Here is a 57671-nt window from a genome sequence, read left to right on the forward strand (position 1 = left end):
TATGCGTCGATATCGAAATCAGGAGCCGAGAACGCCGCGACCGAGCTCGCATAGACCTCGGTCATCCGGTCGGTCGCGTGCCACGGTAGCGAGAAGCCATTGACGTCGATCTGGGGCGGTGCACCGTCGGGGGTGGCCAGCGTGAACTCGTAGTCACCCTCGAATTCGGCCAGCACCTGCGCCAGCTCCACGTGGAAGAACCCGATCGGGATCTGCGGCGTCGACGGCGGTGAGCTGAGCGGCAGCGCACGCGCGGACGACAATATGATCAGGGCACGGCGCTTGGCCGTCGTGTCAGTCATTGAGGACAGGATTCCTAGTTGATGGTGGAGATGATGCCGCCGTTGACAAAGATGGTCTGCGCGGTTGTCCACCCCGATTCGGGAAGAACCAGCAGCCGGGCGACGGGCAGGATGTCGTCACCGCGCCCGATCTTGCCGTTGATGCTCATCGACTGCAGCCAGGCGATGTTGTCGTCGGACTCGGCCGGGTAGAAGAAGCTCGTCTGCAGCGGGCCGGGTGCGATGCAGTTGACGGTGATCCCGCGCCCGCCAACCTCTTTGGCCAGTGCCTTGGTGAAATGCTCAACGGGCGCCTTGGATCCGGCGTAAGCACTGTAGGTGGGCGCCAGCGCACCGACCATCGTGGTGACGAAGCTCAGGATCCGGCCGTCGTCGGCCATGCGGCGCGCCGCCTCGCGCATCATGAAGAACACCGTCTTGGCGTTGGTGTTGAAGACCCCGTCGTATTCCTCTTCGGTGATATCCGCCAAGGGTTTTCGCACAATCATTCCCGCGGTGTTGATCAGGATGTCCCACCGGCCGAATGCCTCGAAGGCAGCGTCGGCGAGCTTCGTACAGTTCTCCGGGACCGTAAGATCGGCCTGGAAGCTGACCGCCTCGCCGCCGTCCTTCTGAATCTGCCGGACCACCTCGGCCGCCGGTTCCTTCTTGTTATCGCTGCGGTAGTGCACAACGATGCGGGCCCCATCGTGAGCCAACGTCCGGGCCAGCGCCGCGCCCATGTTCGCCGATGCGCCGGTGATGACGGCCACCTTCCCCGCCAACGGCCGCTCGTGCGGTCGATACGGTTGGACTGGATCAATTGTCCCTGGAATCTCGACCATGTCCACTCCTCATAGAAGTCAGCCAGCTACCTCCGGCACGCCCGAGCGTAATGAGATTTCATGGCTCACGGCCAACAAAAGATTGTTGACAGCTAACAAGTACACCTTGTGAGACGGGCCGCGACCGGGAATGACCGAACGATCGGCGGGGTTGCCGATCGTGGACTACGAGAGGAAGAGCATGCCGCAGAAGATCGTCATCGCCGGTGGTCACGGACAGATCGCCGCACATCTGATCCGTCTGCTCGCGGCGCGCGGCGATACTGCCGTCGCATTGATCCGCAATCCCGACCATGCCGCCGATGTGGAGTCATGGGGTGGACAGCCGTTGGTTCTCGACCTGGAGTCGGCCGCGGTGGGATCGGTCGCGGTGGCCCTCGCAGGAGCGGACGCCGCCGTCTTCGCCGCGGGCGCCGGACCAGGCAGCGGCCCGGCGCGCAAGGACACCGTGGACAGGGCCGCCGCCGTCCTGCTCGCCGAAGCCGCCGAGTACGCACAGATACGGCGTTTCGTTCAGATCAGCGCGTTCGGCGCCGGTGAGCCCGCACCCACCGAAGGAGACGAATCGTGGATCGCCTACGTGATCGCGAAGACGGCCGCCGAAGAGGACCTTCGGGCACGCGATGGCCTGGACTGGACCATCCTGCGCCCGGGCCTACTCACCGATGAGGAGCCAACCGGCTCAGTCACCCTGTCCGCCAGCAAGATTGGACGCGGATCTGTCACCCGTGCCGATGTCGCGGCAGTAGTCGCCGAACTGCTTCCCGCGCCGAACACAACGCACGACATCCTCTTCCTCACCGAGGGCAACACCCCCATCGCCACTGCGGTGCATGCGCTCTAGAGCAGAGCGAACAGGCGATCGAGCGCCCGCAGCTGCTCGTCGAATGGCGTGTCGAGCTTGACCAGCAGAGTCGAGATGCCCGCGGCACGATAGCGTTCCAGCCGCTCACTGATCATCTGGTCGGTGCCCACGAGATTGGTGAGACGACCCAGATCGTCGGGCACGGCATCGCGAGCGGCGTCGCGATCGCCCGCACGCCACAATGATTCGACCGTGCGGACACCCTCTCCGTATCCGAGCCGGGTGAATGCCTCGTTGTAGAAGTTCCGCCCGGATCCACCCATGGCACCGATGGTGAACGCGTATCCGGCGGCGTGACGCCTGACGGCAGCGGCAGCATCGGTTGCGGTACGAGCGAATTCGAGAGCGACCGGCGCCACCAGATCGATATCGCCCAGCTGCCGCCCGGCCGACACCGCCGCGTCACGGATGGGACCGAGAAACACCTCGGCGAGTTCCGGGATGAAGGAGTTACCGAGCCAGCCGTCGGCAAGTTCACCGGTGAGCGCCAGGTTGGCCGGACCCATGGCCGCGACATACACGGGCATATTTTGCGGCGCTACCAAGGGCCGCAAGGGTTTTCCGGCGCTGCCGGGCAGCGGCAGCGTGTACACCTGTCCCTCGTACTGGAGCCGCTCCCCGCGCGCCACCATCCGGACGATGTCGATGGTCTCCCGGGTGGTCTGGACCGGCTTGGTGAAGCGCACGCCATGCCATCCCTCCATCACCTGTGGCCCGGACGCCCCAACCCCCAGCATGAAGCGCCCGCCGGAGAGCTGCTGGATGCTCAGTGCCGACGTCGCCAGCATTGCCGGTGATCGCGACCCCAGCTGAACGACGAAGGTTCCGAGCCCGATGGTGTCGGTGCAGGCCGCCAGGTAGGCAAGGCCCGTCAGGGCGTCATACCCCCACACCTCGGGCACCCAGAGCGAGGCGACGCCCAGCTGCGCTGCGCGCCGCGCAAAGTCGGCGGCGCCCGGCAGTCGCGGCTCGATCGTCACACCAATACGCATCCGGTCCTCCCTCACATAAGTAAGATCAGCCTATGCGATACCGGGACTGCCCCACTATCGAAGTGTCACAACGGATGTCGGGGACGGTGGCGGAGGCTTGGGCCCTGGTCACCGATATCGCCTTCCCCACCTACTGCACGGGCGAGCTCATCAACGTCCAGTGGCTCGACGATGCCGACGGGGTTGCGGTCGGTGCACGGTTCAAGGGCACCAACGGCGGAGACGGCAGCCAATGGGAAACCATTTCGGTGATCACCGAAGTCGAGCCCGAGTCCCGCTGGGTGTGGAACGTGCTCTCCGAGGGTGGCACGTATGCGGCGAGTTGGGGTTTCGAGGTCGAGCCGGCAAGCGACGGAATCATCGTCCGGCAGTGGGGACGCCTCGGCCCAGGCCCTTCGGGACTGACGCCCGCCATCGAGGCGATGCCCGACAAGGAAGCACGCATCGTGTCACGCCGCCTGCAGGACTGGCGGGTGGGAATGGAGGCCAACCTCCAGGAGATCGCCGAACGCTTGTCGCGTTAGCCCGTCATATCGTCGGGCTCTGCCCAGCCGATCAGCTCATCACGGGCACGGGCCACACGGGAGCGGATGGTGCCGATCGCACAGCCGCACACGTCGGCGGTTTCGGCATAGGACAGACCGACCACCTGAGTCAGCACCAATGCTTCGCGTCGGTCATCGTCGAGCGCGGCCAGAAGCGCCTTGAGCTCCACCAACTCCTCGAACCGGTGCGTCGGGCGGCGCAGCGAGGCCTCTTCCAGATCGGCTCCATGCGCAATTCGCGGCCGTGACTTCAGGTGGCGAATATGGTCGGCGACCACCCGGCGTGCGATCGACAGCAGCCAGGTACGCACTGTCGAGCGTCCGGCGAAGCGCGGAAGGGCGCCGAGTGCCCTCAGGTAGGTCTCCTGAGTGAGATCGTCCGCGACACCGGTATCGGCCAGGTAAGCGACGAATCGCCATACATCGGCCTGGGTCGCTTTGACCAGAGATTCGAGCGCGGATTGGTCGCCACGACCGGCGGACAGCGCAAGTTCAAGCAGCTGATCGTCGTCGGTGCCGGTGGCCACGAGTCCTACTCTATGTCGTAGACGTTCCGAGGTGAACAGCGGGAACTCTTTAACCGGTTCATCCGACCAATATCCCGTGACATATACCGAGGATCGGCCCGAGGCCCGCGAGTCCCAGCCCGACACCGCGTGGGGACGATTCGCACCGATCGTACTGCGTCTGCACTTCTATGCGGGGCTCCTCGTCGGGCCATTCCTTCTGGTCGCAGCGCTCACTGGGCTCGCCTATGCGCTGGTGGGGCAGGTCGACGCCGCCGTGTACCGCCATGAACTCACAGTCGATTCGGTGGGATCCCAGCAGCTGCCACTCTCACAACAGGTGGCGGCGGCCACCGCGACACAACCGGCAGGGACGGTGACGTCCATCCGCCCGCCCGCACGCCCCGATGACTCCACGCGGATCGTCTTCGCCACCGAGGACGTGCCTGCCGACTACTCACGCACCGTGTTCGTCGACCCGTACAACGGCGAGATCCGGGGAACGTTGACCACCTACGGCGAGTGGCTGCCGGTGCGTGCCTGGTTCGACGAACTTCACCGGAATCTGCATCTGGGCGCGTTCGGACGCAACTACAGCGAGCTCGCCGCCAGCTGGTTGTGGGTGGTGGCTCTTGGCGGCCTGTTCCTGTGGATCGGCTACCGCCGCCGCACCGCACGGCTGAGCAGGATCGCACTCCCCGACCGCGATGCCACCCCACGCCGACGCAGATTGACCTGGCACGGCGCCGTGGGAGTCTGGATAATCGTTGGGCTGCTGGCACTTTCGGTAACAGGGCTCACCTGGTCGCGGTATGCCGGCACCAATATCGGCAACATCACCCAGGCCATCCGGCCGGCGCTGTCCACCGAACTCGATCCGGCGGCCGCCAAGCCCATGACCGGGCATGAACGTCATGGCGCCGCCCCGATGCCGACAGGAGAGCCGCTGGCGGGCATCGACAAGGTGCTGCAGACGGTGCACGAGGCCGGGCTGCGCGGCCCGCTGTGGATGACACCACCGCCGGAGCCCAATACGGCCTGGCTGGTGGCCGAGCGCAAGCGAGATCTCCCCACGCAGCTGGACACCATCACGGTGAACCCATCGAATGGACAGATCACCGGGCGCAGTAACTTCGCCGACTGGTCACTGCTGCAGAAATCGACCGAATGGGCAATCGACGGCCATATGGGCATCCTGTTCGGCATCCCGAATCAGATCCTCGTGGCGCTCATCGTCATTGGGCTGATCACCGTCATAACCCGCGGCTACCTGATGTGGTGGCGCCGACGTCCGACCAGGAGCGGGCGCCTGCCGGTGCCGCCGAAGCGGGGAGGCCTGCTCGCGCTCAAACCCCTGGAGCTGGTGGCCCTTGCCCTGCTGGTCATCGCGATCGGTTGGTTCACACCGCTGCTGGGAATCTCGCTGGCGGCATTCCTCGCCATCGACCTCGTGTGGGGATTTGTGGCCGGCCGTCGCGCCGGAGCCTCAGGCGGCTGAGTTGTCGGCGGAGCGCAGATGCCGCTCCCCGGCCGCCACTTCATCCAGGAACACCGCACGATGCTGGTTGGGCGGTGTACGCCCCGCGCGGTAGTCGCGCAGGACCAGCAGCGCGAAGATCAATCCGAGTAGCACCGGCGAGTGACTAATGATGCGGGCCAGGGTGACCTGGTCGTTGACGGCGTCATTGATGACGTATCCGGTAAGTACGAGCGCGAATGCTCCCAGCACCGTTGCCATTCCGGCCGCGGCGGCCGGACGGACACCGGCGATCACCATGGCCACACCGAGCGCCACCACCCAGGCGGTGGATTCGTTCATGAGGTGTGCTCCGGTCATCGCACCGTGGTGATGCGAGGACACCATCCCGAAGTCGATTCCGGCGACCTGCATACCGGCCACTCCCAGTTGGAGCAGCCCGATGAGCACCAAAGCGCACCGGTTGATGTTGTGACGGGCCCAGTGCGCGTAACGGGCCGTTCGGGTCAGGGGTTCGACAGCAGCGGCAGCCAGGATCTGCCCGGTTAGGTCGTGGGTCGGAGCCGAACGCGCGTAGGCGAACTGACGTTCCAGCCCGCGCGCCAGCCCTAGCCATTCCCGGCAGGACGCGCAGGAGAGCACATGCTCATCCAGACGCTTGCGCGCAACGCTTGCCTGCTCACCGTCGACCCACGCCGACAGCTGCTCGCGCACTTCCTGACAGTTCACCCCTCCATCGTCGCCTATCGCGTGACGTTGGGTGTAAAGACCCCCTGATCTGCCGGTGCCTAAAACGCCGCGAGCAGCTGATTCGAATCGGCAACCGCGCCGAACACTCCGCCCTGCATGGTCACCATCTTGAGCGCGGCCACGTGATTTCCGGAATCGGTCGCGCCCGTGCAGTCCGACAGAATGAGGCATTCGAAACCGCGATCATTGGCTTCACGCATGGTGGTGTGCACGCAGACGTCTGTCGTGATGCCCGTCAGCACGATGTATCGAATGCCGCGGGTGCGTAACACCAAATCGAGGTCGGTCGCATAGAACGCCCCCTTGCCGGGTTTGTCGATGACGGGCTCGCCCGGTAGCGGGGCGACCTCCGGCACGATCTGCCACCCCGGCTCCCCCTGCACCAGGATTCGTCCGCAGGGTCCCGCCACACCGATCTCCGCGCCGATCCTGGCCGAGCGCCACCGCTTGTTGGCCGGAAGGTCGGACAGGTCCGGCCGATGGCCCTCACGGGTATGGATAACGGTCATGCCGGCCGCGCGCGCCGCCGCGAGTACACGGGCCGTCGGCGCCAGCCCCGCCCGCGTCAGCGACAGGTCATACCCCATGGTGTCGACATATCCGCCGGGGCCGCAGAAGTCGACCTGCCAGTCGATGCACAGCACCGCGGTGTGTTCAGGGTCCACGGGACCGTCGAACGGCCACGAATACGGTTGCGCATCGACCTGTCGCGTCATACCACCACTCCCTGCTGAACGGTGCGTCGCGCCGCGATGTAAACCAGCGCAGCGGTGCCGATTCCCACGAGAGCATCCGAAAGCTGCGGCGCCCACAGGTGCGCGGCCAACGCCGACACCGCACCCGCCGCCCATGCCCCGAAGGATTCCCACCGAACGGCCGATTCGCGCACACCCATTCCGTATCTCGGCAGCACCAACTGATCGAGGATCAGCACCGTCCCGATGGGCGGGACCACAACACCCAACAGGGTCAGCCACTGCTCGAAATGCGACCACACCCCAAGCACCGCCAACAACACCCCCACTGCGCCCAGCAGCACCGCAAGCAATCGCATCTTGTGGCCGGTGAGCTGGCTCCACCCGACCGCGCCGTTGTACAGGCAATGCGTGCACACCGATCCCAGGTTGACGAAGACGAATGCGATGGATACCGGCACCAGCCAGCCACCCGCATCGATCAGCGCACCGAGGAAGTTCCCACCGTCTGTCGCGGGGGCACGGGCAGCACCCAGGGCCACGATCATGCCGCCGGTCACCATCGCGATGCTGTTACCCAGCGGGAAGGCCGCGAACGACGCCCAAAAGCCTTGTCGCCCATTGCGTGACCATCGCGTGAAGTCCGCGGTCATGGTCCCCGAATCGATGAAGCAGGCGACCACCAACGTCACCGCGGCTCCCATGCTCATCGCGGCCGAGCCCGCCGCCCCGCCGTACCCAAAGGCATCTGACAGCACCGAATTCCGCAGGGCCAGAACAATTGCCACCCCGCCAAGCAGCAGATACAACGGAGCGGCGACGAGACCGATCAGCGATAGCGCCCGGATGCCGACCAGCGTCACCGCCACATAGCCGATACCCGCGGCGAGAGCAGTCCACCGCGCGTCCCATCCGGCGCTGCCTGCCAACACCGAGCCGGTGAGACCCGTCTGAAACGCGAACCAGCCGATCACCACGGTCGCCAGGAACGCGCAGACCACGCGGTATCCGCGTCGCCCGAACGTCCCGATCGCGGTGAGCGCGAAGTTCTTTCCGGTCTTACCGGCCAGGTAGCTCAAGGCGCCCACATAGCCGGTCAGCACCGCATTCCCCAATGCGATCGCCAACATGCCGCGCCAGAATCCCACCGAGTAGACGATGAGACCGCCGAACACCGCGCAGGTCAGGATCATCGGGAATCCGAGCCACACCGCGCCGACAGAGGTCAGACTTCGGCGCGAATGGGGCGGAACCGGCTCGTTCTCATATTCGGCGGTCCCGGATTCGGGCGCATCTGCGGGGATTGCGCCGGCATCTGTTGAGGCAGCGACTTCTGTGGACATCGACGCACAGGATCGTGGCGTGATGTTGCGTCCGCAGTCCGTGCCGGTTACGTGTGCGTGACGACACCCTGCCGTTCCCTGAGACCGGGCCTAGATGTGCGCACCCCAGCCAAAGACCCGTGATGTCAACAGCACGAGGCCCAGCGACACCGCTGCTACCACAATCAAACCGATCACCGCGACCACCAGGGGACGCCAGCCGCTGCGGGCGATCTCCCGGAAGTTGGTGTTCAGTCCAACTCCGGCGAAGGTCAGCAGAAATGCCCACTTGGACACATTGACGAGATTGTTGACCTGCCCCTTGGTCAGCCATCCGAGGGTCACGACGGTGGACACCGCCAGGAACCCGAGAACGAACTTGGGGAACTTGTCCCATACGAAGGCCGCCTTGGCCTTGATCCCAGGCGCGAGGGTCTCGGCCTCACCGCGGGCCGCCCAGTACAACGCGAACCCGAGCACCACGAAGCCGATGAGCGCGTTGCGCGTGGACTTGACGACCGTCGCGATGTCACCGGCGTGCTCGGAGTACAGGCGCCCGGTGGCCACCGTCTCTGCGGTGTTGTCGACGGCCAGGCCCGCCCATAGGCCGAACTCATAGTCAGTCAGTCCGAGCCCGTGGCCGATCGCCGGAAGGGTGAACAGCGCCACCGCACCCAGCGCCAGGATGGACGCGATGGCATAGCTGACATCCGAATTGCGCGCACGGATGGCGCCCTTGGCCGCGATGATGGCCGACACCCCGCAGATCGAAGTACCGATCGCCAGTAGCGAACCCAGCTTTCCGCTCAGGCCAAACCACTTGGCCGCCAACAGAATGATGGCGCCCGCCACCGTCATGTCGATCAGGATCTGCACCAGGCTGGTGCCGCCCAGTTTGAGGACGTCACCCAGCACGAAGCGCGCACCCAGCGCGACGATGCCGATCTTGAGCCAGAACTCGTATGTCTGCACACCCGGCCGGAAGATGCGGTGCAACCCGATGGTGTTGGTGATCAACAGACCGATCACGATGGCCCACAACACATATTCGATGTCAGGGACGGTCCAGTGCTGCGCCTTGGCGAGTTCCTTCCACCAAATCTGCGCGTACTTGCCCAGCAAGCCCACACCGATGAGCAGCAAGATGCCTGGAATGTAGTCCAGTGGCCGTGTGGAGGTGAAGCTTGCTTCGGAATTTTCGTACGCCTCGTCGGCGTTCTGCGTCTCGGTCTTTGAAGTCATCGAGTCACCACGGAATCTTGGGCAGCACATTGGCCACCGCGAGTAGGGCGATCACACCGGCGATGATGGTTGCCCACCAGTCGACGCCGATGCGCGCGATGAAGGAGGTTGTGGGCTGGCCCTCGGTAGATGCCGGGGCGCCGGACTGTTCGTCGGTCACGGACCAGAATCTTCGTGGCGTGCCACCAGGCTCACAAGACATCCGCTCGTATTGAATCGAGGCGGGCCCGAGATCGAACTTGACACCCGTCAAGTACAGTCGACGGCGCCCGCAGACAATGCCGTCGGAAGGTCTTCGCCCGTGTACCCAGGTACCCACGCCGCCCAGTTCCCCGACAAGCCCGCCGTCGTCATGGCAGGCTCCGGAGCCACCCTCACCTACGGACAATTGGACGAGCAATCCCGGCGGCTGGCCCGGTACTGGTATGACACCGGACTGCGCAAGGGCGATCATGTGGCATTGCTCAGCGACAACGTCCCCGAGGTGTTCGTTGTGTACTGGGCCGCATTACGTTCGGGCCTCTACATCACGTCGGTCAACCACCATCTGGCCCCCGCAGAGGTCAGCTACATCGTCAACGACTCAGGTTCAACAGCACTCGTGGTCGCCGCCGGTGTGCGCGAACAGGCCGTGGCAATTCTCGACGATATTCCGGCGGTCACGCAGCGTCTCGCGTTCGGCGGCGAGGTACCCGGGTACGGCTCATACGAGGACGCCCTGGCCGGCGCCGCCGACGAACCACTGCCCTCGCAGCCCGCGGGATCGGACATGCTGTATTCCTCGGGAACCACCGGACGGCCCAAAGGCATCAAGGTTCCCCTCATGGATCGGCAGGTCGACGAACCAAATCCGTTCGCGATGCTCTTCGCTCGTCTCTACGGATTCAACGCCGACACCGTGTACCTGTCGCCGGCACCGATCTATCACGCCGCGCCCTTGCGATTCTGCGGCTTTGTGCAGTCGATGGGCGGCACCGCCGTGGTGATGGAACGCTTCGACGCCGATAACGCCTTGGCGGCTATCGAGAAGTACCGGATCACCCACAGCCAATGGGTGCCCACAATGTTCGTGCGAATGCTCAAGCTGCCCAAGGAAACCCGGCTGCGGCACGACACTTCGTCTTTGAAGGTCGCGATCCATGCCGCCGCGCCATGCCCGGTCGAGGTGAAGCATTCGATGATCGACTGGTGGGGGCCGATCCTCTATGAGTACTACTCCTCGACCGAAGGCAACGGCGTCACATTCATCGACTGCGAGAACTGGCTCAAGCGACCGGGCTCTGTCGGCAGCCCGGCACTGGGCGTACTGCACATCTGCGATGAGGAAGGTACAGAGCTGCCGACCGGCGAGGCCGGACTGGTGTACTTCGAACGCGAGGAACGACCCTTCACTTATCACAATGACGACGAAAAAACCCGCAGCGCTTGCCATCCCGAGCATGACACCTGGACGACGACGGGCGATATCGGATACGTCGACGGCGACGGATTCCTCTTTCTGACCGACCGCAAGGCATTCATGATCATCTCCGGCGGCGTCAACATCTACCCGCAGGAGATCGAGAACTCCCTAGCACTACACCCCCGGGTGCTGGACGTCGCGGTGATCGGAGTGCCCGATGCCGAGATGGGCGAGGCGGTCAAGGCCGTGGTGCAGCCGGCCGACCCGTCGGCCGACCAGGACACGCTGGCCGCCGAGCTGACGGAATTCCTGCGCGAGCGCATCGCCCGATACAAAGTTCCCCGCAGCTTTGACTTCACCGACACCCTTCCACGTACCCCCACCGGTAAGCTGGCCAAAGGACTTTTGCGCCAGAAGTATTGGGAAGGGGCTCGATGAGAACGGTGGCCGCGATCTGCATTGCCGGGGGGCTGCTCGCAGGGTGCTCGACACCCGCCACCCAAGAAGGGCCGTCAAGCCCATCGAGTGCAACCGTTCCGGTGATTCAACCGGGCGTCATGCCCCAGCTGGTCGGCTTGCAGTGGACCGACGTGAAGCCGGTGCTGCGCAAGCTGGGCCAAGTGAGCGTCGCAACCAAAGAGGTTCCCGTGGATGAACCCAATCAGAAATCCCGGATCGTCGCGCAAGATCCCGCCGCCGGGGCACATCTTGAACCGGGCGCGAAGATCACCTTAACTTTCGGAATCTAAAGCCTAGCAACACTATTCAAACACTCCCGGGGGGTCGGCCCCGTCGGAGTGAATCTGCGGTCCAACACGCGCGCCAACAGGGTGCCGTGCTGACCTCGCCCCACATCGTGAGGCCAAGTTCGCGCCGCCCTCTTCTGGCATCGGCGTCCTTGACACCACCGCGCACTCATTGCAATGCTCATAGCATTCACATACTGTCAGCATTTGAATGCATCGAGTTCACTCATTGAGGAGGATCATGGCCACCTATCCAGATCGCCCCATCGCCGGTTCCCGGATCGTCATCACCGGTGCCACCAATGGGATCGGCAAGGAAATTGCCCGTGCGCTGGTGCGGCGCGGGGCGCTGCTCACGCTGGTGGCACGCGACCCCGTCAAGGCAGCCGACACGATCCGGGAGCTGGCGGCCGAGAACGGGGCGATCACCGCGCCGGAGTACATCCAGGCCGACCTCGCCGACCTGGACTCGGTGCGGGCAGCGGCCCGCGAGATCGCCGCGACGCACCCCCGGATCAACACCCTGGTGAACAACGCCGGCATCCATTCCCTGTCGAGCAAGCCCAGCGTGGACGGCTTTGACCTAATGACGGCGACCAACCACCTCGGACCGTTTCTGCTGACCAACCTGTTGCTGGAGCCGATCATCGCCGCGGATCACGCGCGCATCGTCATCACCGCATCCGAGGCGCACCGATCATGGCCACGCATCAACTTGGACCGTTTCGCAGAACCACGCTCCTACAACGCCATTGGCTCCGAGGTCCGGTACGGACAGTCCAAGTTGATGAATATCTTGTTCACTCAGGAACTCGCGCGGCGGCTCGAGGACACCGGGGTGACGGTCAACTGCTTCTGCCCGGGCATGGTCTCGACCGGGCTGGTTCGGGACAGCCGCATCCTCACCGCCGCGGCGGGCCTTGCCTCACGCACACCATTCGTGCGGCGCCCCGATCAGGGAGCCCGGATGGGCATTCGGCTGGTGCTCGATGATGACCTCGCGACAATCAGCGGGCGATTCTTCACGTCGACCCCGGGTCTGGGCGCACTGCCCGCCGTCCGGATCCGCTCCAACCAGCAGGCACAAGCGGAACTCTGGCAGCGGTCGCGCGAGTTGGTGAACCTGTAGAACCGTGTCTGCGCGGCCACCATCGCTGCCGTCAGGTACAGAGAAGGCATGCGACTGTGGTCTCTACATCCGTGCAACCTCGATGCCAAGGGGCTGGTCGCGTGCTGGCGGGAAACTCTCCTGGCGCAGAAGGTGCTGCAAGGAAGCACCCGCGGATACCGCAACCACCCGCAGCTGGACCGGTTCACATCGCTGGCACAGCCAGTTGCCGCCATCGGCGCCTACCTGGTCGGCCTCGCCGATGAGGCCGACCAGCGCGGCTATCGGTTCAACCGTGAGCTCATCGGTCTTCCCGCGGCCGCGTTCGAACCGTTGATCGACGTGCATCGCGGGCAACTCGCCTACGAACGCTGGCTACTGGACACCAAACTGGCGCAACGCAATCCGGAGCTTCTCGCGACCAAAAGTTCCACGCGGCTGCGCCCGCATCCCATCTTTCGCCCGGTACACGGCGACATCGAAAACTGGGAGAAGGTGCTGCCCGCCTACTCCGTGTGATTTCACGGACAGAAGACACCACCCGGTTCTGCCGCCACACAACCCGGGGCAACATCGGCGTAGGGCACATCACCAAAATTGGCTGTGACGGTGAGCTTCCTGTCTCCGAAAACTGTCCGCTGCACGAGTCGATCCGAAGTGAGCCATTCGAATGTGGACAGAGGTTCAGTACCCGCAGTGTCGCTCAGCTTGGAATAGAACGTCTGCAGGGCCGCTAAATCAGCCCCTTCACGGTCAAGGGTGTCCTTATTCAAGGCGTACATCATTGGGGCCACATTGAGCAGCGCTGAGAGCGCCCGATTCCGCTTCTCGGCAGGGAACTTGTTGAACGGCAGCTCCCACCTATCGGTGCTGACCACCGAGTCATGAAATATGCTCTCATATAAGGGAATTCGATACTTAGGATTGAACATCGTGTCGTGCAGCACCGGCGGAAGCTGAACTTGCTTGAAGAAGAACTGAGGTCCGTCTTCCCCCCAGTACTCTCCCCAGATTCCTTTGTCCCGCTCGAGGGGCCACAGCGCAGAAATGATGGGTGTGCTGGATCCATGACTGAACGCCACCGCACTCGTGGCCCAAGATCCCACCGTTTCCGAACCCAGCACATATCGCTTGCCGATCTCGTCGAGTCGCTTCACGCGGTTGCGCCGGTCTTGAGCTTGCGTCATCGGGTGGCCCGGTGTGTAGTCATCGAAAGTCATACCGGTCGCGTCGACGTCCACAAAGACACTATTGGCACCGTTTGCCGTGCGCGAGCGAACCCGCGCTCGCACGAGATCAGGCATCTGCGCTAGGGCTTGCGAGCTCAGGTAGCAGCCGCGGTCTTGAAATCCGTTGACTGTCTTTCCTTCTGCGGTGTGGACACAGGCATTGGGATAGATGCCCGCCGGCCATCGCGACCCGGGATTATCGATCTCCCCCGCTGGGTCTTGGGCATTGTCAAAGGACACATACGGCCCAACCAGATACCCAGCTTCTTTCGCTGCCTCAACGGCTGCGGAGTTCATCGGCGGGTCCCCATCGTCGTCATACCCAAGCCACATTCGCCGTATCCCCAACGCACGCAGTCTCAGCACTGTTTCAGGTTCACGCCCACCGGCCCACGTGTACGCGTGAAATGCCCCGATCAGCTTTTGTACGTCCGGATTGGCCTTAATTTTGTCGGCCAGGGTGACGAACTTGTTCTGCCCTTGGAGCAGCGTGCGGTAATTCCGTGCCGCGGCGGTGGGCGATCCATCGGTAATCGCCATAGACACGGCATAGTTCTGGGTGCCGCGGCTCTTGCTGAATGTGTGCGACACCGTGCCCACCAGATTGGAGTCCAACGTCAGCGTCGAGCCCAGATCTGTGGGCACGACACAGCTGACCCCGGTGTCCACGTAGGAGTAGCCCAAGATTGGCATGGTCAATTCCTGTATGGGATGGTCGCCCACGATGCCCACCTCGGGTTTGGTCCAGGTGGGATCGTGAATCGGGATGCTCACGCCGCCCCCGAGCGGCAATTGCAAGTCAGTGGCATCGGCGCCCGCAATGGGCCAGGCCAGGTTCTGATCTCGATCACTCGTCACATCGGCAACGAGACGGCCATCGCGAGCAGTCGCGGTAAACGTAAATCCGCTGTCTGGATAGCTCCACGTCACCGCTCCGCGATCGTCTATCCGTACCGCACTCGGCGCACCGATACGTGTCGCGGTCGCCCGTGAAAGCTCCGCCGCTCCGTTCACACGGAGGTCGCGCAGATCCAACCGCAGAACGTCTCCGCCGACAGGGAAAGTGACCACCGTGCCATCACCGGAAATGGTCGGCTTTCTGGAACGCGGACCTGAAGAGACGCACGCTACGGCCGCGATGAGCACGACAACTGCGACAACAAATGCGCCTCCCCGTGCGGCACCACCACCTGTGGGTGAATCACAGATCATCCTTCTCCCCGCTCGCCACCCAGCACATCGCACACTTCAGGTGGCGCGATTCTTGCCAGATCTACCCGCGACCGAATCTCCAGCTTGCGGTAAATCTGGCGCAGATGGAACCCGACTGTGTGGGCAGAGATAAAGAGCTCCCGCGCGACCTGGCGATTGGTGAGACCTCCAGCGGCCAGCCGCGCCACCTTCTCCTCGGCAATGGTCAGACTTGCCCAACCCGTGGATGCACGCGTGGTGTGACTCCAATGCCGCCGTCGGACACCGAGGTCACGCAGCCGATGCCGAACCCGGGCAGCGTCCCAGTCCGCGCCCAACTCCACGTAAACCGCCATCGCGGCACTGAGTTCAGCTACCGCGGCCGCACGGTCCACTGCTGCCAGCAACACCCCGGCGTCCTCTGTCGCCGAAGCGTGAACCCACGGGTCCGTATATTGGCCCGCAAGGGATTTGACGATAACGGCATCACGGTCCATCAGTGCCCGGCAGTGATCCGCCACTACCGCCAAGAATGGCTGATCCGGGTTCAGCTCGCTGATCATCCGGGAAGTCCGTACTACATCCCGCGCAAAGGATTCGTGGCCGACACTCCGCGCCAGCCGCACACACCAGGCTGCAGACGCAGGGTCCGCGATTATCAGTTCCAGGCTGTCGCCAGCGTCGAGCAGAGCTCGGAAGGCCGTCCCAGGCTCACCGCCGGCCGCACTTACCTGGGCGCGGATCAGGCACCGCAGCCCCCACAACGGATGTTGCTGATTGTGCGGGAGACACTCGTCAAGGCGTTGCACGCAGTCGGATGCCAATCCCAGCTCGCCACGGCGTAGCGCAGTACATGCCAGAAACGCGTGCAGCCACGGAACGGGCAGTTGCATCCGGTAGCGATAACACAAGCTCAACGCATCGGAGCCGTCCACTTCTGCTCCGGCCACATCGCCGCGGGCGAGTCGGCACCATCCACGCAACGACAAATAGACCGGAACCAGCACTTCCGTCCTGCTGGACTCAATAACCCGGCCGAGGGCCTCGATTGCGCTGTCGGCGGCGTCCAATTCCTGCATCCGCAGCAGCATCCACGCCTTCTGCCACAACGGGTAGGAATCAAAGGAGTCCCCAGATTGTCTTTGCCACAGGTCAACCGATTCCTCGATTGCGCACAACGCATCGGAAGCCTTGCCTCGGCGCCAGGACACCGTCGCACGTATCGACATCGCCGCCATCGTCATGGAGGCTGGGCATGATGTCGAATCGGACAGGATCCCCTCGGCCGTAGTCTCGACAGACTCGATCTGCGAAAAGAACGAAAGCGCCAGCCGCACCAGCTGGGTACGACGTACAGCACGACCGTCTGCAGGACCTTGTGAATTCGATGCCAGCACAAAAGCTCCGTCCGTCTCTCCGCGCAGTGCCATCGCGGTAATCAGGCCCGCCCGAACCCGGTCAACCATTACGCCGGCTCCCTCCCAAGGGTCGCGCATGACCTGCTCAGCGATTTCGGCCGCTCGAGCTAGACTGCCGGACCGAAGCAACCCAACGACCGCAATGCCGGCCATCCTCAGGTGCACACGACTACCCTTGGGCGCCTTCTCCATTCCGCGCAATGCCAAGGTGGCAGCTGACTCAGGCGCAACCGACATCAATCGTTCAGCGATCCGGGCGATGATCCCAGCCGCCTCCGCATCATTCGCGTGTCCATGTAACAAATGCACAGCGGACCTCTCCGTGTGCCCACCGTTTCGTTCGACCAGCATTGCTGCGGCTTGACGATGCAGTAGCGGGACCAAGGGAGCCGGGACGCTCCCCAGCACCGCACGGCGGATCAGATCATGCGGAAAGGCGAAGTCAACCGCTTGAGCAACAATCAAACCAGCGGCCACGGCCTCCGACAGGGGAGCCACCAACTCCGCCGGAGAACATCCGAGCATCTCCGATAAATCTTCCGGACAGAAGACCCGTCCCAAAACGGCCGCCACTTGCAGCGCCTCTCGACTTACTCCCCGCAGCGCAGAAAGTCGATCTGACACCAGAGATGCCAAACATGCTGGTGCCATTATGGTTTCACCGGCATAAGGATCAGGTTTCTCAGGCTTCAGCTTCGCCACACCGTGATTTGCCTCGATCGCGCCATCCTCTACCAGCCCCTGAATCAGCTGCACCGTGACCTGCGGAGTGGCGTCAAAACACTCGCACAATCTCACCAGATCCTGACTGGGTTCCGCGTCGAGCAGATCACCGACAACTTCGGCAATCGCCGACTCAGATAACGCTCCCAGTGGCTGGAGCCACTCGGCTCGCCCATCTCGGCTCATCGCCTTGAAGAAATACCCGCCGAGATCATCCAAACCTCCTGGCCTGAGCGCAAATTCCCACACCAACGGGACGCCTGCAAACCTATCAACCAAGCCCAACAACGCTTCCACGCTCGGGGTGTCGACCCATTGGAGATCATCGACGGCCACCAAAACCGGCCCCCGCCTGAGCAGATCCTTGATTTGAGACTCGAGCTGACAGGCTCGTGTCATCGAGGACTTCATGACGCGCGGCTTTTCCGGGAGACCATCGATCACCGCGTAGCCGCGGCGGTCGGCCAACAACATTGACTCGAGCAGTAGCCGGCTCTTGCCGCTGCCGACCGGAGACTCCAGCAGAAGTATCTTGCAGCGCCGCGTCTTTACCGCAACATCCAGTATCTCGACGATGCGCCTTACGTGATCATTGCGACCGCGCAACGGCCGCAATGATTGTGAACTCCATCTAACCTTCTCCACCGCAACCTCTTGTCATGGTCAACTCGAATCAACAAGAACAAGGCTGCAATCCGCCCCACCCTACAGAAAGAGGCCATGATCAACCGTAATCGCAAAACCAGGAGCCTGGCTTAAAGCAAGTTAAGAAGACACTGCGCCATGCAATCAACTCAGCTGTGCACCTTGCCAACTCATCGAACAAGGGCTCGTGCCCTTCGTTACCTACTACTCACTGTTACGGCCAAACTGGACAACGCGTCAGCCCACAATTCGGCCAGCTCCTGCACCTCCCTCATCTCAAACAACAACGTGGGAAATCCGAAATCCCCAATCATCCGGCCGTCGATCACAACCACGGTGATGTCCAGGGCCGCGGCGGCGGGCAGCCCGGGGTCTGGCATGGATTCATACAGTCCCTCGACGATTGGCTTCCATGCACCGGCATCCTTTGTGTCGGTCTGTATTTGACCGAGATAGTTAAAGCAGATCCGGCCTGGCATTTCAGCAGGCAACTCCTGTGCGGTGTCTCGGTTCAGATACCGAAGTAGCCCATACCCAACACCGCCATCCGGGATACTTTGCACGCGGTGCGCGACGGCCAATACCGCTGCGGCGATATCGCGATTACCTACTGGATCTTCGTCCAAATGAATGCCGGATAAGTCAATCCGTAGTGGATATATCGAGTTAAACCACCCCACCGTCCGCGATAGGTCCGCCCCCGCAAGCTCCTGACGACCATGGCCTATCAGCCGCAAAAGTACCGACGGCAGCACCACGCCTCTTCGGCCCTGCCACCGTGCCACGGCGACTGCCAACGCAGCCATCAAAATATCGCCAAGCTGAGGCTCCTCCCCTGCCAGCCCGGGGCCAAGAATTGCCGAAGTCGTTTCAGTGTCAATAAATGTTTGCACTCGCTGGATTTTCGAGGTGGTGTCCACCGCCGGATCAAGCGCCCGAATCCCCGGCAGCGGATCTGGCCCCTCAAGCATCGATTTCCACATCGCAAGCTCCGCCACCCGAGGCGCGGAACTCGCCTCAGCACGCAAGGCATGCAACCAGGTTCGCATCGAGGTACCGCCCGCCGATGGGGCGAGCGGTCGTCCCGCCTCGATATCCGCCCACGCTGCCGCCAGGTCCTCCAGCACGATCCGTGAAGACACGCCATCGAAAATCAGATGGTGCGCCACCAGCAACAAGCTGCCCTCACTGTCAGGTCCGCAATCAAGCCATACCGCTCGGACCACGTTGCCCAAGAATGGGTTCAACTCGCTTACCGCCGCCTCCCAGACGCCTTCCGGAATACCTTGACCACTCTCGACTTGGACGCGGCTCAGCAGCGCATCGACGTCTATCGAGCTCGCCGAACCCGCAACTATTCGCCATTCCTGTTGGGATCCCACTTCTTTGCGGTACAACCGAGCGCGCATCATGGCGTGTTGTCCGATCACCGCAGTGAGCACTGAAACAAGCGCGCGCCGATCGATACCTCTAGGCAATCTGACCAGCGTGGAGAGATGGAAGCGGCCGCAACCGTTGCCTCCCAACTCCATCAACCATTGGGCCGCAGGCGACAATTCCATCTCACCCACGCCTCCGCCGGAGACTTCCTGCAGGGCAGGGGTTGTTTCTCCACTCGTGATGAACTGGACCAACCGTCTTACCGTGCGCTTCTCGAGCACATCGCGTGACGTAAACACCACGGGGATCCTGCGCGCCCGCGCTACGATCTGCGTCGAGAGAATGCTGTCCCCTCCCAGCGCGAAGAAGTCATCGTCGATGCCGACCCGATCCGCTCCCAGCACTTCAGCAAATACGCCGCTTAAGAGCCGCTCTGCTTCGGAGGTGGGAGCACGGTACCTGTTCTGCACCATCGACGGAGCTGGCAGTCCAGCACGATCCAGCTTTCCCGACGCGGTCAACGGCCACTCACTGAGCACCACGATCACCGACGGCGCCATATAGTCGGGCAGCCGTGCCGCGGCGAACTCACGCACGGCCTCGGCCAGGACACCAGCCATCGGCTTGTTCGACGTTGGTCTAGCAGACCGGCTCGAAGTACCGGGGACGTAGGCATCGACGATGCAGCTGCCGTTCAGCGCAGACGTCTGCACGAAGACGGCCTCCATGTAGCCGCGTCGCGCCGACCATGTGACCGCACACGAGTAGCCGCACTCGGCCGCCGCCGTGTGGAGATCTTCTGGCAACAGCCCTTCAGGCAGTCCATCAGCGGCGCTGCCCTCACGATCCCGTGGTGTCGCTAGGTCTTTCAAATTTTTCGCAAGCTCGTCGACCGCCCGGATTTCAGTCAACAAGCCCCGATGCGGAATAGCCAGCACTCGAACACATTCCATACCTTGCCCCAAGAGTAGCGACCGGATGGCATCTATATCGACGTACTCGACGCGCGCCGCCTTCTTCACGGAGACAGTCGGTTTAGGCATCTTATGTAGGACTACGTCATATCTGTAACGAGTCAGTTCGTTGATCGAGCTGCCCCGCTTGAGCTGGATGTCGTGCACAACGCCGGGGAACTCGTGAGCGATCTCGGAGAAGAAGTGCGGATCCACCAACAGTTCACGCTGATTCGACAATCGCCTCAGCACGCGCCGACGTACATCGCCCGAATCGCCGTCACTTCCCCGTGCCAATTCCACCCCGGTCTCGAGTTCCCGCAGATATCTCAAACTTCGTACATCACCGATGAACAGCGCACCGCCTGGCGCGAGTACCCGCAGGGCCCGATCAACAACACGCCGCAGGTAGTGCGCACTGGGGAAGTACTGCACAACTGAGTTAAGTACGACGGTGTCAAAGTGTCCGGTGGCGTAGTCACTCAATTCGTCTGCCCCACCGGCGATAAGATGGACGCGCCCAGCCCAAGCCTCCTTCACATCACCCAGCCACCGCTCCAGGCGGGCCACAGTCACGGGCGAGAGGTCCGAACCGCAGTAGACCTCACACAGGGGTGCGATCTTCGACAGAATCAGCCCCGAGCCAACACCGATCTCCAATACTCGTCGCGGTCCGAGTTCACGAATGCGGTTCACTGTCATGTCACGCCATTCACGCATCTGATCCAACGGAATCGGAGCTCCCGTGTAGCTGCTATTCCAGCCTGTGAAGTCGTCTTCGGCCCCCAAGCCACGTCGGGAAGGCTGATCTTGTGCCCCGTCGCCATACAGTTCGTCGTAGACGTCACGCCAGCGATGTACTGTGTCGCGCTCGTGCGCCACGCCGAAGTCGCCTGCCGCCACGACGTATCCCACCAGCCTGTGATCTTTTACTCGCCCCTCCGAATGCGCTATCACCACGGCACGGTCGATGGCAGGATGATCCGTCAAGACGGCTTCTATCTCACCCGGTTCAATGCGCACTCCATGTAACTTCAGCTGAAAATCCTTGCGTCCCAAATATTCTAGGTGCCCTGATGCATCCCACCGCACCACATCGCCGGTGCGGTACATGCGCTCCCCCGCAGCGGTGGGGCAGGCCACGAAGCGCTGCGCAGTCAATCCCGGGCAGTTGACGTAGCCGCGCGCCAACTGCATTCCGGCGACATACAATTCACCCGGCACTCCTGGCGGCACCGGCCTCAGCCATCCATCCAGCACGAAGAGCCGGGTACCCGCGACGGGTGCGCCTATCGGTACCGTATCGGTATCTGACTCCGAAACTTGGTGCGAAGTAACATCAATGGTTGTTTCCGTGGGTCCATATAGGTTATGTATCTCGATGCCGGCCGCGCGTAGGCGGCTGGCCAGATCAGCCGGCAGCACTTCACCCGACGAGATGATCATCCGCACGCTCTGACAGGCCGATAGCTCAGCCTCGGCCGCGAACACCTCCAACACGGAAGGCACGAAGTGGGCAATCGTTACCTGCTCGGTGCATATGAGAGCCTCCAAGTAGTCATGATCGGTATGCCCATCTGGAGCGGCAATCACTACTCGCGCTCCAAATAAAATTGGCCACAACATCTCCCACACCGAAACATCAAAAGTGGGAGGGGTTTTGTGCAATACCACATCACTGGAACTCATGTGGTATCGCGCTTGCATCCATCTCAGATGGGCAACGATGGCCGCATGATCGACCATTACTCCCTTGGGCCTTCCGGTCGAACCAGAGGTGAAGATTATGTAGGCAATGTGACCCGGCCGAAGTGAGCACCTTCGATCGGCATCGACGACGGGGCGATCGGAGAACTCCGACAGGTCAATCCTGTCGACCGCGATGACGGGGACAGATGCCGGCAACCCTCGGGTATGAGGGTCACTACTCCTGGTGAGAACAAGATGCGGTGCGGCCGCCTCTGCGATATGTGCATTGCGGTGTTCCGGCGACGCCGGATCGATGGGAAGGTAAGCGCCGCCTGCGACAATCACCGCGTACACACTCACCAACATGTCCACCGACCGCACCATCGCAACCGCCACGACGGTCTCGGGCCCAACACCCCGTTCGATCAACTGTCGAGCCAGCCTATTGACGCGGCGTGCGAACTCTCGGTACCTCCACGAAGTACCGTCGCTGCGGATCACCACCTCATCTACGTGAGTGGCTACTCGTCTTTGGAAGATCTCCCCGAGCGAGGAATCTTCGGGCAGAACGGCATCCTGCGCGAGCTCCTCGCCGTTGCCCCAGGTAAGTACCCGGCGCCGTTCCGCATCATCGAGTGTGTTGATCTTGCCGAGTGGGGTGTCGCCAGGGGCACTCAAGAACTCGCGCAGGTATCTCAAACACCGATCTAACCGTTCCCCGATATCTGTCGCGGTGAAGAAGGCATCGTTCCCAATAAGGTTGATATGTAGGAGATTCTCGGGCCCAGATCGGTAGATATCGAAATGCAGGTACTCGGTGTTCCCCGAGGTGAGAATCTCGTACTTGCCCATAGCCACGCCCAACCGCACGATGTTGTCGGCCAAAAGTATGTTCACCGTGGGCCCGAATGCATTCCTCCCATATCCCACGGCACCGGCGTCGCGTCTTATGTCCTCGAACCGATACCGCGCATGCCGCAGACCGCTGGACACCGCAGAGGCGGCGGCTTTGATCAAACCGTCTCTGGTGACCGGGTACCCACAGTGGAGCGCGATCGGTATCGCGTTAGAGATCATCCCGCCGGAGAGTTTCAGCGCCGTGGTCCGCCGGCCGGCAACCGCAAGCGCCACTATGCCCGTGTCCTGGCCTGACAGCACTGATTCGAATCCGCAGAGCGCAGCCGTCAGGACCCTGGCAATGCTTGTGCCCGCCATCTCGGCAACAGCATCCAGCCTCACGCCTAGTTCTGCGCTAAGCCCGGCCTCTGCACGGTGCTCCAGCGTGCTGCGCGTCTCTGCCTCGTGATGATGTACTGCGATTTCTAGCTCGGCCGTGCGCTCGGCCCAGTAGGCACGGTCCTGTCCGAAATCTTCAGAATTCGTGTATTCCTGTTCCAGCGTAATGAGTTCTGACACCGAAAGGCCGCGATAGGGAGCTGGCTCTTCACCCTGAATCCTCACCGAGTAGTGGTCGGCGATCCGGGCTGTGATCGCGAGGCCACCGTAGCCGTCTATCACGGCATGATGGGACCGCACGTACCAAAAATAGTGATCCGGCCCCACCTTGATCAGCGCCCAGAGCGTGAGCGGATTACCCGTCATAGGGCGTGGTTCGGTGTAATCACGGCGCATCCACGAATACGCCGCAGCGACCGGGTCCGCCTCTTCGGTAAGGTCCACCCAAAGCGGATCTCTGCTGAGTCCTCGAGATAACCATTGATATGGGCGGCCCTCGTGTTCAGAGAATCTGATCACGTCGGCACCGGATGCCATAAGCTCGAAATTGCATGCCTGCGCGAGTAATAGAAAATCGACAGGGCCGGTGAGTTCTACGCAGTGAGCCACGTTGCCTGCGGATCCGTCAGCGGGATCCACTGCCATCCACTGCTCGGATTGTGCGCGGGTGAGTTCCAGTCCCTGGAGACGTTGCGCATCCATCAGTGTTGGTCCCTTGCAAAGACGCGGAACTGTTCCCCGAGGAAGGTCAGAACGTCCGGCACGGCGACAGTCAATCCAGGACAGTCACGAGCCAGCGTGGCGATTTCATCTGCTTCACGGGCCATGCATGCCATCGCGATTTCGGGGCGCGGAATGTACCGCGGATCACTTTCCAGCTCGAACGATGGCCCTGCAGTCTTTCCCGCCAGCCCGGATGGCAGGGTGACAATCAGCTCGCCCAATGGGCGCAGCACGGTGACCATTATGTCTAACGCCCAATTCATCACGGGAGATCGTCGCAAGTTGCCCGCGGGACAGTAGCCAAAGTGCTGCACCATGAGTTGCGCGGCCAACTGATAGGAACGGTTGAACGCTGTCATCGCTACCCGCGCGGGCGCATTGGTGACATGGCACCTTGCGGCGTCCGCAGTGTGCAGTGTCGGATTGCGCAGCACCGGATATGCCGGATTCCATGGAACACGTGCTGCTAGTGGCGTATTCATACGTTCTTGCGCCAGCGACGCAGAGATCCCGAGGAATGTCTCGAAGTGCGACTCTTCACCAGCGTTGGGCAATGCGATCCTTCCACCCTCTCCGTGTTCGGTAACGAAGTCGATCGCGAATATCGCACTGGCAACATCGTCGACTTCCAACTGGTAATCCGGGTGGATTGCATTGACCGACTCACGCATGAAGAGGTGATGTCCTCCCCCTCCTTGATATTTCTTGGCCACCAAGACATCTGGTATTCGCTGGATCGCGACCCGAATAGCAGCGTAAAGCTCACTCAATGAGCCGTATCGATAAGGTCTTTGCGGTGTGGGTCGATCACCCACCAAGCCAGGTACCAGCTCGTGCGGTCGTTCCAGTTCCACGAACCGCTCTACTGCAGTAAGCCCAAATGGTTCGAGAGACAATTCCAGTGGAGTCCAGAGCGTGCCATTCAGACGCCCGAAATCCAGCCGTGGTACCTGGAACGGCAAGCCCACTGCCATCCGGATGTTGTTGATGGCGAGGAAGTGAATCATCTCCTCCCTGGCCACATTCATCAAGAGCCCCCGGTATCCGTTGTCCAGCGTCCCCGGCCCGCGGCCGCACGCCAAAGCGGACTGCCCTTCCGTCCAAATTCCCTTTTCTACATAGCGTTTCGCAGCGTCGTGAGTAGGAATCGAGTAAGCCGCATAGAGGTACTGGATCATTACGGCCAGTTCAATCGACAACGCCTGATCCAGGGCGGCGTGCAGTTCGTTACGTGTAGTGATCGGCTCGATGGGAACACGACGCCCAGTAGGGATCGGCGGAGTCTGGCGCTTGGCCTCGCACGCGAGGAAATACCTTTGCAACAAACGAATTTGAGGTGTACTTATATCGCGAGTCGACGGCATGAAGTAGGTTCGGTCGCGATGTGCCGGATCGCTGACATGCCAGATGAGCCTGGCGTAGGGCTCAACCTTGAACTCATCGGCAAGGCTCAATACGTCTGTCCGCATGAACGAGTACAGCAGCTCGTAGTACGCGAGCACCTCTCGGTACAAGAGGTCAAAACTAATGGCGCTGTCATGCAAATCGTCCAGGTACCAACGATCTGGGAGCACCCGTATTGAAATACTGCCCACGGTAGGCCAATAGCCCAGTTGGTCGTCATTGTCGTATGCGCCGCAAGCACTCTCCAACCCAGGCAGTGGCGCCCCTTCAGGCTGCAGCAGTACCCGCGTAGTGCCGGCACGGATGCCTTTCACCGTGACAACTCCAAAACCGTGGGCATCTGTGCCCACGGTGACGTTCGTCGTGTACCCGGCAGTGTCTGACCCACGTAGCGCGACGATCATTACATCTTCCGGACGTGCTCCAGGCGCTTGCGCCGCCGGATCCATCGGCAGCGCCCGTGGGTTGAAGAATTGCCGGACGCCTATCGCCTGGGCGGCAGCGGGCTCTCCTCTGAAATACGAACGCACGGAAACATCAACGGCGAACTCCTCGCCAGTTCGTGAGTTCGGATGTTCGAGGAACAAGCTCGCGTCGTCTGACTGCACCACCGTTTCGGCTTCTTCCAGCAATACCCGGCCGGCGCCGACGAATCGCAGAGCAGCATCCGGATTCTCCTGGCTTTTATCAAGCCTCGGAACAGTGAGAATCCCGGAGGTAAGGTGATAGTTGCTGTCGAGATAGGCCTTTCGCGGTACGACGGCGATGACTTCCCCCGCGGTTGTTTGTAGTTCGAGATCCCCCATATCGATCAATTCGTCAACACGGGTGACTGGCGGGTGGCCCTCTCGCGCACGTCGTCGCACGGCAGGAATCGCGGTAACCAGGTTCATTGTTACCTCTGAGCCCTCCACACGAACGCTCGCCATATGAAGCAAAACATCCTCGCCGACGGCGCCCTGTGATCGCGGAGCAAGTAGTCGGCCCGCTGGGTAGGTCCGCAGCTCCGTGGCACGCCAGGGACCAATTGTTCCGCGCAGCCCCCACCGATCAGGTGCGTCGGGAGCGACCGGAGCTTCCATTCCGGTCAACGCAAACTGGACCACAATGCCATCTGCCGCACCGGAATCGATCAATTCACGCAACGCAGCAAGTGCCGGTGAGGCCCCAGCGCCCTCCAGCCATTGCAGACCCTCGTCGCGGCCTATCGCGAACTGGAACAACGCGGAGCGCCGCAACCACTGCACAAGTGGATGACCACCGACCTGGTCGAAGTGACGGGAGTTCTGCCAACGCGGAGGGCAGTATCCATTGACATCACCGGTCAGCAGATATCCGACATCATGGGAGCGACCAAGGCGACCAAGGGCCAACTGGCCAATCATCAGCGTTGTGGTCCAGTTTGACGAAGGATCTACGTCGAAGACCCTTGCCCGATTGGCCGTGCTCGCCGTGTACTCGCAATAGTGCCCCCAGAAGTCCACGTCTCGTCCAACGAGAACGTCATCGGTGTCCACCACACCTGACACGCGCTCGCAGGAAACCACTTTTGCGTCGATCCAAAAATGCCCGTTCCCACCGAAATTCCATCCCTTCAGGGTGTGAAATGGGCCGTCGGCCTTCAACGCGCCCGAGTGATCGAATCGGCTGCCGCCGGCTTCCAATAACTCGTCGTATTCCTGCGCCGGGCGCTCGAGTGGAAACGGACCGTCAAGAGTGAGCGGTTGGTTGGTAGCGAGATCCAACAGCCCGCTGCGCGGCCCGGTCGGGAGGCGCGTCGCTGCGACACCTGCGAAATGCACTCTCGGCACGTTGAGCACGCTCATTGTCAATGCACTCCGTTCCGGATCTCAGTCAGCGTCCCAGGCAGCTGCGACCAGAGTGGGTATCAGGTCATGAGTGATGCGTACACCCGGTAGTACGGCGGTGTAGTCGCGGAGAAACTCCGAAACGGTTTGCGGCGTAATCACTGATCTCATTTCCAGCCACCGCGGTTGCAGCATCATGCGCAGGGCAGAAGCTGCCAGCTCTGCACTTCCGGACGCCTCATAGACGATGCGGGCATTGTCGAAGGCATAGGAGTACGCGGCACCGGTGTCAGCGTCGCTATCCGGACGTGTGACATCGACAATCAACAGTCGTCCACCGGGCGCTACGAGTTCGCGCAGTCGGGGTAGCACCGTCGCCGCCGACCCCATGTGGAACACCGTGTTCACCGACATCACTAGATCGAATCGGCCATCAACATCTGGGGACAGCTCGAGCGCGCTGCGGCATTCGTAGCGGATAGGCACTCGGCTCTCTTTGACGGCCGCCAAATCGAGCATGCGCTGGGCGACGTCCACGCCCACCACATCGTCGTAATGTTCGGCCAGCATGACGCAGTTGTTGCCTGTGCCACAGCCAACGTCGAGTGCGCGCTTACCCGCGGGGAGATGTTCGACAAGCCACGTACGAATCGGACTGGTACGTGCGTCCCTTACTGCCGTGAAGCTCTCGTACATCTCGGCGAGATCATCGAAGTACGGGGTCTCATCCGGAATCAAATCCTTGGGGTTACCAGCGGTCATACCGCGAAGGTACTTCCGGCTTCATCAGGCGGCACTGAGCTGAGTGCCATCGCGATAGAAACTATGCGTATGCGTGGTGTGTATCGCTTCACACGCAGGATGAGCCCCCGGCCAAGCATTGGAATACTTAAAAGTGCCGCAGGAATCCCCTTACTAGACAACAGGTTCAGTTATGGAAACAGATTTCGATTGTGACGTTCTCGTCGTGGGGGCGGGACCGAGCGGGCTATGCACCGCCCTGCTGCTCGCGCAGCACGGAGTGCGGGTACAGATTGTCGATCGAAAGCCCGGGCCCGTACAACAATCTCGCGCAACTATCGTGCACGCCCGGACACTGGAGCACTTCGACCGTCTCGGAGTCGCCGACCATGCCGTTGCCAGCGGGGTGCCGATAACTCATGTGGCCATTCACGAGAACGGCAGGCACGTGGGCGAGTTGCCCTTAGCAGGCACCGGAACGGCAGCTCGAACCAGGTTTCCCTACGCACTTTCCTTAGAACAGTTCGTAACCGAACGTATTCTGGTCGCCGCACTTGCCAGGCATGGCATACATGTCTCATGGCGCAGTGCGGTGGAGGATATCGCTGAAATGGCCGACGGGGTGCGTGTGAACATTGTGGGCTCCATGGGAGCTAGCACTGTCTCTACTCGTTGGCTCGTCGGCGCGGACGGAGCGAGCAGCGCAGTCCGGCGTCTTACTGGTCAGGATTTTGGCGGCGAAACATACACGCAGAAGGGACTTCTCGCTGACGTCGACTTGGCGGTTAACCTTGGTATGCAAAAGATGCGACTGAATCTCACACGTGGCGGATTCGTGGGCGTGCTTCCGCTGGCGAGCGGGCGCTATCGGCTCTTCGGCGTAGTGCCCCCAGGCTTTCATCGCGGGCCGGAAGCAGACAACCTGTCACACGACGCCTACGCAAGGCTCGACGATAGCGACCTGCGGCACTGGTTTGAGTCCTACTTCTCGGTCGATGCGGAGTTGCAGAAGATCGTGTGGGCAGCCATGTTTCGATTTCACAGCCGCATCAGCAGGAGTTTCCAAATCGGCCACTCCTTTCTCGTTGGCGACGCCGCCCATATTCACAACCCCGCGGGAGGACAAGGGCTCAATCTTGCAGTTGGCGACGCGATGAACCTCGGGTGGAAGCTTGCACAGGTTGTCAGCGGCGAGGCGCCGGCTTCGCTCCTGGAAACGTATGAAACCGAACGTCGCCCGGTCGCCGCCGCCGTGCTTGCCCGCACTGACATCGGATTCAAGCTAGAGACATCAACCAGCCCCGTGGCGTTGTGGATGCGGACGCACGTCGCAACGCGTGCTATCGGGCTAGCCTGCCGACTGCCACCCGTGCGCAGATTGTTCTTTGACATGTTCTCCCAGCTATGGATTGCTTACCGAACCAGTACCGCCATAGATCACTCGGACGCCAGCGGCCGGGGCCCTCACGCCGGCGATCGGGCACCCTACGCGACCCTCACCAGCCCCCGAGGCTCAGCCCGCGATGTCATGGCACTTACGCACTCACCGAACTATCACATTCTCTTGATCGGGCCTATCGATCCATTTCAAGCCGCCCAGTTGCGGAACCTCTTGGCAGCTCGATATGCCGCCGACGTCAAGACGCATCTACTTACCGGAAACGAAATCGAAGTCTGCCGCGCATACCGGGCGACTAGGAGCACAAAACTCGTCCTGGTGCGTCCAGACGGACATATCGCCGCCATAGCCAATCCATTTAGCTGGGAAACGATCACCCGCGTGCTAGAGCATCTCGACAAAGTTCTGTTTCGCGCAGATCAACATCGCGACGAACACTAGCTGCGGCGGAGCACAAGCGACGAGGGGCCATGAAAGACCATGTCGCATGGGTACTCCACCCTTGTGACAGTGAACTCACCGAGTACGCCAAGCAACAGATCGAGGCCAATCTCAATTTCGGCGCGTGCGAGCGCTGCACCCAGGCAGTAGTGAATTCCTTGCCCGAACCCAACACCGCAGCCCGCACCGCGATCCAGGCGCAGGACATCCGGTTCAGGAAAACGTGCGGGATCACGATTGGCCGCACCCAGCACTGCGACCACCCGAGTACCGCGGGCAATGTCGCTCCCCGCCAAGCACACGTCCTGGTACGCCCAGCGGGTCACCGACTGAACCGGGCTATCAAATCGAACCAGCTCCTCGACGGCGGAGATCGGCACACCCCGTGATGCCCGTAGCAGGCTCAGCACCCACCGATCTGCGCCAAGAGCCAGTACCGCCTTGCCCAGGATATTCGTCGTCGTTTCGTGTCCTGCTGACATGAGATGTACACAACTGGAGGCGATTTCACTAGAGGAAAGAGCGTTATCGGACGCCATCAACGACACCAAGTCGTCTCTGGGCGCTCTCCGCCGCAGCCTCGCCTGCGATACAAAGTACTCACTGAGTTCTGCCGCCGCGGCGTCCGCGAGCCGAAACACCTCAACGCCACTCGTCAACCTTCGGCTGCTGCTTATCGCCTGAATGGCCATCACCCTGTCTCGTAACCACTTCCAGTCTGATGCTGGCACGCCCAGTAGCTCCGAAATCACCAGGATCGGGAATGGGGCCGAAAACGCCTGCACCAAATCGAATTCCGGATCCAGGGCGCAGCGTGAAAGCAATGAGGCGGCGATGTCGGCTATACGCTGCCGTAAGCCAGCGACTACCGCAGGAGAGAAACGCCCAGCGAGCACGGACCTTAGCTCGGTGTGACGGGGCGGGTCGAGAAACACCAGCCAGCTCTCCACCATACTCCGCAGGGCCGCGCACTCAGCCGGAACCAAGCCGCCAGTCCCCGAATGACCCGCAGTCGCTGCGCGGCGTCCAAAACTTTTGCTAGAGAGCGCCTTCGCCACCTCATCGTAGCCGAGCAGATAATGTGTCCCGTCGGTGCCGCGATGGACCGTCGATACCTCACGGTACCGGAGGTACGCCGGGTACGGGTTCGCGATATCGGCGGAAGTCCATCCGGTCAATGAAAATGGTGGCAGCGCGCCATAATTCGTAGTTTCAGTCATCTCGAGTACGAGCCCCGCACCCGTTCGACAAGCTCCTCCGGGTTTACCGGGGGCCGTTCACCACGCCAGGCGACGTGCCCGTCTGGTCTGACAAGTACGAATCGCCGCGCATACAGTTCGGCGATATCACGCTGCCTCTCAGCGATAACCTTCAACGGCACGCCCTTGTCTGCGAACGCTCTTTCCACCCGTCGGATCCGGCCGGAGGCCGCAAAGCACAGCAGTACAAATCCATTGCCAAACAGATCCAGTGTCGATTCTCCTCTCGCCAACCAGGCGTGCGGTGCGCGTGATCCGGGGCGCGTGCTGGGCCGCACGTCCTCTGTGCCCGACGGAACGTGCACCGCGGGGCACACCTCGGAGTCGGGAATCACCAATGGAGAGTTCTCATATCTGAAACCAAGATGGATATCGGGCGCATCAAACTCACGCGCCAACCCGCTGTCGGCAAGCGCATCCCGAACCCGGGCGCGCAACCACTCACCGTGTGCCGAATCATCCCCGAGTCCATCCGGAACCTCGCGTTTCATCGCTCGGACGAGATTCCGATTGGCCTCCTCCACCCCCCTGAGGGCTACCGGTCTACGCTCAACCGTATAGCTATCAAGCAGGTGGGGCCCGGCCCATCCACCCAATGTGGCGGCTAGTTTCCAACCGAGGTCGGCGGCGCCACAGATTCCGGTGTTCATGCCGAAACCGCCTGATGGAGACAATGTGTGCGCAGCATCGCCGACCAAGAAGATTCTGCCGTGATGGAATGTCTCCGCGACGCGATGGACCAGCCGCCACTCGTTGTCTGACAACACCTCAACCGGAGTGCTGAACGCAATTGCTCTCCGTACCAATTCTTCTGCATCATCCATCGCCTCCCGGTCGCCCTGCAGCCCGACGGTCAATCGATAGAGTTCTTGACCATCAAGCGCCCGAACGGGAAATCTCAACGCGGAGGAGATCATCAGATAGTAGAAACCGGCCGCCGCATCCCCCAGCTGCGTGCGTAGCTTGGGCGCACGGAACAGTATGTTGCGGAACGTCTCTGTCCGGTGCAACGCCGGTGCCGCGATACCGCATGCATGCCTGACCTCTGAAGAAGTACCGTCACACGCGACCATATATCGCGCATGGATTTCCGATTGCGCACCCGTCACGAGGTCTGTGACCCGGCCGCAAACACTTTCGTCGTCCTGGTCGAAGCTATCGAGTCGGGTACGTGTCAAGATGGGACCCGCGGGGGCGATGCCGAGCTCGGCATAAAGCAAAGGCGCCAGCCAATGCTGCGGACAGATCGCATCCGGTTCTGGTGTGTGGTCGTAGTCCGGTCGCGTATCCATGGTGAATCCACGAACTCGATGCAACTCATGGCCACCGATCTTTGTGACCCATGCGCAATCCAGTGAATGATCACCGGGCCAACCAGACTGGCGGATCTTCTCCGCAACCCCCCAGCGGCGGAACAGCTCCATCGACCGCGGGCCAATGCCACTCACTTTCGGATGCGTGACCGTACCGTCGCCAGACTCAACGATCACGAAATCGACACCGCGCGATCGTAGTTCCATTCCCATGGCGAGTCCTGTGGGCCCACCGCCGACGATCAGCACATCGACAGAACGTTCTGAAGCCGTAGTCACGCCGCACCGCCCTCACAGCCTGCGTCACAAACCATGGCGCCCACGCCGGTCGACTGCATGTAGGCGTCTATCTGACTGACGGCATTCATCCCCGACTCCACAGCCCCCTCGATCCAAGCCGGGACGGACGAGCAGTGTTCTCCGGCGAAGAACAGACCGCCCTGAGGTGCTGCCGCTAGCAGCCGTTCTTCCTCCGCTGTATCTGAATCCTTGCCCCATCTGACCGAAGCCGCACCCATGCTCAGAGGATCGTCACCCCACGCTCTCATTACCTTGCCGCACACCATGCTTGGTTGACTGAGCTCCGGGTGAATCTTGCAGAGTTCCGCGCGGACCATGGCAAGGCGTTGCTCCATCGGAATCTGCGCCAGCAAGTCTGCATCAGGGCCAATTGTGTAGCTGGCTAGCAATGTCGCACCCAGTCGAGGATCGCTCTCGACCGGTGGGTAGTAGGTCTGGCGTACCAATCCGCCGGTGAAGGAACCTCCCCCGCTTATCCCATCGCGCTCCCAGAACGCCTCGCGACAATGCAGAGCTATCTTGGTCGCTGCCCAGTAACGCATATCGCGGATGATCGCCATCTTGTCTGCGGTCATTCCGGACAACCGGATTCCACGCAGAACAGAGAAGGGCACCGTACACAACACGCAATCGCGCCGGATCAACTCGGTGTTCGGTCCGCGATGCGTCTCTATAAATACCCCGTCGCGCACAACATGCAGGCCGGTAACCCGGCTCCCCCGGTGGATTGGACCGCGCAACCGCGCCGACAGACGGACAGCGATCTGATCGATTCCGCCCTCCAAGCGAAACAGTGCCGATGATGTCTCGGTAACGACATCGGCGAAGAAGAGCCTGAGTCTGGTTCCACACGCGAAGTTTGGATGGTTGGCGAAGAACCGGTTGAGATCGACACGCTCGATACCACTTCGCGTGACGATAAACGGCGCTAGATCGATGCGCCGCAGTAGATCGAGCAGCTCGACATTGAGATCCGCGCCAAGACCATGGCGGAACCTATCGGGTGCAATAGCGTTGACACTCGCGGCCAGCCATGATGCGCATAGCACCGCATCATCTGGATAACGCTCTCTTAGAGCACTATCCGCAAGGAACTTGGCTACCAGCGCCGGCGACGCATCCCGTACTCGTGCGTGACCATCGGGTGTTGCGAGGTAGTTGGAATCGTCAGAGAACAGGGTGCGGAATTGCCGTACTCGATCAGAGAGCCCGAGCTGATCGATCAACTTCATCGTTCGACAGTGCCGGGCCGGGATCCGCATCGCACCAAGTTCTGCGATGGGTCCCTTCCGCCCCAACGAGAAACTATGCGTATGCAAACGCCCGCCCACGGTCTGGCGCGCTTCAAGAAGCTCAACACGGTGTCCGAGCTGTTCCAGCTCATGCGCCGCCACGAGTCCCGCGACACCGGCGCCGATAACGGTCACGCACCTTGAGCGCAGAGGTCCCTTTGTGTCATGTGTTTCATTCGGGGCCAGTGTCATCCGCGAAGACTCCTCGGGTTTCGTTTCTTGTCCACTTCTCATCCTCCGTCCGGAGCCGCAGCCTCCACACCACTCGTCTGCCCAGACATCACGGTGGTGCTGGACCGCAAAGCCAGCGGTGTCCGAACCATGAACCCACACGTATGTAGTGAATCGATCTCTCTGGGCGAGTACGAGTGTCGGTTCTGGCGGTTCAGTACATCTGAGCGAGATACTCGCGGTGGGTCGGCAATGAGTGCCGCAGACGTGACGCTTGTTGCGCAAGCAGGTCAAACTCACGCTGCGCACGCGTCGCATCTAGGTACCGCACGACCGTCGATGGCCGTGCCGGGATTCCGCCAAGCCCGACAAACATGCAGACGTATGAGTAGGGCTCGAATCCGTGATAGTGGGGGTAGACAGATCCAGCGTCGGGTAACTTGCTGCGCCAGTGCTCGATCCGCTCCGCCAGAGCAGCAGGGAGCTGGACGGATTTTGTGTCACGCCAGTACTGAGTATCCACACGCGCGGCCAGATAGTAATGAAGCACGAGGAACTCACGAACGCCATCCATACATCGGTTGATCACGCGGTTGTAGGAGTCTCGCAGGCTTTCCTCCCAGTTCTCGTCAGGAAAGTGCTTTACCAGCTGCTCTATGCCATGTTGAATAAAGAAGATCCCGGTTGATTCGAGCGGTTCAACGAACCCGCTGGCCAGTCCGATCGCCACACAGTTCCCCACCCAGCTTCTTCGGCTTCGCCCGATACGCATTCGAATATGATTGGCCTCCAACCCTTCCGCTGCGGGGCCGACGAAGTTACGCAGAGCACGCTCCGCATCCTCGGGGCTGCAGTAATCCTCGGCGTAGACATAGCCCGTACCGATTCGGTCAAACAGGGGGATGCTCCAGATCCACCCAGCGTCTTGGGCTGTCGCGGTCGTGTAAGGGGGCAGATGCCCGCCGTTCTGGTCGGTCGGGACGCGCAAGGCCACCGCCCGGTCGTTGAGGAGACTCCCCTGATACGACTCAAAGGGCTCCGCCATTGCACGCCCGAGAAGCAGGCCGGAAAACCCTGTGCAATCGATGAAGAGGTCGCCCTCGATGCTGCCATGCGCGCGAGTGCGCACCTCGCTAATCCAGCCGCGATCGTCCTGCAGAACATCCACTACGTCATCGACTACATGGCGGACACCACGGCGTACCGCAAATTCTCGCAGGAAGTCCGCCAGCAGTGACGCATCAAAGTGATACGCGTACGGAAACTGCGTGTCCTGTTCGGACAGCGTCGTCCGATATGCGGTGTCCTCTCCGTCGGTACCCATGAATAACGATCCATCGAGGCGGCGTGGCGACTTATCGTTGTCGCACAAGGTACCTATCAAAAAGCAATCGCGATCGAAGCTGTCGGACCTCGGATTGTCCAGCCACCAGTCGGTTAGACCGAATCCGTCTACTACCCGCTGGCGTTCGAAGGGGTGATAGAAATGATGGCCCGGCCTGCGCCAGTCCTGAAAACGGATACCCAGTTTATATGTGGCGCAACATGATGGCATCCACTCGTGTTCCTCCAATCCGAGGTAATCGAAGAAATGCCGAATCGTGCTAAACGTGGCCTCGCCGACTCCGATTGCCCCGATCCGCGCTGACTCCACCACTGTCACGGTGATCCTGTCACCGAACGCGACCTTCAGGTACGACGCAGTCATCCAGCCCGCGGTACCGCCGCCAACGATCACAACTTCTTCCAGCACAACCATCTCCTCATCTAGCGCAGGCGTGCTGCGGAGAGCGAACGTGCTCGGGCCCGAACCCGACACCAATCACGTGGCTCATGGACTTTTGCAGCACTTCGAATCGATCGAGAACCTCCGGGAACCGCGGCTGCCGCCTTCCGCTCAAGGCGCCATCGATACCGAACCGCTGAACCATTCGTTGCAGTCCTTGCGACAGCACTGTCGGCGCCCAGCGTCTGCGCTGAACCTTCGCCAAGGCGGCACAGTCAATTTCGATACCAGTCGCCTGCGTAAGCCGTATGGGCTGCCACAGAATGTTTGCCGCTGCTACCGCGTCCTGGATGGCAAGGTTGACGCCAAGTCCGGCCACCGGCGACATGGCATGCGCCGCGTCACCGATGAAAAGCAGCCCAGGTACATGCCAGCGACGAAGCCGGTCGATACGGCATTGCAACACGCTGACATCGTGGATCCCGCGTATATCGTCAACTCGGTCTGCCATGAACGGCACCAACCGTGCCAAGTCCGCACGCAAGGCCTCGATCCCTTGACGCCGAAGCACTTCGAAACCACCGCGACTTGTCTCATACGACATCTGCCAGTACTCGCCCCGATCGGTAGCTCCGAAGATCTTTCCCCGTCCTAGACGCACGCAAATTCCCTCTTCGGGATCTGTTTCTCGTCGGGGCAGCCTGAAGAAGACAACATCGAGGGCACACCCAAGATCTTTCGGTGTAAACGCGATATCCTTGCGCAGTGCCGAATGACGGCCGTCCGCAGCCACTGTAAGTGCCGCCTCGATACGAAATTCTCCCGAACGGTCACGCACCCTGACTCCCGTGATGCGACCGCGATCGCGTGTCACGCCTAACGCCTGAGCTGACATGAGAAGCCGAAAATTATCGTATTGCTTCGCCTCTCGTGCCAGAAGTGACAGGAAGTCCCACTGTGGCACCAATGCGATATAGGGGAAGCGAACAGCAAGCTTACCGAAATCGGCTATGTTGAAACGCTTCCCATCCTGCACCACACCGACAGTCGAGACCTTCTGGTGTGATAGCCGTTCAAATTCATCGTAAAGGCCAAGCTCGGCGATTATTTCCAAAGTAGATGGGTGCACCGTATCGCCGCGAAAGTCTCGAATGAAATCTGAATGTTGCTCTAGTACAACTACTTCTATATCGGCACGGGCCAATAGCAAGCCCAGCAGCATGCCTGCTGGGCCCGCTCCCACAATGCACACCGTTGTCCGAAAATCGGTCATCGTTCACCACCTCGCCCAGACGACTTGTCAGGTTCCTTGGTATCGATGTTGCGCGCCGGGTTGCGCGCTCCACATCACGAATATGGTCAGTGGCGTTGTGCTTTTCGAGTCTGCCGACCGTCCAGTTCAGTCTTTGATCCCACGCAACGCAGTAGGAGCACCGCAGAGCGATCGAGCCTGTACCAGGTCAGCCGCTGTGGGCTGATACCACAGTTGGTCGTGGCATCGTCCAGGAAGACCACGCCATCATGTCGCGGTAAGCGCGGCCGCATAGAGCGCTAGTTCATCACCCACGTTGGCGATAGGGGCGGCGCCGGCAGTTTCCATCGCCGCGTCGAATCTCTCGCGCACCTGCTCGATGGTGAGCTCCGTCGAGGTCACCCCGTACGTCTCGCTGAGGAGAACCCGTGCGAAACGTCCACCACCGGCACTGAAGCTGATACCGGAACATGGCACATCTTCGGATACCAGGAAGGCCGCGACCGGTGCCACGGCTGCCGCCGGGAAGGTGTCACGGAGCCAACTACGCGCAGGCTCGGACATGTTCTTTACCATCCGCGTGAACCCGACCGGGAGTAGCGCGTTCACCTTGATGCCGTACGCGGGTCCGGCGAGACCCAGATTGGTTGTCATCCCGATCATTCCGGCCTTGGCCGTCGGATAGGTGCACGCCTCCCCCTGGCCGAACATGCTGCCGGAGGAGATGTTGAGTATCCGCCCGTATCCCTGGCCCACCATCGCCTTCCACGCCGGGCGCAATACGTTGAACGGGCCGCGCAACTGAACACCGAGCACAGTGTCCACGTCCTCGTCGGTGAGTTCGGCGAATGTCTTGATCGGGCCGACGATTCCGGCGTTGTTGATGACGACATCGACTCGTCCCCACACGTCCAATGCGGCGGCAACAATGGCCCGTCCGCCATCCCCGGTCGCGACGGTGTTCGTGTCGGCGACGGCCTCGCCACCCAGCGCGTGAATCTCGGCTGCCACCGAATCGGCCGGGGTATCGGAGCTCCCGATGCCCAACAGTTCGTCGGGTGATCCGATGTCGTTGACGAGGACCTTAGCGCCGCGACTGGCGAGCAGCAGGGCGTATTCGCGCCCGAGCCCACCACCGGCGCCGGTGACGATCGCCACCCGTCCGTCGAATCGAATGTCATTGCCCGGCCGCTCAAACACGCACGCCTCCATCCACATTCACCTCGACGTTGAGGTGAATACCCGCCTTCCAAGATACGTTATCCGAAATAACGCATCTCACGCAAGGATGTTGGCGAATCCGGCGGGGAGCTTGCCCGCAGGGGTTAGGACAGTGCCAACGCCTCAACGAGCGCCGGCAGCGCAGTGGCTGCGGTGGCCCGCCACACGAGATCCGCGCGATCCGAAAGATCGGTCTCCTGCGGGTTGATCTCGACAACGGTCGCTCCACGACTCAGCGCCAGCTGCGGCAGCCCCGCCGCCGGATACACAATGCCCGAGGTCCCGACGAGCAACATCAATTCACAGTTCTGAGCATGCGCGACGGCGTGACCGAACTCGACCTCAGGAAGCATCTCGCCGAACCACACGATGCTCGGTCGAACTTTCCCACCGCAGCCGCAGTCGGGCGGTGCAACCCGTTCAGACTCAGGCGGGGCGACACTCACATCAAATCCGGTGCGGCAGGTGTCGCAATGCGATTTGAGCAGGCTGCCGTGAACATGGGTGACCTCGGCGCTACCTGCACGTTCATGGAGGTCATCCACGTTCTGGGTGACAATCTTGACGTCACGGCAAGCTCCCCACTGCGCCAACGCACGGTGTCCGTCGTTGGGCTGCACTGCCATCAGCTGGATGCGCCGATTCTGATACCAGGCCCACACCAGCCCCGGATCCTCGTTCCAGGCTTCAGGTGTCGCCAACGTCATCGGGTCGTACTTCGACCACAGTCCGGTCTGCGCATCGCGGAAGGTGGGCAGCCCACTTTCGGCGGACATGCCGGCGCCGGTGAGCACGGCGACGGTCCGCGCCTTCGCGGCAGCGGCGACCAGCTCCTCGGGTATCTCTACCTGTTTCATCAATCAAATTCTCGCCTACACAGACCGGCCACGTCGAAAATGGGCGTTTTCCAATTATCTGGCCGTGAAATCGTCATCCATGATCTTGATTGGGCGTATGGTGCGCTCATCCCGGTCGCACGGGACCGCGCAACGGGCGTAAGCATTCGCCACACAGTTCGATAACGCCACCTTGTGGGTGCGCACCTAGCTCTACGCAGGGGGTCAGATGACTCTCGGACAAATATTCGATCCTCGACAAAACGCGCTGAACGCGTGGCGGCTCGCGTTGGCCACGACCGTCATCTTGTGGCATTCGTGGCCACTCACCGGTCACCGTCTGCCGTTCCCCTCATATGAAGGGCTACTGGCACAAGTAGGTGTCGACGGCTTCTTCGCACTGTCAGGGTTCCTCATCACCGCAAGCTGGATGCGCCATCCCAGTCCGCGCGATTTCTTCATCGCCCGCGCTTTGCGCATCTTCCCCGGTTTATGGATATGCCTCGCGATCACGGCGTTCGTCATCGCCCCCGTCAGCGTCGCGATCCAAGGCGGTTCGGCGGCGAGCTTGATGGGCTCCTCTGAACCGTACGAGTACTTCCTCAACAACGCCGTCCTCAACGTGTTCTACGCCGGTATCGACGGAACGCCACGTGACATCCCGTGGCCGGGTATCTGGAACGGGTCGATCTGGACGCTCATCTTCGAATTCGTCTGCTACATAGCGGTGGCGGCCTTGGGAGTGACAGGCGTACTGAAACGGCAATGGGTCATTCCCACCGCGTTTGTCTTATTCCTATGTGCCGCAGCGTATCTGTCGTACCCGGTCTTTGCGATGGAGACCATTCCGCAGATGGTGGCACGGTTCGCGCTGATGTTCGCGGCCGGAGCGCTGCTCTACCAGTATCGAGATGCCCTGCCCGCACGCTGGTCGCTTGTCGCGATATGCCTTGGGGTTCTCGCACTCTCGGGACTGACCTCCAACTATCGAGTAATGGGCGCTCTGCCACTGGCCTACGTGGTCATCGTGTCCGGCGCCCTCATCCATGACAAGAGACTCAACCTGCGCAACGACTTGTCGTATGGCGTCTACATCTACGCATTCCCCATCCAGCAGCTGTTGGCCGTCGCAGGACTCGCCGTCCTGCCACCATTCCTCTTCTTCCTGGTTGCCACTGCGCTGACCCTGCCGCTTGCAGCACTGAGCTGGTTCGTGGTGGAAAAACATGCGATGGCGCTCAAAGCCCGATTCCGGCGCGCGCCGGTGCCCTAGTAGAAGCGGAACCCTGGAACTACCGACCACCTGCGACGGCGATGTCGCGCGCACCTTCAAGAGTCGGCACGATCGCCCGATTCAGAAAACGTAGAACCAGCGGCGCAAAAGGCCGATACAGCGGAGCGAAGTCCGCGCCCATACGGTAGATGATTCGGCAGTTTTTCTCGTCAACCGCCTCGAAGTGGACACGCTCGACAAACGCAGTGAAAACCTTGGGGCGGAAGCCGACCGCCGTGAACGACCACAGGCGATCCTCTTCCCATCCGATGAATCGCTCCTTCAGCTTGCCCAGCCCCCATAGGAACGTCACCTCTCTGGTGGCGCCAACGCCGTACTCCGGATCTGAGGTCGGCTCGACCCTGGTGACGAACCAACCCAGCCACCTCACGCCACCGCGGTTGTCCTTAAAGACCTCATAGACGGTGCTGACGGGCGTGGGGCAGTCGATGACAGCGTCGACCCGATAGGGCGCCTCGTCGGCAAACGACATCGATTGAGGCTCAAGAGCTCCCATGCCTCACCCTTCTGCTCTGCCCGCCCAAGGTGCAGTTCCCATTTTCTCGAACGGATCGTCATTTTGGGTAGGAGTATTACCTAGTTTGTGTCCGCATGGGCATCGAACGCATTCACCCCTTCCCGATGGTCCGCGATTGTGGTCATCTTGCAGTGGCAGTAATACGCCGATCGAGCAAGGAGGCACGGTGATCGAAACACTGACTGATATGCCGGACGGAGTGGTCGGATTCCGTGTATCTGGCAAGTTGGCCGGCGACGAGCTGCGCGATTTCGCACCAACCATCGAACAATCGCTGAAATCCGATGAGCTGCGGATCGTGGAAGTCATCGCGAGTGACTACGAAGGCTTCGGCCCCGGCGGGCTGGCCGAAGACCTGGAGCTGGGCTTCGGGATGCTCTTTCAGCGTCATTCGTCCTTCAAGAAAATCGCCGTGGTGACCGACAAAGAATGGGTAGCGCATACCTTGCACGTGCTCGGGTGGATGGTTCCCGGTGAGATCGCGCTGTTCGGCCTCGATGAGCTGGACCGCGCGAAGGCATGGGCCTCGAGTTGAGACCGGACACACAAGTCGGGTAGTGCACTACTCGCGCTCATGGTCTCCGATGACGCATACCGTCGCATCACCAACGTTGGCCGCGCAACAGTCAATGGCCCTGCGCTGGAACGATATTCATCCGGCGACGAAAGGCGCGTGCATCATGGTCCTCATCCCGAACTTCGAAAGTCAGTCACACTTCTTCACTCCGGCGGCACTGGCGGTCAACGAGCAACAACCGTCGTCGATCGTCGATCAACGTTTTGTCTTCCAGACAAATGGCGTCGCCATCGTCAACATGCCCGGACAGACCAGCGTGGATTGGTCACGAAACCAAGCGTTGATCTCCCCGAACATGAGCGACGCCTTCAAGGCGATCACGACGCGGCACAACATTCCTATTCCTGCCGGGGCCTTCCCGTGGTTCCAGGTGGACAGCGCCATCCCCTTCGCCACCCTGAGTTCGATCTTCGATCGGCATCAGGCGATCGACGCCGGATTCGCGGTTGACCGTTGGCGTTTCCGGACGCGGACCGGCATCGGGCTGCAACCCGGACAGACGATCCAAAGTCTGTTCGATGGCCTGTTGGTAGATCTGGCCGTCCGCGACAGCGATGCGGTGATCCACCGAATCAGCTACCACATCACGGTTCAGGGCCGAATCCGGTTCGTCACCGGCCTCACGTGATCAATCGCCGTCGGACGATGACTTGGACCCCGTGCCTTAGTCGGAAGCAAGCTCCAGTGCGGGCTTCATCGAGTCGACCGGAGTACGACAATTCCCGGAACTGTGCCCAGATACTCCCCCAGCGGCGTATCGACGACTTGATTGTTCGCCCGCAATGACGAGGCGTTGCGCAGCACCGGCCCGTTCGGTGTGTGCAGGAAGATTCCCACATGGGTGACGTCGAGTCCGCCCGCCGTGGCATAGGCACCGAGGTAGTCACCATCGTGGAGATTCGCGATGACGCCATCGGAAACACGGGGGCTCGGTATGTAGGTAACCGTGCGTGGCCGCGTCGGCAGTCCGGGCAGGTAGTTTCCGCCGGAATCCTTCAGATTCAGTATCTTGGCGACCTGTTCCGCGGGTACCCCCAAGCTGGCCGTCACATCGGCGGCGTTGGCGGGGGCATCTGCGGCCCAATCGGTAAAGAAGTGGCGGCGCTGCGTGAAGCTGATTTCACCCCCGTGGTACCGGATCTGTGTCAGCTGAGCGATGAAATCGGCGCGATTACTGGACCGCTTCAACGCTTCGACATAGTCGGCGTACGTGAAGCAGTCCACGCGCGTGAGTTCAACGACCAACTGCTCGGGGACCGAAGCGGATCCAATCAAGGTGTTAGCACCGTAGGGCACGTGCAGAAAGAGTGCCGACACCGCGGCACTCAGCTGCCCCGGCTTCTCGGCTCCGATACGGTTTCGCTCGGCCAGTAGCTCTTGGAGCCGACGTTCATTCGCCGGGCTGATCTGCACAGTGTCAGCCGCGGCCACAGGAGGGGCGCACAACGCACAGATCAGTGCGAGCAACGCGAACATGCGGTAACCGCGTCGTTCTGAAATTCGTCGCATTGTCGGGGTCACGGTCCGACGCCTTCCTCTCCAAGTCCCGGGATGGCCCAGCTAACACATCACAGTGCAGAGCGGAACCAGGCTGGTCACCGACCTCGCCCGACGCCCACTCTGCCGCACTTTACGCAATGCGCGTGCACTTTTGGGCTCCTACGAGACGAATGGACACCGACTGATGGTTGATTTCATTGGTGCAACGTCTAATTCACATCAAGGCAACCAATTCGTGTGAGGTTTCCGTCAACAACGCTGAAGGTAGCGGACATGTGCGGGAAGGATTTGCGTGGAAGATGTTCGGGTAGCCGAGACGACGGCTCTTAGCGCGGGGTTCGCATGGCAGCTACTGGGCGCGTGCCGAAACGCCAACCACAACCTGTTCTACTCCGATGACGACGAACGCCCCATTGAACGACGACTCCGGGAACAGCACGCCAGAGCAGTGTGTCGACGCTGCCCTGTGACAACGCTCTGCCTCACCTACGCTCTGGAGATCGAAGAACCTCATGGGATGTGGGGTGGCATGTCCGAAGCCGAACGCCAAAAGATCCGGCTACGTATCGCCGCACGGAAGTCTGCGATCGGCTGACCGACATGCGATCCGCGCCTGGCGTTCTGCGCCATTAACTACTTCTCAACGCAGGTAGTCAACTACTCATGCCTGAGGTCGTCGTGAGGCCGAAAATTAAAGGGCCCATTGGGAATTGTGTGCACCACAATTCCTGCCGACGTCACCAACTCATGGAGGAACAATGACAACTAGCGAGAAAGTTTCCGAGACGACATTCACTGACACGGTGGCCGAGCCGTTGGACGCTGCGGGAGAAAGCGACAGCCAAGAGGCCGATGCCCAGGCAATCGTGAAGCGGTTTGTTGTTACCTCACACGGCGGATATCGAACGCGTCTGGCCATTCCGGGCGTGAGTCCGTTCAGTGTGGTCATGGTGTCCACTTCCGAAGTCAACGCCCAGGATGTGCCCTTCCAGGGCAACGCCGTCTGCCAAGTCCACAATGTTGTGCCTGACAACGGCGGAGTCCGAGTCCGCGGATTCATCGACTTCGGAGTCGACATCAGGGTGCAACTTGCCGTCTTTGTCGCTTAGACGACATCGCGGCCACACGCTCGGCCCGCCGTAGCGGTAAACCGTGCGGCGGGCCTGCGGGTGGAGACCGGCCTACCTTGCCTTCAGCTGATACCAAATCCACTGTTTGGCCGCATACCAAGCCGACGAGGACGGGTCGATCAGATCGAAGTGGTCCAGGTCGGAGAATTCGAAGTAGTCAGCGGGAGTCTCCAGTGCTCTCGCAGCGGAGACGTAGTGCTGGGAGTGTTCGACGGGGATATTGATGTCACGCACGCCATGCACGAGGACATGATGCCGCCGGTGCCCAAGCTTGCGAACCGGCGATGTCGACGCAACCTCATTCGGCGAAATTCCCACGGCCCCAAGAAATTCTGCCGCAGCACCATCACCGAGATTCTCCTGCAATGCGCGGTCGATGTCGCTAACAGGAGCCAATGCGACGGCGAAGTCGGCCGATCCGGCAGCAAGGGCAAGAAGAGCGAGATGTCCACCGGCGGAGTGTCCCACCACAAATGATTGCGTGAGATCTGGATTGGCACGTCTGGCCGCTTCGGCCGCCGCGGTGACATCGTCAAATGTTTGTGGCCACCCTCCGCCACCGCCGACCCTGCGGTACTCGATATTCGCGACGACAAAGCCCTCAGCGCACAGGTCTTCGGCTATCGGTGCGGTGAGTTCAGCACCCAGCCCTTCTCGCCAGAAACCGCCATGGATAACCAGAAGCAGGCCCAGAGCAGGCGCGGCCGGCTCAAGAATGTCGACGTATTGACTCGGGTGATCTCCGTAGGCCAGGCGCCTCTTTTGTGGCATCGCTTCCCTTCCGAATCAGGTTCACACATACAAGCATTGACCAGAGTGACGGGGCCTAAACCAAGCGAGCACCACCAAGTAACAGTAGACCAATTGGTATATTCCGCTTCAGGTGGGACCGAGTATCTCCGCTCAACCCAACGCGGCGAGATGAGAAACAGATGCCTTCTGTATTGATTACCGGTGCCGGACGTGGGATCGGACTAGCGATCACTGAGCACATGAGCAGCCAGGGCTGGGATGTCTGTGCCAACGCCGGCGCCTTCGCAAGCTTCTGCCCAGCACCCACAGCGGTCCGCAGCTTGTTCAAGGACGGCTTGTCGCAATGGACTAGCCACTGTCGCGTCGAAAACGTCACGCGCAGAGCTTGCAAGCTCCCCATGATGTTTGGGGTTCGTGTCGAATAGCGATCAGCCACTTTCATCTTCGTATGGCTTCAACTTCAGGACCGCCACCATGACTCCCGGCCTACGTATAAACTCCTATCCACACCACCGCAGAAGCATCCACGGCACTAGACCTGGATATCGGACGGCGCAGTCACTGCACCACCGAGGCAGGCGCCCACACCGCGCGGGCTTCGGGTTTCTTCCGGTTGTCCAGCCGCAAGGTCACCTCTGCGGCTAAATCCCAAGAACCACAATAGGAGACACGCACGTTGCATCTACGGCAGGCTGCACCAGCCATGTTGACCAGCCCGAAATCTGCACCACTGCTTCGCAAAACCCTTGCGGTAGTCACCGCCTGCATGACCATAACGGGCTGCGTCTCGCTGACAGAGAGCGACCACCGGGTCGATACACAGTCGGCGCGGCCGACCGCGAACACGGTGCTGCCGCTGCCGCCAAATCAACTCCTTGGAGATCTCTTCGTTGCGGTGCAGAGCGCACAGCTTTACCCCGATCAAAAGACTTTTGTCGATTCAACATTAGATACGGACCCGGCCTCAATCGTTCAGCTATACCGGCAACAAAGAGCAGAACCGGGCTTTTCCCTCAAGGCGTTCACCGAACAGCACTTCACACCACCTGCCGCTGAGCACATCACACCACCGCCAAACCAGACGCTGCGCGAACACATCGACTGGCTGTGGCCCAGGCTCACACGAGCGAGCGTCACTGTGCCGCCGAACAGTTCGTTGATCGCGCTACCCAAACCGTATGTAGTGCCGGGCGGACGGTTCCAGGAGGGCTATTACTGGGACACGTACTCCACCATGCTCGGCCTGCAGGTGTCCGGACGTGAGGATCTCGTCGACGACATGCTCGACAACTTCGCGCACCTCATCAACACGATAGGCCATGTGCCAAACGGCAATCGCACGTATTACGCGAGCCGCTCCCAACCGCCCTTCTTCGCGAACATGGTGGACCTCGCCGCGCAGGCGGAAGGCGAGGGCATTTATCGAAAGTACCTGCCAGCGCTGCGCAAAGAGCACGAGTACTGGATGCAGGGCGAGCACGAAACTCCGCCAGGCACCGCGGCACGCCATGTGGTTGCCATGCCCGACGGCACGGTCCTCAACCGCTACTGGGACGCCAGCGACACCAGACGTGATGAGTCATATCTCGAAGACACCAAGACCGCCGAGGAAGCACCTGGCCGTCCTGCAAACGAAGTATGGCGCGACCTACGGGCCGGCGCCGAGAGCGGCTGGGACTACAGCTCACGCTGGCTCGGCGACGGCAAGACGCTCGCGAGCATCCGAACTACCGCGATCGTGCCAATCGACCTGAACAGCTTGATGTTCCAACTTGAGACGACAATCGCCAAAGGCTGCACCATCACGGGCGATGCCTCGTGCACTGCCGACTTCTCGACTCGCGCCCAGCAGCGCGCCAGTGCAGTCAACCGCTACCTTTGGAACAAGCACGGTTACTACGGCGACTACGACTGGCAGCTGCGTCAGCCCCGTGATGCGATCACCGCGGCCGCCCTATATCCGTTGTTCACCGGCGTTGCGTCACCCGAGCGCGCCAAGATGACAGCCATCGCAACGCGCAACACGCTGCTGCAACCCGGCGGTCTGCTAACGACCACCACGACCACCGGCCAACAGTGGGACGCACCCAACGGTTGGGCGCCGCTGCAATGGATCGCGGTCGACGGCTTGCGCCGCTATGGAGAGCCCGCACTTGCCAAAGAAATCGGCGTCCGCTTCCTTAACACTGTGAAACACGTCTATTCAAAGGAAGACAAGCTGGTCGAGAAGTACGTGGTCGAGGGCGGCAGCGCGCGGGTTGGAGGCGGCGGCGAGTACCCGCTGCAAGACGGCTTCGGCTGGACCAATGGCGTCACACTGAAACTGCTTGACCTCTACGGCATGTGAGGCCGGTAGTTTCGCACCGCTAGCCCCGACTTGAGCCGGGTGGTCAGAATCTGTCATACCTGGCCGCTGAACACGTCGACGCTGCATCGCCGACCACTGCACCACATTTTGCGGAGGTCCATGACGTGGTTCCCGCCCACACAACGGTCACGACGCTGGACCAGCCACAACCGCGTTACCAGTCCCTACAAACAACACAAGAGCCCCGGCACTGCCGAGGCTCTTAGCGTTGTTTCTCTCCGAGCGGACTGACTCGCCCTGACCGCCATGTCGTGGCGGTCACGGGTTCGCGTAAGCCCGTTATGGTGGAGCTAAGGGGACTCGAACCCCTGACCCCCACACTGCCAGTGTGGTGCGCTACCAGCTGCGCCATAGCCCCATGTTTAGTTGTGTGCTCGGACGAAGTTACACCACGGCGACGGGCTCTCAAAATCTCAGCGCTCAGGACCGCCGACATCCTCTGCTACTTCCTGCATACTCCTAACCTGCGGTGACGCAAGTCTCCCCAGCGTCTCCGGTGCGAACACCCACGCCACAGCCGCGATCAGCGGCATCGCACCACCCACCACGAACGCCCATCCGTACGACGTGTGCTCGGCGATGACCCCCGCGACGACGGGTCCTATCACCAGCCCGATATCGGAGGTCATCTGGAAGGTCGCCAGTGCCGTCCCTGCCCTGCCCCGGCTGCCCACCACATCGGCCACCGCGGCCTGTTGCGGCGACGCATACAAACCGGCGCCTATCCCACCGATAAGCGACAGCACGATGAGCGCCGGCAGCGACGACGTGAAGCCCATCGCCACCACGGTCGAACCGCAGACCACCAACCCGGCCACCACCAGCGGCTTACGCCCGATGTCATCGGACCACGATCCCGCGAGAAAAGCCGTGGACACGTCCCCCGCCGCGAATGCGGCGAACACCAGTCCAGCGGCGCCCGGTCGCTGATGCAGCGCCTCGATCACAAACAGCGGCAGCAAGGCCCCACGGATTCCGAAGATGGCCCACCCCGCACTGAAATTCGACATCAGCGCGGCCAGGAAGGTTCGGTGATGCAGCGCGGATTTCAGTGTCACCGGAGCGCCGTGATGCTCGTCGGCGACCTCCAGCAGCGTGGAGCGCCGCAGCCCGAAGTGGACCAGCACGGCGACGGCTACCAGCGCCGCCGCGTAGATGATGAACGGTGCCGAAAGACTCAGGCCCACCACGGCACTACCCAAGACCGGACCGGCCACCATCCCGAGCAGGAAGCTCGACCCGTACAGCCCTTGTGCACGCCCGCGAATCTCTTCGGGCGCGATGCGCACCAGCAGCGCGGCCGCCGACACGGTGAACATGGTGGAGCCGACACCCCCGAGCGACCGGAACACCAGCAGCTGCCAGTAGTCATGCACGAAGGCGCAGCACCCGGTGGCTAACGCGACGATCAGCAGCCCGGACATGTAGACCCAGCGCTCCCCCAGCCGCTGCACCAGCGCGCCGGCGGCCGGTGCGAACACCAGCCGGAATGCGGCGAACGAACTCACCACCGCGGTCGCCGCCGTGACACTGACCCCGAAACTGCGCGCGTACTGCGGCAATGCGGGTGCCACCACGCCAAACCCCAGCGCGATCACCAGGCACGCGACAACCAGGACCCAGATCTCCCAAGGCAGGCGCGGTTTAGTGTCCGCCTCGTTACCGGGACAGCCGCTTACCCGATCACCGATGAGACCACCTCGCGGGCAGCGTCCTGCACCTGCCGCAAGTGTTCTGCCCCCAGAAACGATTCTGCATAGATCTTGTATACATCCTCGGTACCCGACGGCCGTGCCGCGAACCAAGCGTTTTCGGTGACAACCTTGAGCCCGCCGATCGGTGCATCGTTGCCGGGCGCATTGGTCAGCTTGGCGACGATGGGCTCACCGGCCAGTTCGGTGGCGCTGACCTGCTCGGGCGATAGCTTGCCCAACACAGCCTTCTGCTCACGGCTCGCGGGCGCATCGACACGAGCATATGTTGGGGCGCCGTACTTCTCGGTCAGCTGCGCGTAGCGCTGCGAGGGCGTAGCCCCGGTGACCGCGAGGATCTCCGAGGCCAGCAGGGCGGCGATGATGCCGTCCTTGTCGGTAGTCCACACCGATCCGTCACGACGCAGGAAGGACGCCCCGGCGCTCTCCTCGCCACCGAAACCGATTGTCCCGCCGATCAACCCGTCCACAAACCACTTGAATCCAACCGGCACCTCCAGCAGCGTTCGGTTCAGCCCGGCCACCACCCGGTCGATGATCGACGAACTCACCAGCGTCTTGCCTACGGCGGTCTCGGCGGCCCAACCGTCCCGGTGGCTGAACAGGTAGTCGATGGCCACCGCCAGGTAGTGGTTGGGATTCATCAGTCCCGCATCGGGAGTCACGATGCCGTGTCGATCCGAGTCGGCGTCGTTCCCGGTCGCGATCTGGTACTTGTCCCGCGACGCCACCAACGAGGCCATCGCATCGGGCGAGGAGCAGTCCATCCGGATCTTGCCGTCATGGTCCAGAGTCATGAACCGCCAGGTGGCATCCACAAGCGGGTTCACCACGGTCAGGTCCAGCGACCAGCGATCGGCGATGGCCGCCCAGTAGTCGACGCTGGCCCCGCCCAGCGGGTCTGCGCCGATCCGGATGCCTGCGCCCTTGATGACATCGAGATCGATGACGTTGATCAGGTCGTCCACATATGTCTGCTGAAAGTCATACCGCTGCACGGATTTCAGCGCCTCTGCCAGCGGGACCCGTTTCACCGAGCGCCAGCCCGAGCGCAGAATCTCGTTGGCGCGCGCGGCGATCGCGCCGGTGGCATCGGTATCGGCAGGGCCGCCATGCGGTGGGTTGTATTTGAACCCGCCGTCGCGGGGCGGGTTATGCGACGGGGTAACGACTATCCCGTCGGCCAGCCCCGTGGTCTTGCCCTGGTTGTACCGTAGGATGGCGTGGCTCACCGCCGGAGTCGGGGTGTATCGGTCCCGTGAATCCACGGCCACCACAACACCATTGGCGGCCAACACTTCCAGGGCGCTGGTCCATGCGGGTTCGGAGAGCGCGTGGGTGTCACGGCCGATGAACAGTGGCCCGCTGGTGCCCTGCGAGGCCCGGTATTCGACGATGGCCTGGGTGGTAGCGACGATGTGCGCCTCGTTAAAGGCGCCGTCGAGACTCGACCCCCGGTGCCCGGAGGTCCCGAAGACGACCTGCTGTGCCACGTCCCCCGGGTCGGGGTCAATCGCGTAGTACGCCGTCACCACGTGGGCGATGTCGATGAGGTCTTCCGGCTGGGCCGGCTGTCCGGCGCGCGCGTTGCTCACCCGCCTGATTCTGCCCGGATCAAGTGAACCGTGCCTTACCGAACGGTCGCTATTGGAGTGGCTGAATGCCGACGGCGGTGCCGTAGGCACACACCTCGACGCCCGTGTTGGCGTACTCGGTGGTCTCGAATCGGAACGCGACCACCGCATTCGCGCCGCGCGACTCGGCTTCTGCCGCCAATCGGGACAGTGCCTCGCGACGACTCTCGTGCAACAACTGAGTGATGCCCTTGAGCTCACCGCCCGCAATCGACTTGAACGAAGCGGCAAGGTTGGAGCCGATGTGCCGCGATCGCACGGTCAAACCGAAGACCTCGCCGAACACCGCGGCGATCTTGTACCCGGGGATGTCGTTGCTCGTCACAATGATCATGGGCCCAAGGTACCGCCGCCACGTGATCAGACGATCGACGTGGCGTCCTGCCACAGCGGGCGCCGATCCCCGTCGGGATCGGCCTCTAGCCTGGACGGATTATCGATGATCAACACCTGACGCTCCGGCACCGTGTGGGCGGGCCAGCCGTCACCGGGGCTCCCGGTGCGCGCGAATGACAGCCAGCGCCTCTGCATCTCGTCGCTGACGGCCCGTGCGGCGGCGCGATCTTTGCGTCCCGCCAGGATGGGCCCGGCGATGGTCCGGTAGGTACCGAAGACCGCGAGGAGTTCAATCGCGTGGGTGGGTCCCAGCCCGTAACGGCGTAATGCGCGCGTCGCATAGTCGTACCGGTAGAAGTACGTCGGCGCGTATTGGCCGTGCGCCTCTGCCACGCGCCATGCCGCCGAGCCGAATGCCAGGTCGCCAGCCAGCTGTAGGAGCGCCCTCTCCGACGGATACCCGTGGTAACTGTCGACAATGCGCTGAACAAACTCCGGCCCGTCCTTGGACAACGCGTGCTCCAGCGCCTCCGGGGTGATCGGAAGGATCTTGAGGATCTTGGTGAACAGAGTCGCCTCTTCGGCGTTGTACCCAATGATGAGTGGAACACGATGTGCCTCACCGCGTTCCATGGCCTCGACCGGATCGAGAGGCAGTACGTCACCGTCGACGCTCGGCCCGATCCGCAGCGACAGACCTGGTACGTGTTTAGCCGATCCGATCAGCCGGAACAGGGCCTTCACCAGATTCTTCGGCTTCGCGGAGAGAACTGTTTCGGCCGCGTTAGAGTCGGTCGCACCCAGATACTTCGCGAACTGGCGCGCGTTCACCACGGCATCCTGGGCGCTGACCACCAGCCCGCTGGCGGTGCTCTGGCAGATTGCCCGGTGGAACAGTCCTGCGGCCGAGGGCACCGCAAGCAGCGTATTCACGGCGTGCGACCCGGCGCTCTCCCCGAAGATCGTCACGTTGTGGGGATCACCCCCGAAGGCACCGATGTTGTCGCGCACCCACTGCAGCGCCAGCACCAAGTCGCGTAGGTACAGGTTGCTGTCGATGGTGTGCTTCTCGTCCGACAGCGACGAGAGGTCCACGCAGCCGAGCCCACCCAGGCGGTAGTTGACCGACACATACACACATCCACGGCGTGCAAGACTCGCGCCGTCATACAGCGGGGTCGCCGAGCTACCCAGGAAGTAACCCCCGCCATGGATGAAGAACATCACCGGCAACGGCCCACTGACCGGCCCCTCGGGCGCGACCACGTTGAGGGTCAGGCAGTCCTCGCTGAGCTTCTGCGGCTTGCCGGGCAGGATGATCGCGAAGCGATGCTGCTGGATGGAGGCCGCACCCCAGGTGCGGCACTTGCGCACTCCCGTCCACGGCTGGGCCGGGCGTGGCGCGCGCAGCCGCAGCGGACCCACCGGCGGCTCAGCGTAGGGCATCCCACGGAAGCGATGCACGCCGCCTCGGGTGAATCCTTCGACGGTGCCGTTGACGGTGTTGATGCGGATGGGCTTCTTTGCCATCGGCACATCCTAGGTAACCAACCGGTTGGGCCACAATGGTCAAATCAGAGGGTGAGGCTGAAGCCTTCCCACGCCGCGCGACGTGTCGCCTCCGGGTCCAGCTCCACGCGCGTGGCGTGGTCGAACACCATCACCGCGCGATCCGGCGGCTCGTAGACCGGCCAACTGTCACCGGGAATTCCACTGCGCGCGAACGCAAGCCAGCGTCGTTGCACATCATTGCTGACTCGCACCGCATCACGCTGGCCAAGAGCTCCCGCCATCACAGTGCCCATCGCGCCGCGGTAACTATCGAACACCGCGAGCAATTCGGTGGCATGTGTGGCACCCATTCCGGCCATGCGCAGCGCCCCGGGCGCATAGTCGTACCGGTAGAAATACACCGGTGCGTACCGATGGTGCGCCTCCGCCATTTGCCAGGCGGCCGTCGAGAAATTCATATCTCCGGCGAGTTTGACCCGCGCGGATCGCCCCGGATATCCCGGATATGCCGCCACGATGCGGTCACGATGGACGGGCCCTCCCCGCATCAGCATCCCCTCCAGCGCCTCCTCGGACAGCGGCATCATCTTGAGCACCCGCGTGAACAGCTTGGCCTCGTCGGCGTTGTGCCCGACGATCAACGGAACACGATGTGCCTCACCGTGTTCCATGGCCTCAACGGGGTGACGCGGCAGATAGTGGCCATCGATGCATGGACCGATCGCAAACGATCCGCCGGGCATGTTCGTCACGATGTCGGCAATCAGTGCGTCGAGGGCGGCCCCCAGTTCGGCGGGGGTCGCACGCAGCACCGCCTGTGCGGCCGCTTCCGGTGCTGCCCCGAGGATGTGGGCGAATTTCTGGGCATAAAGCGCAGCCGAATCGGCGGGCACGGCCATTCCACTGGCAGTGCTCTGACAGATCGCACGGTGAAACAGGCCGCCGGCTGCGGGGGTGGCCATTAGCGTCTCCACGCAGTGCGCTCCGGCGCTCTCGCCGAAAATCGTCACATTCTGCGGGTCACCGCCGAAGGTGGCGATGTTGTCATGCACCCACTGCAGGGCCAGCACTACATCGCGCAGAAACAGGTTGCCGTCAATGGTGTGTTCGCGATTGGACAGCGATGACAGATCGAGCGCACCCAGTGCTCCCACCCGGTAGTTCACCGAGACGTACACGCATCCGCGCCGGGCCAGCGAGCCGCCGTCGTACAGCGGGGTGGCCGAGCTACCCAGGAGGTAACCGCCGCCGTAGATGAAGAACATCACCGGTAGCGGTTCGTTGGATGGGCGGTCAGGAGTGACGACGTTGACCGTCAGGCAGTCCTCGCTGGCCCGCTGCACGCGCCCGGGCCCCAGCACCCGGTAGCGGCGCCGCTGCGGTGCCGCCGCGCCGAATTCGGTGCAGTCACGCACCCCGTCCCACGGCAGAGCCGGTTGCGGCGCCCGCAGGCGCAGTAATCCGATCGGCGGGCGGGCGTAGGGAATGGACCGGAAGCGCCGCACGCCTCCCCGCACGAAGCCTTCGACGATTCCGTTGGGAGTGCTCACGCGGACAGTGGGCGTCTTCGACCCTGATGCCATGGCAGTCAAGATAGCTGTCCGCGACGTCGAGCGCCGTGCTGGTTGCCGGAAAACTGAGCAAATGGGGGTAATTCGAGCGCAGCAACGCCCTCCGCCACAGATAACTGATCACGGTCTCCAGAAATCAGTGCCCGCCATCTCGGCTGATTTCAGCCCGGTCACGGGAACATACCTATCGATGCACCAATAGCCACATTGGCCCCACAGGCCACTATCGTCACGGGAGTCAATTGCTGACGTCGAGATGGCGTCCTGCCCCGGGAAGGTCTGACATGTCGAGGCGTCGCCGAATCTCCGTGGTTTTGATGACCTCGGCCGTTATCGGATCAAGCGTCGCCATCGATGTCGCGCCCTTGGCATACGCCGACCCATGCACCGGCCCGGCCGCGGGCCTGCAGCCACCGACCCCGGTTCCCGACGACGGCATGCCCGGCCAGGCTCCCCCGATCGGCCGCAGGCCCGCGGGCGCCAATGACAAGGCCCCACTGCCGGAGCTGGGCAAGCTGCCGCTGGCCATCCTCAAGCAGGTCTTGCCTCAACAGAGCGCCAAGAAGAAGCCCGGATGGGCTCAGGAGCTGGCGCATCCGGGCCTGCCAAACCCCCCAGAACCCGGCTCACCGAACAATCTGCAAGATCAGCAGGCCGCTGCCGTCGCTCCCGCTCCTCCGGCTCCTGCCGTCGGCCCGGCCGCCGAGGCCGCCGTCTCCCCGAGCACGTCGGTCGTCGGCTGGGTGACCGGGGTGGACACCGGCGCCAACACCCTTCAGAAGTTCAGCATCTCCGGTACCGACCTCGGAATCATGTGGGACAACGGCGATTCCGCCGGCCGCCAGGTGCTGATGGCCTTTGGCGATACCTACGGATACTGCGGAATGAGAAGCCAGCAGTGGCGGTACAACACCCTGCTGCGCACCCAGGACAAGTCGCTTTCACGCGGCCTGGCCGTGGCGGAGGGATCGACCTCCAACCCGTACGCCGGATCTCCACAGTCACGCCCCGGCTACTCCAAGCAGATCATCCCGCCCATCAAGTGGGCCGCCCAGGAACGGGGCATCATTCCCACGGCCGCCATCTCCGTCGGACGTACGCAGTACATGAACTACATGTCCATCAAGAGCTGGGACAGCGCCGGGGAATGGACCACCAACTACTCGGCCACCGCGGTGTCCAACGACAACGGTCAGAACTGGAAGACCTTCCCGCAGAGCATTCGTCCGGCCTCCCCCGACGCCATCAGCCAGGTTCCCTTCACTCCGGGCAATGAGAATTTTCAGCAGGCCGCCTACGTCAAGGGCAACGACGGCTACATCTACATCTTCGGAACCCCTTCCGGGCGAAGCGGATCGGGCTTCGTGTCGCGCGCGTTGCCCGGCAACCTGCCCGATGCCGCCAAGCATGAGTTCTGGAACACCGACCGGGGCTCCTGGGTGCCGGGTGACCCCAACGCGGCGACCCCGATCCTTTCGGGCCCGGTAGGTGAGATGTCGGCGCAATACAACACCTACCTCAAGAAGTATCTGGTGATGTACGGCGATAAGCAGGGAGACGTCCTGCTCTCGACCTCCCCGGCGCCGCAGGGCCCGTGGAGTCCACCACAGGTCATCGTCACCGAGTCACAGATGCCAGGTGGCCCCTACGCGCCGTACCTGCATCCGTGGACAACCGGCAAGGAGTTGTACTTCAACTTGTCGCTGTGGTCGGCCTACAACGTGATGTTGATGCGAACAACCCTTCCGTAACTTGCCGCGTCAGCCTCTAAATCCGCTCAATGATGGTCGCGTTCGCCAAACCGCCTGCCTCACACATGGTTTGCAAACCGTAGCGTCCGCCGGTCTGCTCCAACACCGATACCAGTGTGGTCATCAACCGCCCACCGCTGGCCCCCAGCGGGTGCCCGATAGCGGTGGCGCCGCCGTTGATGTTGACCTTGGACAAATCGGCACCGGTCTCGGCCTGCCAGGCCAGAACCACCGAGGCAAAGGCCTCGTTGACTTCGAAGGCGTCGATATCCCCCAACGATAGACCCGCGCGGTCAAGGACTTTGGCGGTCGCGGGGATGACTCCGGTAAGCATGTACAACGGATCGTCACCCACCACCGCCACCGAATGCACGCGGGCCCGCGGAGTCAGCCCAAGACGCTTGGCGGTCTCACTGGAGGTGATGAGCACAGCCGATGCGCCATCGTTGATCGGCGATGAGTTGCCCGCCGTCACCTTCCAGTCAATCTGTGGGAAGCGTTGCTCCCACAACTCATTACGGAAGGCGGGTTTGAGCCCCGCCAAGACATCCACAGTGGTCGATGGCCTTACGGATTCGTCGGTGCGTACCTCAACGAGCTCACCATCGACGTTGGGAGCCTTGATCGGCACCACATCGCGCGCGAATCTTCCCTCGGCCCAGGCCTGCGCGGCGCGGCGGTGACTTTCGGCCGCGAAGGCATCCAGATCCCGGCGCGACAGGCTCCATTTCTGCGCGATCAGCTCCGCACTAATGCCCTGCGGAACTAGACCTTCCGGATAGCGACCGGCAACCCCCGAGCCGAAAAAGTCCTTGCCCAGGCTCTGGCTGCCCATGGGTACCCGACTCATCGACTCGATACCCGAAGCGATCACGACGTCATACGCGCCTGCGATCACCCCTTGCGCGGCAAAGTGAATGGCCTGCTGACTGCTGCCACATTGCCGATCCACGGTGACCGCCGGCACCGTCTCGGGCAATCCGGCTGCCAGCGCCGCCCACCTCGCGGTGTTGGAACTCTGCTCCCCTACCTGCCCGACCGCCCCACTGATGACGTCATCCACGAGAGCCGGATCTATCCCGGTGCGTTCGACGAGTGCGCGAATGGCGTGTGCATGTAGATCGACCGGGTGTACGCCCGAGAGCGATCCCCCGGGCTTTCCCTTTCCGACGGGTGTACGCACCGCGTCGACGATGACTGCATCTCTCATTGCCCTGCCTCCTGAATTCGCCGTTGAACTCCTCCTCTGCCGGTATACGCTCGGTCAGTTGGAATTCACAACTAAGTGTGACCAAGTGCATAACGTGCTAAGTTGGATTTCACGACTATGAGAAATTGCTCGATAGCCAATGCCCTCGATGTGATCGGGGAACGCTGGACCCTGCTGGCCCTGCGCGAGATCATGCTGGGCAATCGACGCTTCGACGAGATTGTTCGCAACACCGGCGCCAGCCGCGACATCCTGGCCACCCGGCTGCGCAAGCTCGTGGACGCCGGCGTGCTGGAGAAGCGCCAGTACGAACAGCGTCCTCCCCGTTATGAATACCTGCTGACCGAATCGGGGCGTGCGCTGCGGCCGGTGCTGTTCGCCTTGATGGACTGGGGCGACAAGTTCGTCACGCAGGGTCCTCCGCCGAGCGTCTGGGAACACGAATGCGGGTCGGTGCTGCATGTCCATCCGGCCTGCGAAAGTTGCGGAGAGACAGTGACCTTCGACGACATTACCGCGCGGCGAATCGGCTAGGTGCGATGAGCTCAAAGCCTTTGACCTACCAGCCCTCAGGAGCCACATACCTGACCGAAAGTGGCTGGCCCGCCACCCCGCCCGCCTTACGGCGATACGAGCGGACCGTCACCATCGGGCACGGAGAGCACGCATGGCAAGAGGCT

49 protein-coding genes and 1 tRNA gene (2 of these 50 cut by a window edge) are annotated in these 57671 nt (G+C 61.9%); 19 read left to right on the top strand and 31 right to left on the bottom strand.

What is annotated here, in order from left to right:
- Together AOT83_RS22415 and AOT83_RS22420 are read right to left on the bottom strand one after the other, a co-directional pair.
- Positions 1–302: the 5' end (the start) of a hypothetical protein gene (locus AOT83_RS22415; protein WP_232784388.1), read on the bottom strand. It extends 703 nt beyond the left edge of the window; 302 of the gene's 1005 nt are visible here — the first part of the coding sequence; it begins with the start codon at positions 300–302; its stop codon lies beyond the left edge, outside the window.
- Between the two features lie 14 nt (positions 303–316).
- Entirely contained in the window at positions 317–1126 is an 810-nt protein-coding gene (locus tag AOT83_RS22420; protein ID WP_057964274.1) for an SDR family oxidoreductase, read from the bottom strand.
- Between the two features lie 181 nt (positions 1127–1307).
- Between AOT83_RS22420 and AOT83_RS22425 the strand changes: the two genes are divergently transcribed.
- Entirely contained in the window at positions 1308–1970 is a 663-nt protein-coding gene (locus AOT83_RS22425) for an NAD(P)H-binding protein (RefSeq protein ID WP_030097063.1), read from the top strand.
- Here the strand turns inward: AOT83_RS22425 and AOT83_RS22430 are convergent.
- On the bottom strand, positions 1967–2983 hold the full coding sequence (locus tag AOT83_RS22430) for an LLM class flavin-dependent oxidoreductase (protein ID WP_057964275.1): 1017 nt from the start codon (positions 2981–2983) through the stop codon (positions 1967–1969). The two genes, AOT83_RS22425 and AOT83_RS22430, sit on opposite strands and share 4 nt — an antisense overlap.
- Positions 2984–3015: 32 nt before the next feature.
- Here AOT83_RS22430 and AOT83_RS22435 point away from each other — a divergent pair, with 32 nt between their 5' ends.
- Positions 3016–3507, top strand: coding sequence for an SRPBCC family protein (locus AOT83_RS22435; RefSeq protein ID WP_057964276.1), 492 nt, complete (start codon positions 3016–3018; stop codon positions 3505–3507).
- Here the strand turns inward: AOT83_RS22435 and sigC are convergent.
- Positions 3504–4055 carry an RNA polymerase sigma factor SigC gene (gene sigC / locus AOT83_RS22440; protein WP_030097060.1) on the bottom strand — a complete coding sequence of 184 codons (552 nt, stop codon included), beginning with the start codon at positions 4053–4055 and terminating at the stop codon, positions 3504–3506. The two genes, AOT83_RS22435 and sigC, sit on opposite strands and share 4 nt — an antisense overlap.
- Positions 4056–4131: 76 nt before the next feature.
- Here sigC and AOT83_RS22445 point away from each other — a divergent pair, with 76 nt between their 5' ends.
- Positions 4132–5532, top strand: a complete 1401-nt coding sequence (locus AOT83_RS22445; RefSeq protein WP_057964277.1) for a PepSY domain-containing protein — start codon at positions 4132–4134, stop codon at positions 5530–5532.
- On the opposite strand, the gene AOT83_RS22450 is transcribed toward AOT83_RS22445, so the two are convergent.
- The 5 genes from AOT83_RS22450 to AOT83_RS27500 form a co-directional block, all read right to left on the bottom strand.
- Positions 5521–6240 carry a DUF2275 domain-containing protein gene (locus tag AOT83_RS22450; RefSeq protein WP_030097058.1) on the bottom strand — a complete coding sequence of 240 codons (720 nt, stop codon included), beginning with the start codon at positions 6238–6240 and terminating at the stop codon, positions 5521–5523. The two genes, AOT83_RS22445 and AOT83_RS22450, sit on opposite strands and share 12 nt — an antisense overlap.
- A gap of 59 nt (positions 6241–6299) precedes the next feature.
- Positions 6300–6977: an isochorismatase family cysteine hydrolase gene (locus AOT83_RS22455; RefSeq protein WP_030097057.1), complete on the bottom strand. Its 678-nt coding sequence runs from the start codon at positions 6975–6977 to the stop codon at positions 6300–6302.
- Positions 6974–8299 carry a cytosine permease gene (locus AOT83_RS22460; protein ID WP_057964278.1) on the bottom strand — a complete coding sequence of 442 codons (1326 nt, stop codon included), beginning with the start codon at positions 8297–8299 and terminating at the stop codon, positions 6974–6976. Before AOT83_RS22460 ends, AOT83_RS22455 begins: the two co-directional genes overlap by 4 nt.
- 90 nt (positions 8300–8389) lie before the next feature.
- A complete protein-coding gene (locus AOT83_RS22465; RefSeq protein ID WP_057964279.1) occupies positions 8390–9520 on the bottom strand; it encodes a YeiH family protein in 1131 nt (376 codons plus the stop codon).
- 4 nt (positions 9521–9524) lie between these two features.
- Positions 9525–9680, bottom strand: coding sequence for a hypothetical protein (locus AOT83_RS27500; protein WP_109394590.1), 156 nt, complete (start codon positions 9678–9680; stop codon positions 9525–9527).
- A 141-nt stretch (positions 9681–9821) separates the two neighbouring features.
- Here AOT83_RS27500 and AOT83_RS22470 point away from each other — a divergent pair, with 141 nt between their 5' ends.
- The 4 genes from AOT83_RS22470 (at position 9822) to AOT83_RS22485 (ending at position 13295) form a co-directional block, all read left to right on the top strand.
- A complete protein-coding gene (locus tag AOT83_RS22470; RefSeq protein WP_057964280.1) occupies positions 9822–11360 on the top strand; it encodes an acyl-CoA synthetase in 1539 nt (512 codons plus the stop codon).
- 119 nt (positions 11361–11479) lie between these two features.
- Positions 11480–11671: a PASTA domain-containing protein gene (locus tag AOT83_RS27950; protein ID WP_030097053.1), complete on the top strand. Its 192-nt coding sequence runs from the start codon at positions 11480–11482 to the stop codon at positions 11669–11671.
- A gap of 238 nt (positions 11672–11909) precedes the next feature.
- Entirely contained in the window at positions 11910–12797 is an 888-nt protein-coding gene (locus tag AOT83_RS22480) for an SDR family NAD(P)-dependent oxidoreductase (RefSeq protein WP_057964281.1), read from the top strand.
- Positions 12798–12845: 48 nt separating this feature from the next.
- Positions 12846–13295, top strand: a complete 450-nt coding sequence (locus tag AOT83_RS22485) for a pyrimidine dimer DNA glycosylase/endonuclease V (protein WP_030097051.1) — start codon at positions 12846–12848, stop codon at positions 13293–13295.
- A 2-nt stretch (positions 13296–13297) separates the two neighbouring features.
- Here AOT83_RS22485 and AOT83_RS22490 read toward each other — a convergent pair whose 3' ends face one another.
- The 4 genes from AOT83_RS22490 to AOT83_RS22505 form a co-directional block, all read right to left on the bottom strand.
- Positions 13298–15076, bottom strand: coding sequence for a glycoside hydrolase (locus tag AOT83_RS22490; protein WP_234797695.1), 1779 nt, complete (start codon positions 15074–15076; stop codon positions 13298–13300).
- Between the two features lie 137 nt (positions 15077–15213).
- Positions 15214–17943 (bottom strand): LuxR C-terminal-related transcriptional regulator, encoded by a 2730-nt coding sequence (locus AOT83_RS22495; protein ID WP_070943208.1) that lies wholly within the window; start codon positions 17941–17943, stop codon positions 15214–15216.
- Between the two features lie 236 nt (positions 17944–18179).
- Positions 18180–23942, bottom strand: a complete 5763-nt coding sequence (locus AOT83_RS22500; protein ID WP_057964284.1) for a non-ribosomal peptide synthetase — start codon at positions 23940–23942, stop codon at positions 18180–18182.
- Positions 23942–26512: a ferritin-like domain-containing protein gene (locus AOT83_RS22505; protein ID WP_198530395.1), complete on the bottom strand. Its 2571-nt coding sequence runs from the start codon at positions 26510–26512 to the stop codon at positions 23942–23944. The genes AOT83_RS22500 and AOT83_RS22505 overlap by 1 nt, the downstream gene beginning before the upstream one ends.
- 39 nt (positions 26513–26551) lie before the next feature.
- On the opposite strand from AOT83_RS22505, the gene AOT83_RS28050 reads away from it, so the two are divergent.
- Entirely contained in the window at positions 26552–26773 is a 222-nt protein-coding gene (locus AOT83_RS28050) for a hypothetical protein (protein ID WP_198530396.1), read from the top strand.
- A 444-nt stretch (positions 26774–27217) separates the two neighbouring features.
- On the opposite strand, the gene AOT83_RS22510 is transcribed toward AOT83_RS28050, so the two are convergent.
- Positions 27218–27937, bottom strand: coding sequence for a class I SAM-dependent methyltransferase (locus AOT83_RS22510; protein WP_030097046.1), 720 nt, complete (start codon positions 27935–27937; stop codon positions 27218–27220).
- Positions 27938–28109: 172 nt separating this feature from the next.
- Between AOT83_RS22510 and AOT83_RS22515 the strand changes: the two genes are divergently transcribed.
- Positions 28110–29756 (top strand): FAD-dependent monooxygenase, encoded by a 1647-nt coding sequence (locus AOT83_RS22515; RefSeq protein WP_057979765.1) that lies wholly within the window; start codon positions 28110–28112, stop codon positions 29754–29756.
- Here the strand turns inward: AOT83_RS22515 and AOT83_RS28055 are convergent.
- On the bottom strand, positions 29753–30238 hold the full coding sequence (locus AOT83_RS28055) for a cytochrome P450 (RefSeq protein WP_198530397.1): 486 nt from the start codon (positions 30236–30238) through the stop codon (positions 29753–29755). The genes AOT83_RS22515 and AOT83_RS28055 overlap by 4 nt on opposite strands.
- Between AOT83_RS28055 and AOT83_RS28060 the strand changes: the two genes are divergently transcribed.
- Positions 30237–30440, top strand: coding sequence for a hypothetical protein (locus AOT83_RS28060; protein ID WP_198530398.1), 204 nt, complete (start codon positions 30237–30239; stop codon positions 30438–30440). The two genes, AOT83_RS28055 and AOT83_RS28060, sit on opposite strands and share 2 nt — an antisense overlap.
- A 532-nt stretch (positions 30441–30972) precedes the next feature.
- Here AOT83_RS28060 and AOT83_RS22525 read toward each other — a convergent pair.
- The 6 genes from AOT83_RS22525 to AOT83_RS22550 form a co-directional block, all read right to left on the bottom strand.
- Positions 30973–32607 (bottom strand): FAD-dependent monooxygenase, encoded by a 1635-nt coding sequence (locus tag AOT83_RS22525; RefSeq protein WP_057964288.1) that lies wholly within the window; start codon positions 32605–32607, stop codon positions 30973–30975.
- Complete coding sequence (locus tag AOT83_RS22530) at positions 32604–34409, bottom strand: NAD(P)/FAD-dependent oxidoreductase (RefSeq protein WP_346424264.1); 1806 nt, start codon at positions 34407–34409, stop codon at positions 32604–32606. The genes AOT83_RS22525 and AOT83_RS22530 overlap by 4 nt, the downstream gene beginning before the upstream one ends.
- Positions 34306–35850 (bottom strand): tryptophan halogenase family protein, encoded by a 1545-nt coding sequence (locus tag AOT83_RS22535; protein WP_081343803.1) that lies wholly within the window; start codon positions 35848–35850, stop codon positions 34306–34308. Before AOT83_RS22535 ends, AOT83_RS22530 begins: the two co-directional genes overlap by 104 nt.
- A gap of 4 nt (positions 35851–35854) precedes the next feature.
- Positions 35855–37090, bottom strand: coding sequence for an FAD-dependent oxidoreductase (locus AOT83_RS22540; RefSeq protein WP_030097040.1), 1236 nt, complete (start codon positions 37088–37090; stop codon positions 35855–35857).
- A 246-nt stretch (positions 37091–37336) separates the two neighbouring features.
- Positions 37337–38227, bottom strand: a complete 891-nt coding sequence (locus tag AOT83_RS22545; RefSeq protein WP_234797706.1) for an SDR family NAD(P)-dependent oxidoreductase — start codon at positions 38225–38227, stop codon at positions 37337–37339.
- Between the two features lie 167 nt (positions 38228–38394).
- Positions 38395–39147, bottom strand: a complete 753-nt coding sequence (locus AOT83_RS22550) for an NAD-dependent deacylase (RefSeq protein WP_030097038.1) — start codon at positions 39145–39147, stop codon at positions 38395–38397.
- Positions 39148–39355: 208 nt separating this feature from the next.
- Here AOT83_RS22550 and AOT83_RS22555 point away from each other — a divergent pair, with 208 nt between their 5' ends.
- Positions 39356–40399: an acyltransferase gene (locus AOT83_RS22555; protein WP_030097037.1), complete on the top strand. Its 1044-nt coding sequence runs from the start codon at positions 39356–39358 to the stop codon at positions 40397–40399.
- 19 nt (positions 40400–40418) lie between these two features.
- Here AOT83_RS22555 and AOT83_RS22560 read toward each other — a convergent pair whose 3' ends face one another.
- The gene (locus AOT83_RS22560) at positions 40419–40916 is read right to left on the bottom strand and encodes an SRPBCC family protein (RefSeq protein ID WP_078285769.1); all 498 of its coding nucleotides are present in this window, start codon (positions 40914–40916) and stop codon (positions 40419–40421) included.
- A 187-nt stretch (positions 40917–41103) separates the two neighbouring features.
- On the opposite strand from AOT83_RS22560, the gene AOT83_RS22565 reads away from it, so the two are divergent.
- Positions 41104–41472 (top strand): STAS/SEC14 domain-containing protein, encoded by a 369-nt coding sequence (locus AOT83_RS22565; protein WP_030097035.1) that lies wholly within the window; start codon positions 41104–41106, stop codon positions 41470–41472.
- Between the two features lie 145 nt (positions 41473–41617).
- Positions 41618–42142: a hypothetical protein gene (locus AOT83_RS22570; RefSeq protein WP_030097034.1), complete on the top strand. Its 525-nt coding sequence runs from the start codon at positions 41618–41620 to the stop codon at positions 42140–42142.
- A gap of 65 nt (positions 42143–42207) precedes the next feature.
- Here the strand turns inward: AOT83_RS22570 and AOT83_RS22575 are convergent, their stop codons facing one another.
- Positions 42208–43035, bottom strand: coding sequence for an N-acetylmuramoyl-L-alanine amidase-like domain-containing protein (locus AOT83_RS22575; protein ID WP_057964291.1), 828 nt, complete (start codon positions 43033–43035; stop codon positions 42208–42210).
- Between the two features lie 271 nt (positions 43036–43306).
- On the opposite strand from AOT83_RS22575, the gene AOT83_RS27080 reads away from it, so the two are divergent.
- Positions 43307–43609 carry a WhiB family transcriptional regulator gene (locus AOT83_RS27080; RefSeq protein ID WP_030097032.1) on the top strand — a complete coding sequence of 101 codons (303 nt, stop codon included), beginning with the start codon at positions 43307–43309 and terminating at the stop codon, positions 43607–43609.
- 163 nt (positions 43610–43772) lie between these two features.
- Entirely contained in the window at positions 43773–44123 is a 351-nt protein-coding gene (locus tag AOT83_RS22580; RefSeq protein ID WP_030097031.1) for a hypothetical protein, read from the top strand.
- Positions 44124–44195: 72 nt separating this feature from the next.
- Here the strand turns inward: AOT83_RS22580 and AOT83_RS22585 are convergent, their stop codons facing one another.
- A complete protein-coding gene (locus AOT83_RS22585; protein ID WP_057964293.1) occupies positions 44196–44915 on the bottom strand; it encodes a prolyl oligopeptidase family serine peptidase in 720 nt (239 codons plus the stop codon).
- A 685-nt stretch (positions 44916–45600) separates the two neighbouring features.
- On the opposite strand from AOT83_RS22585, the gene treA reads away from it, so the two are divergent.
- The gene (treA, locus tag AOT83_RS22590) at positions 45601–47244 is read left to right on the top strand and encodes an alpha,alpha-trehalase TreA (protein WP_057964294.1); all 1644 of its coding nucleotides are present in this window, start codon (positions 45601–45603) and stop codon (positions 47242–47244) included.
- Between the two features lie 303 nt (positions 47245–47547).
- On the opposite strand, the gene AOT83_RS22595 is transcribed toward treA, so the two are convergent.
- From AOT83_RS22595 to AOT83_RS22620, 6 genes are all read right to left on the bottom strand, one after another.
- Positions 47548–47623: transfer RNA gene (locus tag AOT83_RS22595), tRNA-Ala, on the bottom strand.
- A gap of 55 nt (positions 47624–47678) precedes the next feature.
- The gene (locus AOT83_RS22600) at positions 47679–48902 is read right to left on the bottom strand and encodes an MFS transporter (protein WP_070943214.1); all 1224 of its coding nucleotides are present in this window, start codon (positions 48900–48902) and stop codon (positions 47679–47681) included.
- A gap of 38 nt (positions 48903–48940) precedes the next feature.
- The gene (gene pgm / locus AOT83_RS22605) at positions 48941–50572 is read right to left on the bottom strand and encodes a phosphoglucomutase (alpha-D-glucose-1,6-bisphosphate-dependent) (protein ID WP_057964295.1); all 1632 of its coding nucleotides are present in this window, start codon (positions 50570–50572) and stop codon (positions 48941–48943) included.
- 49 nt (positions 50573–50621) lie between these two features.
- Positions 50622–50945: a YbjQ family protein gene (locus tag AOT83_RS22610; RefSeq protein WP_030097012.1), complete on the bottom strand. Its 324-nt coding sequence runs from the start codon at positions 50943–50945 to the stop codon at positions 50622–50624.
- Positions 50946–50971: 26 nt separating this feature from the next.
- Positions 50972–52477, bottom strand: coding sequence for a carboxylesterase/lipase family protein (locus AOT83_RS22615; protein WP_057964326.1), 1506 nt, complete (start codon positions 52475–52477; stop codon positions 50972–50974).
- Positions 52478–52521: 44 nt separating this feature from the next.
- Positions 52522–54042: a carboxylesterase/lipase family protein gene (locus tag AOT83_RS22620; RefSeq protein ID WP_057964296.1), complete on the bottom strand. Its 1521-nt coding sequence runs from the start codon at positions 54040–54042 to the stop codon at positions 52522–52524.
- 272 nt (positions 54043–54314) lie between these two features.
- Between AOT83_RS22620 and AOT83_RS22625 the strand changes: the two genes are divergently transcribed.
- Positions 54315–55781, top strand: coding sequence for a DUF4185 domain-containing protein (locus AOT83_RS22625; protein WP_057964297.1), 1467 nt, complete (start codon positions 54315–54317; stop codon positions 55779–55781).
- 16 nt (positions 55782–55797) lie between these two features.
- Here the strand turns inward: AOT83_RS22625 and AOT83_RS22630 are convergent, their stop codons facing one another.
- A complete protein-coding gene (locus AOT83_RS22630; RefSeq protein ID WP_057964298.1) occupies positions 55798–56991 on the bottom strand; it encodes a thiolase family protein in 1194 nt (397 codons plus the stop codon).
- A gap of 117 nt (positions 56992–57108) precedes the next feature.
- Here AOT83_RS22630 and AOT83_RS22635 point away from each other — a divergent pair, with 117 nt between their 5' ends.
- Both AOT83_RS22635 and AOT83_RS22640 read left to right on the top strand, forming a co-directional pair.
- Positions 57109–57525 (top strand): helix-turn-helix domain-containing protein, encoded by a 417-nt coding sequence (locus AOT83_RS22635; protein ID WP_057964299.1) that lies wholly within the window; start codon positions 57109–57111, stop codon positions 57523–57525.
- Between the two features lie 5 nt (positions 57526–57530).
- Positions 57531–57671: the start of a DUF1990 domain-containing protein gene (locus tag AOT83_RS22640; protein WP_057964300.1), read on the top strand. The gene runs 375 nt beyond the window's last position; 141 of the gene's 516 nt are visible here — the first part of the coding sequence; it begins with the start codon at positions 57531–57533; its stop codon lies beyond the right edge, outside the window.

Origin of the sequence: Mycobacteroides sp. H001 (assembly GCF_001440005.1) — a bacterium.
In the GTDB taxonomy this organism is placed as follows: Bacteria; Actinomycetota; Actinomycetes; order Mycobacteriales; family Mycobacteriaceae; genus Mycobacterium; species Mycobacterium gwanakae.

Coding starts and splice junctions, on each gene's coding strand:
- AOT83_RS22420 (WP_057964274.1), bottom strand. CDS start 1,126: ATGGTCGAGATTCCAGGGACAATTGATCCAGTCCAACCGTATCGACCG.
- AOT83_RS22425 (WP_030097063.1), top strand. CDS start 1,308: ATGCCGCAGAAGATCGTCATCGCCGGTGGTCACGGACAGATCGCCGCA.
- AOT83_RS22430 (WP_057964275.1), bottom strand. CDS start 2,983: ATGCGTATTGGTGTGACGATCGAGCCGCGACTGCCGGGCGCCGCCGAC.
- AOT83_RS22435 (WP_057964276.1), top strand. CDS start 3,016: ATGCGATACCGGGACTGCCCCACTATCGAAGTGTCACAACGGATGTCG.
- AOT83_RS22455 (WP_030097057.1), bottom strand. CDS start 6,977: ATGACGCGACAGGTCGATGCGCAACCGTATTCGTGGCCGTTCGACGGT.
- AOT83_RS22460 (WP_057964278.1), bottom strand. CDS start 8,299: ATGTCCACAGAAGTCGCTGCCTCAACAGATGCCGGCGCAATCCCCGCA.
- AOT83_RS22465 (WP_057964279.1), bottom strand. CDS start 9,520: ATGACTTCAAAGACCGAGACGCAGAACGCCGACGAGGCGTACGAAAAT.
- AOT83_RS27950 (WP_030097053.1), top strand. CDS start 11,480: ATGCCCCAGCTGGTCGGCTTGCAGTGGACCGACGTGAAGCCGGTGCTG.
- AOT83_RS22480 (WP_057964281.1), top strand. CDS start 11,910: ATGGCCACCTATCCAGATCGCCCCATCGCCGGTTCCCGGATCGTCATC.
- AOT83_RS22485 (WP_030097051.1), top strand. CDS start 12,846: ATGCGACTGTGGTCTCTACATCCGTGCAACCTCGATGCCAAGGGGCTG.
- AOT83_RS22500 (WP_057964284.1), bottom strand. CDS start 23,942: ATGGATGCGCAACGTCTCCAGGGACTGGAACTCACCCGCGCACAATCC.
- AOT83_RS22510 (WP_030097046.1), bottom strand. CDS start 27,937: ATGACCGCTGGTAACCCCAAGGATTTGATTCCGGATGAGACCCCGTAC.
- AOT83_RS22515 (WP_057979765.1), top strand. CDS start 28,110: ATGGAAACAGATTTCGATTGTGACGTTCTCGTCGTGGGGGCGGGACCG.
- AOT83_RS28060 (WP_198530398.1), top strand. CDS start 30,237: ATGAGATGTACACAACTGGAGGCGATTTCACTAGAGGAAAGAGCGTTA.
- AOT83_RS28055 (WP_198530397.1), bottom strand. CDS start 30,238: ATGTCAGCAGGACACGAAACGACGACGAATATCCTGGGCAAGGCGGTA.
- AOT83_RS22530 (WP_346424264.1), bottom strand. CDS start 34,409: ATGCGACGCGTGCGCAGCGTGAGTTTGACCTGCTTGCGCAACAAGCGT.
- AOT83_RS22535 (WP_081343803.1), bottom strand. CDS start 35,850: ATGGTTGTGCTGGAAGAAGTTGTGATCGTTGGCGGCGGTACCGCGGGC.
- AOT83_RS22540 (WP_030097040.1), bottom strand. CDS start 37,090: ATGACCGATTTTCGGACAACGGTGTGCATTGTGGGAGCGGGCCCAGCA.
- AOT83_RS22550 (WP_030097038.1), bottom strand. CDS start 39,147: ATGAAACAGGTAGAGATACCCGAGGAGCTGGTCGCCGCTGCCGCGAAG.
- AOT83_RS22555 (WP_030097037.1), top strand. CDS start 39,356: ATGACTCTCGGACAAATATTCGATCCTCGACAAAACGCGCTGAACGCG.
- AOT83_RS22560 (WP_078285769.1), bottom strand. CDS start 40,916: ATGGGAGCTCTTGAGCCTCAATCGATGTCGTTTGCCGACGAGGCGCCC.
- AOT83_RS22570 (WP_030097034.1), top strand. CDS start 41,618: ATGGTCCTCATCCCGAACTTCGAAAGTCAGTCACACTTCTTCACTCCG.
- AOT83_RS22580 (WP_030097031.1), top strand. CDS start 43,773: ATGACAACTAGCGAGAAAGTTTCCGAGACGACATTCACTGACACGGTG.
- AOT83_RS22585 (WP_057964293.1), bottom strand. CDS start 44,915: ATGCCACAAAAGAGGCGCCTGGCCTACGGAGATCACCCGAGTCAATAC.
- treA (WP_057964294.1), top strand. CDS start 45,601: ATGTTGACCAGCCCGAAATCTGCACCACTGCTTCGCAAAACCCTTGCG.
- AOT83_RS22610 (WP_030097012.1), bottom strand. CDS start 50,945: ATGATCATTGTGACGAGCAACGACATCCCCGGGTACAAGATCGCCGCG.
- AOT83_RS22615 (WP_057964326.1), bottom strand. CDS start 52,477: ATGGCAAAGAAGCCCATCCGCATCAACACCGTCAACGGCACCGTCGAA.
- AOT83_RS22620 (WP_057964296.1), bottom strand. CDS start 54,042: ATGGCATCAGGGTCGAAGACGCCCACTGTCCGCGTGAGCACTCCCAAC.
- AOT83_RS22625 (WP_057964297.1), top strand. CDS start 54,315: ATGTCGAGGCGTCGCCGAATCTCCGTGGTTTTGATGACCTCGGCCGTT.
- AOT83_RS22630 (WP_057964298.1), bottom strand. CDS start 56,991: ATGAGAGATGCAGTCATCGTCGACGCGGTGCGTACACCCGTCGGAAAG.
- AOT83_RS22635 (WP_057964299.1), top strand. CDS start 57,109: ATGAGAAATTGCTCGATAGCCAATGCCCTCGATGTGATCGGGGAACGC.